Below are 56,602 nucleotides of genomic sequence, written 5' to 3'. Positions count from 1 at the left end.
GAAAGAGAAAACATCGTCTCCGTAAGGAAATGTGTCATGGAAAACGCATCCCCATCCATCATTAAAGGCACCGGCGTCGTCGCTGGCGTTGCATACGCTGAGGCGGTGTGGGTCCGCCCACGCCCAGAACTGCCCACGGCTGGAGAAACCGTGGCGGAAGAGCAACGTGATGCCGAATACGATCGCTTCCTCGAAGCGGTAGATATGGTTGCTAGCCGGTTGGAACAGCGTGCAGCTGGGGCCGAAGGCCAAGCGGCTGAAGTTCTTGGCGCAACCGCCGGAATGGTCAAGGACCGAGGCTGGCACAAGGCAGTGCGCAAGGGTATTCGCGGCGGTAAGAACGCCGAGTATGCAGTTGTGGGGGCCACGGACAGGTTTGTCACCATGTTTGAGGCCGCCGGTGGCGTCATGGCTGAGCGCACGACGGACCTCAAGGACGTGCGCGATCGAGTGATTGCTCAGCTGCGCGGTGAGCAAGAGCCGGGTCTGCCCATGGTCGAAGGGGAGGCTGTACTGCTGGCTGACGATCTAGCCCCGGCGGATACTGCTACCTTGGACACCACCCACATCAAGGCGCTCGTGACCGAGCTTGGCGGGCCAACCAGCCACACCGCGATTATTGCTCGCCAGCTTGATCTTCCCTGCATCGTGGCAGTGGGCGCTAAGCTGCGAACGATTGAGGCAGGCACCCAGCTCTTCGTTGATGGCTCCGTAGGATCGGTGTCCCTCGGTGCAGATCGTGCCTCCGCGCTGAAGGCCGTGGAGGAATACCGTGAGAAGGCGGCACGAGTTGCCCAGTGGCGGGGACCAGCCCAGACCAAGGATGGCCATCGCGTGCAGTTGCTGGCCAACGTTGCTGACGGAAACGCAGCCCGCATCGCCTCTGACTCGCAGGCAGAAGGCATTGGCCTATACCGCACGGAGTTGTCCTTCCTCTCTGCCAGCGAGGAACCGACCGTCGAGGAGCAAGCGCGCATCTACGGCAAGGTTTTCAACGCTTTCCCGGAGTCCAAGGTCGTCGTTCGCACGCTCGACGCCGGTTCGGATAAGCCGATTTCCTATGCCACCTTGGACTCGGAAGAAAACCCCGCATTGGGCGTTCGTGGTTTGCGCATCGCCCGCGACAACGAGGCGCTGTTGACTCGTCAGCTCGACGCTATCGCCCAGGCCGCGGAAAAGCGCGGAGATGGGGCTACGACGTGGGTTATGGCGCCGATGGTGGCTACCGCAGTGGAAGCGAAATGGTTCGCTGGTCTGTGCCGCGAGCGCGGTTTGACCGCCGGCGCGATGATTGAGGTTCCCGCCGCAGCCTTGATGGCGGATACCATCATGCCGCATCTCGATTTCGTGTCCATTGGTACCAATGATTTGACGCAGTACACCATGGCCGCGGACCGTCTGTCGCCGCAGCTGGCCTACTTGACCGATCCATGGCAGCCTGCTGTCCTTCGCCTGATTCAGCACACCTGCGTGGTGGGGCGCGATAACAACGTTCCGGTTGGCGTCTGCGGCGAAGCCGCAGCTGATCCCATGCTTGCCTGCGTGTTGACTGGCCTCGGTGTGACTTCGCTGTCGGCGGCGTCGACTGCGGTGGCTGGCGTCGGTGCGCAGCTGGCTGAGCTCAGCCTTGAGCAGTGCCAGAAGATGGCAGAGGCGGCTGTCAACGCCGAAAGCCCAGCGGACGCTCGTGCCGCAGTGATTGCGCTGCTGGAGGAATACCAGTCCGCTTAGAGCGCTGAATTGCACAGGAGGTGTGCGCCCTCATCATGCGGGGTGCACACCTCCTGAATTGATCTATGGGTGAAAGCGCCTACTTGTCCGCGGCGACAATCACTTCGATGCCGTGCTCGCGCAGAGCCTCAACGTAGGAATCGGGGGCGGCGGCGTCGGTAATGACGACATCAATCTCATCGAGTGATGCAAAGCTGACCAAGTAGTCATTGCCCAACTTCGATGAATCACACAGCACGACAACGCGGTGTGCATTGGTGACGAATGCTGACTTGATAGCCGCCTCTTGCGAATCGGCCGTAGAGAGCCCGTGGTCAATGGTTAGCGCATTGGTTCCGATGAAGGCGACGTCGGCACGCATCAGGGCCATGGTGCGAAGCGCAGTGTCACCGACGACGGCCTGGGTAATCGCGCGCACGGTGCCACCCAGCAGCTGGACGTCAGATACCCCGTTGCTGGCTAGTGAAAGAGCGATCGGGAGACTATTCGACACAATGCTGAATTGCCCGGCCGAGTAGCGCTGGCCTATGAGATCGGCAAGCGCATTCGTGGTGGTTCCGGCATCGAGAAAGATGCTGCCGCCGTCGGGAAGCTGCTCCAGTGCGGCGCGTGCGATTGCCATTTTGGCGCCCGTGGCCGAACGTTGGCGAGTATCAAGGGTGAATTCGGCGGTCTGGAAGGATTGGGAGGCGACTGCACCGCCATGAACTCGGTGCACAACTCCCTCTCGGTCCAAGACTGCGAGATCGCGGCGAATCGTCTCAGCGGTGACATCGAAGCGCTCGGAGAGCTCGGTGACATTGACTCGTCCTTCTACAGCGGTCAATGACGCAATTTGTCGGCGACGCTCTTCTGCGTACATGGTTCCTCCAAATGAAGTCTGCCTGTGGTGGTCACTGCGCCCGCCGGTGAAGGAAAACGGGGCTGGGGCATGTGAACGAAAAGAACAACGGATGTTGTGGCGATACTTCTATTGTCCCACTGAATGCGAACAAAACGGAACTAAACAAAGAAAAGCTCACATCGAACGCGTGCCTTAGTCACTAAAACCTACGGTTGTACTGCAAGTATCCGAATGTGTGATCTCGGACGCTAAAACGGTCGAAATCGGGCATGTACACACACAAGGGGGTAAAAAGAAACAATCCCCCAGTCCGGTTCGCCCGCACCGAGTGGGTGATTGGTGTGGAGCGGGGAAGGCCTGAGGGAGCGCTGAGGTGGATGGTTTCTAGAGTTTGCGGAACACGGATACTACTTTGCCCATGATTTCGGCTTCATCGCCCTTGATGGGTGAGTAAGCGTCATTGTGGGGGAGGAGCCATACACCGGAGGAATCTCGGTGAAATTCCTTCACGGTCGCTTCTTCGCCATCCAAAAGTGCGGCTACGAACTCGCCTTCTTCTGCAACAGACTGCGAGCGAATAATAACCCAATCCCCGTTGAGGATTCCTGCATCCTGCATTGAATCTCCCACGACTTGCAGCATATATAGTTCGCCGCTGCCTAGGATTTCACCCGGCATGGGGAAGTAGGCGTCGATGTTCTCCTCGGCGGTGATGGGGGAACCAGCAGCAATGCGGCCCACAACAGGAATGTAGTTTGGGGTGGCGGCGTCTTCGGGTGCGTCAGGGGTGGAGGTTCCCGATGGTGCGATTGCCTGCCCGGTCTTTCGTCCGGGCTTTTTGGGGTCGTCGGCGCCGGGGAAATGGCGCACATCAACAGCTCGTGGCTTGTTTGGATCGCGGCGAAGGAAGCCCTTCTCTTCCAGCTGCTTTAACTGATAGGCCACGGACGAGGTGGACTGGAGGCCTGTTGCGTCACCGATTTCGCGGATGCTTGGCGGATAGCCGCGCAACATTACGGCGTCATGGATTACTTCCAAGATGCGGCGTTGGCGAGGGGAAAGTGAATCGAGGGAAGGGTGGTCGCTTCGCTTCGGATTGCGGGCCATTCTTGCTCCTAGGAACTGTCGGGATGTGCAGAGTTGATGTGCGCGGCTTTGGCGTGCCGGACATAAGTGGGAGTGGGCTGCTGGTGATACTTCCGCTTCCCTTTTTAGCACGGAAAGAAAAAATGTTCGACTAACGCCGCCCGAGTGTGGACAAATTTTCGAAGGCCTGCTATAAATCGAACATACACACCAAATCGAACGGTTGATCGAAGGTGATGTTCGAAGATGTCGGGCTTGGTTCGTACACTTCGGGCATTGTCTCAATGAATAAGGAAGACCTAGAAAGGAACCGTCATGGCTATCGCATTAAACAATGCCTCTGTACTGCGCGGGGTGGCCCTCGAGAAGTCTAGCAATCGGACTGTGCTAGTGCCGCCAGCGGCGGTCTGGGATCCCGCTCAGTCTCGGTCGCTCACGTCTGATGCCCCGCGCAACCTTCCATATGGGCCGTCTCGTGTTCGAACTCTTGCCGTAAACGATAGAACACAGTGCCGTCCAGAAATTCCGGTGAATTCCCAGGTTTCGGCCGCCGGGGCAACATCGGGCAGCCGTCGTAGTCGGTCGAACGTAGGTAACTATGTGCTCGGAGCAGTCTTTGGCGCCGCGGTATTCATCGGCACAGTATGGGGTGGCCTCAGTATCGATAGTGAGGTTGACAGTGCGAGCACCTCTTCGACCACGACGGTCGTGTCTTTGCGCTAGAATTCCTTGGGCCAGCAGCATGTGCGCATTGGTCGAAAGGAAGGATACGGCACTGTGTATTGCCCGTTCTGTCACAACGAACAATCACGCGTTATTGACTCGCGCGTAATCGACAGCGGAACCTCGATCCGGCGGCGTCGCGAATGCGCCGCGTGCAAAGGTCGCTTCACCACCATCGAGAAGGCAGTCTTGTCAGTAGTCAAGCGAAATGGCTTGGCTGAGCCTTTCAGTCGCGACAAGCTGATCCGAGGCGTCAAACGCGCATGCCAGGGGCGCGACGTTAGCGATGATGCTTTGAAGAAGCTCGCTCAAGAAGTTGAAGAGACCGTGCGCAGTCACGGCTCCTCGCAAGTCAACGCCAATGACATCGGCCTTGCCATCCTGGAACCTCTGCGAGATCTCGATGAAGTGGCCTACCTGCGCTTTGCGTCCGTGTATAAGTCTTTTGAAAGCGCCGACGACTTTGAATCAGAAATCCGCCTCATGCGTCGGCGCGACCGCGATAGCTTTTAGCGTAATTTATCCACTGCCTTTTGGATTCTCCTCAAAGACACCGCGTGGGCAGTGCCCAGGCGTTGTGCGAAGAGCGATACGCGCAGTTCCTCAATCATCCAGTAGATGTCTTTAACCTCTCGCGTCTTTTCGCGGCCAGGAGGCAGGGAACGCAACCGATTGGCCACATAGGCTTTGGCCTCGTCGACGTCTGCCTGCCGGTCAGCATCGCGGTCCGGATCCACGTTCATTTCCTCAAGCCTGATGCGCGAGGCCTGGATATAGCGCGGTAGATGGCGCAGATGTTGGATCCCGTGGACGGTGATGGCGTGCGCGGGCAACAGGAAATTGAGCTGGGCCCGAATATCATCGATGGCCAGCCCCTCCCAGTGCTTCAGCTCAGCATTCAGATTGGAATACTCTGCCAGGCCCGGCGCAATTGCAACGACTGCCTGGCGCACTCTGCCCGGGACCTCCGGTTTGACCGCGTTGAGCAATGCATTGAAGTCACCGGGGGTGCGCACCGGGCCGCCCTTTTCCATCATGATGTCGCGTACTGCGGCTACCCGGGCATCGCTGACAAGTCCTTCCGCCCCGCCGTGGGGGTAGGAGTCGACGGCTACCCGCTGCTGTAGAGGAAGCCCTTTGACCATCTGCTGCGTATTCACCGTAATTTCTCGGAGCAGCAAGGTTAGGGTGGTGGTGATCATGGAGGCGTCGGCAGCCGCCTTGGTGGGATGGACCTTGAGCGCCACGCCGTCCTTGGTCGCTACGAGCGCGGGGTAGGCGGTGACCTCATGCCCATCGACGACGGTTACCACTTCCTCATCGATGGCGCCGAGCGTATCCTCCGTCCATTCCTTGACCGCAGTGGATTCGGCGGCGCGGCCAACGCGCGAGACCGAGGAGGAAATGTGGCCGGCTTGGCGTTGGACTAGAGCCTGCAGGTTGCGGTCTGAGTCGATGACCTTGCCCCGCTTGTCCACTGCGGCATAGTTCATGCGCAGATGCGGAGGGAGCTGGTCGGGGCGGAAATCGCCGGCATTGATGCCTTGGCCGCCCATCTCTTGCAAAACCGCAGCGAGTTGCTCGGTGAGCGCGCCCTCATAGGGCAAGAGCTTGGGCAGCGCGCGTTCAGCGAACTCGGGTGCCGGAACCACGGTGCGTCGAAGAGCCTTCGGCAGCGAGCGAATGAGCTCAGTTACGAGCTCTAGACGTAGGCCCGGTACCAGCCAATCGAAGCCTTCTGTGTCCAACCCCGCGAGGAGCGGGACGGGAACCATGAGTGTGACACCGTCGAGCGGGTCTCCCGGCTCGAACTTGTAGGACAAGTCGTAGTCGATGCTTCCCTTCAACCAGCGGTCGGGGAAGGCATCCTCGGTGACATCGTGGTCCTCCTCAAGGAGTGCTTCTGGGTCGAAGTCCAAGGAATGCTTGTTCTTCTGCTTTTTCCACCAGGAATCGAAATGCCGGGCGGTGGTGACAGACGCAGGGATGCGCTGATCGTAGAAATCGAAGAGAGTGTCTTCGTCCACGACGAGTCCGCGCCGGCGGGCCTTCTCCTCATATTCGGAGGCCTCGGCGAGTTTGCGCTTGTTGTCGTGGAAGAAGTGGTGGTGGGTGGTCCAGTCGCCGTCGACTAGCGCGTTACGGATGAACATATCGCGCGCTGCCTCAGGATCCACGCGGTGATAGGGCACGGTCCGGTCGGCGACAACAGTGACGCCATAAAGCGTCGAGCGTTGGGTGACGACCGCAGAGCCGCGCTTTCGCGACCACGTCGGGTCAGAATAGTTGTGCTTCAGCAAATCCTTCGCCAGCTTTTCAACCCATGCTGGGTCGATGGCAGCAACGTCGCGCGCCCACAGGCGCGACGTTTCCACCAACTCAGCCGCCATGACGAACTCGGGCGGTTTCTTTGCCAGTGCCGATCCGGGGAAGACGAGGAAGCGGGTATTGCGTGCACCAATGAACTCCTTAGAGTTGCCATCACGCGCGCCGATATTAGACAACAGTCCAGAAAGCAAGGCCATATGGATGTCATCGGGGCGACGCTCTGTGCTTTCCTGGGCTTTCCACCCGAGCTGCTTGGCGACGTCCCGCAGCTGCCGCACCAGATCGAACCACTCGCGGATGCGCATATAGTGCAGGAAGTCGGCCTTCATCCGTTTGCGGAAAGCATTGCCGCTCATCTCATCGCGAGCTTCCTGGACAAAGTCCCACAGGTTGAGCATGGCCACAAAGTCGGAGGTTTTATCCTTGAAGCGGGCATGTGCCTGGTCGGCTTGAGCTTGCTTGTCGCTCGGCCGCTCGCGCACATCTTGGATCGTCATGGCAGCAACGATGACCATGACGTCGTGGAGACACCCGGAAGTCTTGGCCTCGACCAGCATGCGGGCCATGCGTGGATCTACGGGGATGCGGGCAAGATCGCGGCCTATTCGGGTCAGGACAGGTAGTCCGTCTTTTTCTTTGCCCTCGAGGGCGCCCAGTTCGTGCAGAAGAAGTAGGCCGTCTCGTACGGCCTTCGGCTCAGGGGCTTGGACGAAGGGGAAGTCAGCAATGTCCCCAAGGCGCAGCGAAATCATCTGTAGGATGACGCTGGCCAGGTTGGTGCGCAGAATCTCGGGATCCGTAAACTCCGGGCGGGATAGGAAATCCTGCTCGCTGTACAGGCGGATGGCGATGCCATCCGCAACGCGGCCACAGCGGCCCGAGCGCTGGTTGGCGCTTGCCTGGGAGATCGGCTCGATGGGGAGGCGCTGCACCTTGGTGCGCGTGGAATAGCGCGATATACGCGCCGTTCCCGTATCCACGACGTAGCGAATGCCTGGCACCGTCAATGAGGTTTCAGCAATGTTGGTGGAGAGCACGATGCGCCGTCCGCGGTGCGAGCGGAAGACGCGGTGTTGTTCCTGGTTGGACAGGCGTCCGAAGAGCGGAGTGACCTCCACGTTGCGCCAGTGGCGCCCTTCTATGGCTTCCATGGCGTCGCGGATATCGCGCTCTCCGGGGAAGAAGCACAGAATATCTCCTTCGCCTTCGGCCATGAGCTCCTCGATGGCTTCGCAGAGGGCGTCGAGAGGATCGAGGTCGATGGTCTTGCCACCCGATTCGACCTCGAGCGGGCGGTAGCGGATCTCCACGGGGTAGGTGCGCCCGGAGACCTCGATGATGGGGGCAGGATTGCCCTCAGCGTCCGCGAAGTGTTCGGCGAAGCGCTCGGGATCAATCGTTGCTGAGGTGATGATGACCTTCAGATCCGAACGCTTGGGAAGCAGCCGCTTGAGGTAGCCCAAGAGGAAGTCGATGTTGAGTGAGCGCTCGTGTGCCTCATCGATGATGATCGTGTCGTAGGCATTGAGGAAACGGTCGCGCTGCATCTCTGCCAGCAGGATGCCGTCGGTCATGAGCTTCACGGCGGTGGTGGAGGAGACTTTGTCATCGAAGCGAATGGCATAGCCGACTGTCTCCCCGATCGACTGATCAAGTTCTTCTGCAATGCGCTCGGCGACGGTACGCGCTGCTAGTCGCCGCGGCTGGGTATGGCCAATGAGCCCCCGCCGGCCGCGGCCGAGTTCCAGGCAGATTTTTGGAATCTGTGTGGTCTTTCCCGAACCGGTTTCACCAGCGATGATGACTACCTGATTCTTTTCGATCGCCGCGGCGATATCGTCGCGGCGTCCGGTGACGGGAAGCTGCTCGGGGTAGGTAATCGGCGGCACGTTGGCATCGATGGTGCTCACCTTGTCTTGGGCGGCTGTGATATCGGCCTGGATCGCAGCAAGGGCCTTAGGAGAGCGAGCCTTGCGCAGGCGGCGACGGAATGCGCGCTCATCACTCAAAGAAACTGTTGTGAGAGCGCCGTAAAGATCTTCGCGAGTAGCAGTCATAGTTGACCTAAAAGTCTACTCGGAAGGCTATTCGCTCACAGGTCCAGGTAGAGAAATTGGTACCCTCGTGGTGACTGTGTGAACAATGATTAAAGAAGGGCACAATCAATGACTAATCCTTTTGGTTCGAATCCGGAGGACAACGGCTCCAACGGAGGGTTCGGAAGCAACCCGCAGAACGGCCCCGGTAATTCCTCCGGGAACACAGGTGGACTTCCAAAGTATGAACCCACCAGCCACCCAGAAGACCAGGCTGGTTTCGGTCAATCCGGAAACTATGGCAACTATGGCAACTATGGCGGTGGAGCTTACGGCTCTCAGTCCTATGGTGGGTACGATGCTGGCCAGCCGGGTTATGCCGGTGCGAGCTATGGGAATAGCTCCGGTCAAGAGGGCCTCGGCCCAGGTGCCGGTCCGGCCTATACGGGCCCAGTCAGCGCTATCGAAGCGATCAAATGGGGATTCAAGGCCGCGCTCGGCAACGCACTTTTGTGGGTGCTGGGCGCCGTCGTCGTGCTTGCTATTCAGTTTGTCCCACAAATTGGAATCAGCGTTGGTGCGCAGAACGCCGATGGGGCGGAGACCTCCGTCATGTTGGACCTCTTCTCCTTCGCGGTGTCCATCCTGTCCTTTGTCATTTCTCTGGTCGTCTATCGTTTGGCCTACCGTGAAATCGATAAGCCGAGCCCCACATGGGGAACCCTGTTCCAGGGGGTCCGGTGGGTGCCGCCACTCGTAGTGAACCTTGTTTTGGGTGTTCTTGTCGCGATTTCCATCGTCATCGTGGTCGTCGTTCTGTTTGTTGTCGGCCTGGGTGGAGTCTCTTCGATGGATCTCCAGAATCCGGAGCAACTCAGCCAGAGCGATGTTTTCGCGCTCGTTGGCTCCATCTTTGGTGGGCTCCTTGTAGTGATGCTGATTGCGCTGTTTATTCAGCCCTTCTTTACCCTCATGCCCTGGTTGGCAGCCGATACCTCCTCGATCGGCGAGGCTTTCTCCCAGGGACTCAAGCTGGGCAAGGAAAACTACAGCCACCTTTTGCTGTTTATTGTCCTGTCTGGCCTCTTGGGTTTCGCGTCCCTTATTACCTTGGGCTTGGCTCTGATTATTATCGCGCCGGCCCTTCAGCTGGCGACAGCGCACCTGTGTCGTCAGTGCCAGGGTCGTTATGCTCCCGCAGCTTAAGGTCTAAACCAGACCTATAACGCAACGCCGCCTAAGCTTTCCGCTTGTTTAGCCACCGCCTACCGAGGCGGGTCGGGCTACCAGAGGTAAGCCGAAGGCGGCGTTGTAGTTTTAAAAGCCATCAGAGTTGGGGGCTTGAATTACGAGGCCGGGAAAAGGGCTCGGGAGCGTTCCGCAGCGTCCTGGAAGGCGGCGGTGACCAAAGAGCCAAAGGCGCGAAATTCATCAGCGCGGGCAGCAGACGATCGAAAAACGAGTCCAACCTGGCGCTCCGCCGTTACCGTGGGGGCGAAACGGGCGACCGCAAGCTGCGGGTTTTGGCATTCCGTTGCGAGCGCTGATTCAGGGACAAGGGTAGTGCCTAGATTCCCCATGACGAGCTGCAGGATAGTAGTCAGCGATGATGCTCGGGTGACGGCATTGGTGGCTTCGGAGGGGTTCACCTTGGCGCGACGGCATAGGTCGAGGACTTGGTCGCGGAGGCAGTGGCCGTCGTCAAGCAGCAAAAGGTCAAGGCCTGCAAGCTCTTCGAGCGTGAGATCCTCGCGCCCCGCGAGCGGGTGCCCTGCCGGTGTTACGACGGTAAAGGATTCGCTATAGAGAGGAGTCTCGACCATCCCGGTGGCCTCGGTGGGCAGTGCGGCCACAGCGAGGTCTAAGCTGCCCTCGCGCAGCTTGTCTAACAGGTGTTGAGTCTGCTCCTCGACGAAGCGTGGTTCTAGATCGGGGTAGGTTTCGCTGATGGATTTCAGCAGCCCCGGCAAAATATAGGGCGCGATGGTGGGGATGATTCCGATGGTGAGGGGGCCAGTTAACGTACCGCTTGCACCGTGGGCTTGGCTGAGGAAGGCATCGGAAGCTTCGAGCGTTGCCTTGGCGTAGGGGAGGAGCGCCTCGCCGGTGGACGTCACGATGACTTTGCGGGTAGAGCGCTCGATGAGCTGGACGCCCAAGCCTTGTTCGAGGGCGACGAGTGCTTGGGAGAGCGAAGGCTGGGAGATATCGAGTTTGGCGGCCGCGGAGCCAAAGTGTTTGTTCTCCGCAATCGTGACGAAGGTGCGCAACTGGGCGAGGGTTGGGCGATACTCCTTATTGTTCATGCCTATAACTCTAACATCTCTAATTCGTCAGGCCTATTGACGTGTGAGAGGGTTCGTGGCATACTTAACAAGCGAGCGGCTGCGTACCAGCTAAAAGGCAAAATGGTGTGTGGTCGTAGAGATTTACATCACTTTTGTGCATTGTTGTGACTATTGAAGGAGTTGAATCTTCTATGCCTATCTTGACCGTTGGTGAGAAGTTCCCAGAGTTCGAACTGACTGCGCTGAAGGGCGGCGACCTCCACGACGTCAACGCTAACCAGCCGGAGGATTACTTCGAGCAGGTGTCTTTGGACAAGTACCAGGGGATGTGGAAGGTTGTATTCTTCTACCCGAAGGACTTCACCTTTGTGTGCCCGACTGAGATCGCAGCCTTCGGCAAGCTGGATGAGGAATTCCAGGACCGCGATACCCAGATCCTCGGCGGCTCCACCGACAATGAGTTTGCGCACTTCAACTGGCGTGCAACCCACCCGGAGCTGAAGGAAGTCCCGTTCCCGATGTTCTCTGATATTCGCCACGACCTCATCCGAGCCCTCGGTGTGGAGAACGCCGACGGCGTTGCTGACCGCGCAACTTTCATCATTGACCCGGACGGTGTTATCCAGTTCGTGTCCGTGACCCCGGACGCTGTGGGCCGCAACGTTGATGAGGTTCTGCGCGTGCTCGATGCGCTGCAGTCCGAAGAGGTTTGTGCCTGCAACTGGGAGGCTAATGACCCGACGAAGAACATCGACAAGCTCGAGGTCGTTCAGTCCGCACTGTAAGACATCGCTAAGCACAACCGTCCAACCATAAAGGAGTTACTCAGTGTCCATCGACAACCTGAAGTCCGCACTTCCGGCGTATGCCAAGGATCAGAAGCTCAACATCGGTACGCTGACGCGTACGACCGAGCTGAATGAGGAGCAGCTGTGGGGCAGCTTGGTCGCTGCTGCGGCCGCCACCCGTAATGATCTGGTCCTGAAGGAGATTCTTGAGGAAGCCCGCGAGCACCTCAGCGAAGAGGCAGTTGACGCAGCTCTCGGCTCCGCCACGGTGATGGCTATGAATAACGTGGCCTACCGCGCAAAGAGCTGGTTGGGCGATGATTTCGCGCAGGTCAAGTTCGGTCTGCGCATGAACATCATTGCTAAGCCTGGCGTAGACAAGGCAACGTTTGAGCTGTGGAGCACCGTTGTCTCTGCTATCAATGGCTGCGAGCACTGCCTGACTGCACACGCCAATACTCTGTTGGAGGAGGGCGTGACCAAGGAGCAGATTTGGGAAGGCGTCAAGGTCGCAGGCGTTGTTCAGGCTGTGGCGCAGGCGCTGCAGGCTGAGGCTGTGCGCTCCGCTGAGTAGATAAACAGCATGCCTTCTTAGGCGCACGATAGAAAGTCCCACTCCCGTGATTATGTACAGGGGAGTGGGACTTTTTGTGCCTCAAAGGGCTGGGGAGGTTTGCGGCCTTCTAGCCGATGACCCCGCCGAAGGCAACGCCGATGCCATAGGTAATGGCTAGCCCGAGCGCTCCACCAATGACGAGGCGGAAGACGGAACGTGCGGCATTTGTACCGGCGAGGCGAGCAGACACGTAGCCCGTAATCGCCAGGGCAATGAGAGTGATCACGGCGACGACTGCTGCGGCCATGCTCATCGGGGCTATAAAGATTGACAGGAGGGGTAGCGCTGCACCGGCAAGGAAAGATGCTGCCGACCAGAAAGCGGCGTGCCAAGGGTTCGTCAGGTCCTCACCATCGATGCCCATCTCCAGCCTCAGGTGTGCCTCCAAGAGCCTATCTTTGGCGGCGATCTCATGTGCGGCGGTGTCTGCGGTAGCGGTGTTCATGCCGTAGTCAGCCAACATGGATACGAGTTCGGCGTGTTCTTGTTCAGGAAGCTCCGCCAGTTCGCGAGTCTCCTTATCTATCATCATCCGTTCGGAGTCACGCTGCGCTGACACCGAGACGTATTCTCCCAGCGCCATCGACGCGGCTCCCGATACGGTTGCGGCCAAGCCGGCGGTGAGGATGGCGCTTGCCGACGCCCCCGACCCCACGACGCCGAGCAGAAGTGCAGCGACGGAGACGATGCCGTCATTGGCGCCGAGAACTCCCGCCCGAAGGGAATTTAACCGCGCGTTGTGTGAATCGCCATGGGGCTCGTTGACATGGTGTGCCATTTCCAGCTCCTTGAATCCTAGAGAACTGCTCTTACTCCAGTATCGTCGCTGGTCAGAGTCCTGTGAAGCGTGTATAGGCTTCGCTGTGTGTAGGGAGTGAAGGCTTAGGTAATCGTTCCCGTCCACTCACCGCAGGGGATGCCGTCCACTGACAGGCCCATCGTGAAGACTTCCTCTTTGAGATCAAAGTGGGCGGTGGGCAGCGTGATTGCGAGTGCCTCGGGGGAGTAGTTGTATTGATAATCAACTGGACGGTGGGCGTCCCTCGTGTCTTCTCCGTATGAAGCGATCTCCATCGAGCTGAGGTTGGCTTGCTCGAAGTGGGCGATGAGCTGAAGGTCGAGGGTGTGCAGCTTAAAGACGACGTCACGGTGGTGGGGCATGCCTCCGAGGAGCCAATGCACAGTGACTGAGTCCTCATGCGTCTCAAAACTAACGCCGGCAAGGTGGATGCTGGTGGCTGGGGATTTTGGGTTAGTCATAGTGGCGCCCACTGTACTCCCCATGTCGCTACTTGAAATCGAGGGAAAAGTATTCAGATTTGGTTAAGTGCAGAACCTTTTCAAAGAGCCAGCAAAAGAGCAGCGCAAGGGCGAGGGGAAGTACGACATAAACGAAGGTAATGATCATCACGTTGCCGGCGCTCCATCCCCACCCTTCGTAATTGAGAGCCGCCAGCGGGCCCATGAGTCCGGAAATTCCGAAACCGGCGGAGATTGGTGTGCCCGAGATCCCTAGAGCGCCACCAACTGCGCCCAGGATTGCGGCGGAGCAAATGACGGGAAGGAAGGTGACCGGCTTGGACAACATATTGGCCATCTGCACTTTGGGAGAGCCCAGAACATGCAGGATGGAGGTGGCGAAGCCGTTTACGCGCCAGCCGGCAACGAGGAGCGTGAAACCTGCGGCAACGGCCCCGAGGTTGGCGGTGCCAGAGGCGATGCCGTCGATAAAGATGGCGGTAGCAATGCCGACGGTGGAGACTGGGGAGACGATCATGACTGCAAAAAGAACGGCGAGGACTATGCCCATGAGGACCGGCTGCAAAGTTGTCGGACCGTTCACGAGGTCACCAAGCCACAGCGTAAAGACCTTGACGATGGGGAAGGTGACGACCCATCCGATGCTGCCTGCAACGAGCGTCACGATGGTGGAAAGCAACAAGATGGAGTAATTCTTGAGCCTATCGCCGATGAAGAGGAGCAAACCAACTGCCATGGCTGCGGTTAATCCAGAGTTGATGACGAGCCCGGTGCCTTTGAGGAAGAAGCCGCCTTCGGGATTGACGGTGGCCACCCCGGAGCCGCAGAAGGAAGCAATGCCCACGGCTGCGGTCTGAATCGGTGTCATCTTGAATTCGATGCCTACGAGGACACCAATCATCACAGGTAAAAGGCTGGCGGCTAGACCCGTCAGCGCTATTACGGTGGACGCGCCGGACCAGAAGGGGAGCAGCGCCTTGGCCAACTCGCCGAGCAAGGCCTGCGGGACGAGCGACACGACGACGGCGATCGAGATGCCGTTGAGAACCTTCATGGTGAAGGATCCGAGAGCGAGATGCTCGGCCGCGGGCGCGGCGCTGGCGTGGGGGATGGGGGAAAGCTGGCGTTCGTCGATCTGCTGTGGCGTGCTCATTCCCCAATCATACGCATAATATGCGGTTGACGGAGAATAATAACAAAGAAAGGGCGTATTTAAATTCCCTAGTATTCCACGCGTAGTTCGGACAGCCGGACTTCACCAGCCTCATCGGAGGCATCCAAATCGACAGTGCCAACGATGTGGTAGGAGTTGTCCCCCTCTGGGTCCTTGAGGATCTGCCGGACGGTCCACGATCGTGAACCCCCGACGCCACGAGCCCCTGAGCCCTTGTCGCCCTTGTCCAGGACAAAGTACTCCGGCCCCCGTGCTGCTGGCCCAGTATCGATGTCATCGTAGTCATCGAAGTAGTCATCGAGAGCTTGGCCAAAGTCGGGGATCTCCTCCAAATAATCCAACAAATCTGCCAAGCGATCTTCCTTCTCCAAGGCAAAGAGCTGCGCGAGCCGGAAGAAGTAGTTGCGCACCATGATGCCAAAGGCGCGCTGATTGGCTGTCAAGGCGGTGGGATCCTCAACGCCGAAGGCCAATTCGCGGTCCAAATCCGCCTGGGAAATGGGGGAGTCCTCGCCGGCCATTTCAGCCCACTCGTCGACGAGAGAAGAATCAACCTGGCGGATAAGTTCTCCGAGCCAGACGATGATGTCTTCGAGCTCCTCGGTAAGGAACTCGGCAGGGATCGACTGCTTGAGCGTGCGCCAAGCATCAGTGAGGTAGCGCAGGATGACGCCTTCAGAGCGGGCGAGTCCGTAGGTGGCGACAAGGTCGGAGAAGGTCATGGCGCTCTCTAGCATGTCGCGAACCACAGACTTAGGACGCAGCTCAAATTCCTTGGCCCAAGGATTGGTTTCGCAAAAAGTGTCGTAGGCCTGCTCCAAGAGCTCTTCGAGTGGCTTCGGCCAGGTGATGTCTTCCACGATGGCCATGCGTTCGGTGTAGTCCACCCCGTCTGCTTTGAGCGCCGCGATCTCCTCGCCACGGCGTTGCTTTTGCTGAGCAATTAGGACTTGGCGAGGATCATCGAGCACCGCCTCGAAGACCGAGATGACGTCGAGGGCATAGGTGTCCGATTCCGGATCCAGCAAGGTGAGTGCCGCCAACGCGAAGGGCCCCAAAGGTTGGTTCAAGGCGAAATCGCGCGGCATTTCCCGCACCACGTGGTACGGGCGTCCATAGATGTCGAGACCCTTGGTGGATTTTTGGACCACGCCTGAATTGAGAAGCCCTCGAAACAGGCTCAGCGCCGTTAAGATGTCTTCGTTCTGGCGCGCACGCGTGTTGTGACTCGTACGCAGCAGGTGTTTTAGGTGTTCGTAACCGTTGCCGTGGCGGGCGAGCACATTGAGCAGCATGGAATTGGAGACCCGGAATTGGGAAGTGAGCTGCTCCGGTTCGGCGTCGATAAGCCGGGCATAGGTCTGCTCCGACCAAGAGACCTCACCGTCGCGCGCGGACTTCTTCTTCAGTTTCTTTAGGCGCGCCGGGTCATCGCCCACGCGCCGCCGCGCTTTGGCGTTTTCGATCTCGTGCTCCGGCGCCTCTACGACGACCGTGCCTTCCGTGTCATAGCCTGCGCGGCCGGCGCGACCGGCAATCTGGTGAAACTCGCGGGACTTGAGGATCCGCTGACGGGTTCCGTCATACTTGGCCAGGCCCGTCATCAACACCGTGCGGATCGGAACATTGATGCCAACACCTAAGGTATCCGTTCCGCAAATGATCTTGAGTAGACCCTTTTGGGCCAGCCGCTCCACCAAGCGCCGATACTTCGGCAGCATGCCGGCATGGTGCACACCAATTCCCTTGCGAAGCAGCTTAGACAGGTCCCTGCCGAACGTCGTGGTGAATCGGAATCCCGCGAGCTCAGCGGCAATGGACTCCTTCTCCTCTGGGGTGATGATCTTTGACAGCGACGTCAATGCTTGCGCGCGCTCTGAGGCCTCGCGCTGGGAGAAGTGGACAACGTAGACAGGAGCCTTGCCACCAGCGAGCAAATCCTCGATGGTTTCATGGACTGCGGAAAAGACGTAAGAGAAGTCCAACGGGACTGGGCGGGTTGTCCCAGCCACGAGCGTCGTCGTGCGTCCGGTGCGCTCAGTTAAGTCCTTTTCCAGCCACGTCGTATCGCCCAAGGTCGCGGACATGAGCAAGAACTGTGCCTTCGGCAATTCCAACAGCGGAACCTGCCAGGCCCAACCGCGATCCGGCTCAGAATAGTAGTGGAACTCATCCATGACCACCTGATCGATGGCAGCTTCTGAGCCATCGCGTAGCGCAATATTCGCCACAATCTCAGCGGTCGCAGCAATGATGGGAGCGGAACCGTTCACGGTGGCATCGCCGGTCATCATGCCAACGTTTTCTGGGCCAAAAATCTCACAGAGAGCGAAGAATTTCTCGCTCACCAAGGCCTTGATAGGTGCGGTATAAAAACTGCGCTGCCCTCGCGCTAAAGCTATGAAGTGGGCGGCATTGGCCACCATGGACTTACCGGACCCGGTAGGCGTGGCCAAGATGACGTTATCCTGCGCGAGGATAGCTAAAGAGGCCTCTTCCTGCGCCGGGTACAGCGAGATTCCACGGCCGGAGGTCCACGATAAAAACGTGTCCCAGATGGCCTCATCAACCATCGGCTCGGGGACTTCGGCGAGATCGGGCAACATCTGAGAAAGGTTCACCCGTCCCACCTTAGGCGAAAGCCTTAGAGTATAAGTCTCCGCCCTGCGGCTGTGAACGACCGAGACCCTCGACAGCCGCGGCGTGTTGAGCTTATCTGAGGTTAGACGTCATCGTCCATGTCTGAGCCGGGGCCCTCGTCTCGCCCGTAGTTATCCTCGCGGTCGTCGATGTCTTCAGAGAGGATATCCGGGTTGTCATCGAGCCCGGCAAGGAAAGCCTCGAAGTCAGCCCCGATCTCCTCGCCCGTAGGCATGTGCTCTTCACCCGGCATAATGGCCTGCGGATGGCGGGAACGGTAGCGCTCCATATAAGCGTCGTACTGCTCTTCCAACTGGCGGACCACGCCCGCGATCTCTTCAGAATCCGTCACCTGCTCCTCGAGCTGCTGGTTGACGCGAGCCACGTCTGCCTCCAAGCTACCCAAGGGAATGTTGAGGTCGACGGCTGAGGCAACCGAATCCAGAAGACGGAGCGTGGCCGCTGGATAAGGCGAGGCCGCCAGATAATGCGGCACATGCGCGGTATAGCCGGCCACGCGGCGGCCCTTCTTATCCAAGGCACGCTCAATATACAGGGCGGCTGCGCCGGGGACCATCATGGTGGATTCCATGCGCACCATAGAGTTAAGGAGTTCCGGGGCATTGCCGTGCGCAGTGACCACCGTGGGGCGGGTGTGTGGCACCGGCATGGGCGCGGAGTAGAGCATGATGGTGTTCTTGATATCGAACTTTTCAACCAAGTTCACTACCGCATCCGTAAAGGCCTCCCACCGCAAGTCCGGTTCCGGTCCGGACAGTAGCAAGAAAGGCGTGCCGGAATTATCCCGCAATACCTTGATGCCCAAATCCGTGTTCTCAATCTCCACGGTGCGGTCATGGTCGATAGTGACGGCAGGGCGGCGTGAACGGTAGTCAATGAGTTCGTCGTTATTAAACGAGGCCAGCTGGCGGTTTTCCAACGCGGCTTTGAGGTGATCAGCGCTGGCTTCAACGGCCTGGCCTGCATCGGCGTAGCCATTCATGGCAACGATCATTGTGGGGCCTGCGCCTGGAGTGGAATCATCCTTGACCACTGGAGCGGGGTACTCCAGCTCGTACATGCGGCGCTGTTCTTCCTGCATGGTTGTGACTCCTCCTTCTAGCCGTGTGCTTGTTCTCGAGCGTACGACCTCAATCAGTGTTCTGTGACATGCAACGCTTAAGGCTTACCGCCTATTCCCAGAGGCGACTGGGCGTCCGGGACGAACGCGAAGCTGGTCTGTACGCGCGGGGGCTCCCGCAGGGAACCAGTGATGATCGTTCAAGCATGCCATATGGAGGCTGGTTGTGCCAGGTTTCCACTTGCTGGGTGTGGAAAACCGGGCTACTTCCAGTGGACTGCGCACTAGCCCGGACTCGTTATCCACAGATGTGCCGTGGACGGTCTTAGTGCTCTAGCGAATCGAGGTAAGTGTGGTTCAGGCTACAAGGTATGAACACACACTCAACGCATACAGACCGCACTCCACCAATAACGACCCCAGGTCACCTCCTCGCAAACATCCCTGGCCTCCTAGGCTTCTATCCCACTGAATCGGTGGTTTTCATGGCTATCGATACCACCCCGCGGGGCCCAGCAATGGGCCCGCTTGCACGCGTCGACATCGCAGATGCCCAAGGGGCAGTAGTGGACATCTCGCCGTTACTGGCCGAGCACGCCCGCGAAGGTGTGTTTGCATTCCTTATTTCGAAGCGTCCCCTCACCGAGCTCAGGGAGGTGGCTCACTGGCTATATGGCCTAGACCGCGCCGAGGACGGGCTGGAGGTCGACGCTGCGTGGCATACCCGGGAAATCACCAAACATGAGGCTTATGTCTTGCTTCATGGAACCGTCAACGCGGATGGAAGCGGGCCAATGAAGAAGTGGGTTGAGGGGACAATACCGGCGCTGACCGACGCCCCCTCGATGCGCTCTTGCGTCGACCACAATGTTGTACCGGAGCTCAATAGGGAGGAGTTCTTTGCTGTCTTTGCCGCAGGGAACCAGTATCTGGATGCTGCCGAAGCCGATGCCTTGGCGCGGCAAGCGCAAGATGCGGCGACGCAGTATCGTGCGCAGGTAGCAGCTGCGCGGGGAAAGAAACGAAAGGACCTCTTGGATCACTTCCTCGACGATGCTCGGTGGGCGCTTCGCCAGGTGGCGTCGGTGGAGGAGGCTGAGCAGGACAGTGAGCTGCTGGCAACCTGTGCTGTGTGGCTGTCAACGACGTGGACGCGTGACCTCGTCGTGAACGTGTGCGCGACGTCGGGCGAAACGGGAGCGCATCTCCTTCTGGCGGCGGCGCGGACATTCGGCGGCGAGTTGCGGGCAAACGCGCTGACTCTCTTTGCGCTGGCGCAGCTGGAACAGGAGTGGGATATCCTCGCCGGCCCTGCATTGCAGCTCGTCGTGGAAGAATTTCCCAGCCACCGCCTAGGCTCACTCCTGTGCCAGGCATACCGTCATGGCCTGCACGAAAAGATTCGGGACTCAATTCATACAGGCGCCCTCAAAGCCTATGAAAACGCTATAGGGGAAGGGGAGGAGCATTCAGAGGATGCGGCTAGCGATGCGCAGAATGTGCCCGCTCGCCGAGCTGCTGGGTGAAGTTCCACGCGTCTGTCACGATGGTGGTTAGATCGGTGCGGCTGGGGTTCCACCCGAGCTCGGATTTGATCTTTTCCGAGGAGGCCACGAGTGTTGCGGGATCTCCGGCGCGGCGAGGTGCAAGCTCAGCCGGTATGGGGTGACCGGTTACTTCGCGGCAGGCCTCAATGACCTGTTTGACGGAGTAGCCATCCCCGGAGCCAAGGTTGTAGATGCGGTGCGTTCCTGCGGCGTTGCTCTCCAGCGCTAGGACGTGGGCCTCTGCCAGGTCTCGGATGTGGATGTAATCCCGGACCGCGGTGCCGTCGGCGGTGTTGTAGTCATCGCCGAAGATGAAAATCTTGTCGCGGTGCCCCAGCGCTACCTGCAGGACGAGGGGAATGAGGTGGGTTTCTACTTCGCGGTTTTCTCCAATGGTGCCGTAGGCTCCGGCGACATTGAAGTAGCGCAAGGAGGTCGCCCCAAGGCCGTAGGCAGTGGCATACGACGTGATCATGTAGTCAATTGCGAGTTTGGAGGCGCCGTAGGGATTCGTTGGCTGCGTAGGCATCGACTCCGTAATTGGCACTTGCGCCGGCTCGCCGTAGGTTGCCGCGGTCGAGGAAAAGACGAGGTTTGTGACCTCGAATTCCCGCATGGCGTTCAGGAGCGTCAGCGTGGTTACGACATTATGCTGCCAATAGTCAGCGGGGGCTTCAACGGATTCACCGACGAGGGAACGCGCCGCAAAGTGCAGCACGCCGTCGAATCCACCTTCAGACAACACCTCACGGGCGACATCAGCGACGTCGCCTTCAACGAGACGTGCCTGCTCTGGGATGGCCTCGCGGTTGCCGGTAGAGAAGTTGTCGATGATGGTGACGTCGTGGCCTTTTTCGACCAAGACTGCCGCGCACACACTGCCGACATATCCGGCACCACCGGTAACTAACAGCTTCATCGTCTTACTTCTCCTTAACTCGGATGGCGTGGGCGAGATCGTCGACAAGCTCGACGGTATGCCCAGATTTCGTCGTCAGCGTAATGGTTCCGCTCTCATTGACCACCGTCACCTGCGAACCGATTTGGATTCCGCAGGAATAAAGATCATCGAAGGTCGAGCTATCGGCCTGCAAAACCTCATTGATTTGCACGATGGTGGCTTCAGTTTCTTGTCCCGTAGGGAGGTCGATGGCGCGGGTTCCCAAGTCGAGCTCCACCGGGGTCGTACCCAACTGTGCCAAGCCTGGGATGGGGTTGCCGAATGGTGAGCGCGAGGAATCCTCCAATACCGCGACGACGCGCTTTTCTACCTCTTCACTCATGACGTGTTCCCACCGGCAGGCCTCGTCGTGGACCTTGTCGATATCCAGTCCAAGGACGTCTGTGAGCAAACGTTCAGCTAGGCGGTGCTTGCGCATGACGTTGGTTGCCAGTTCGCGGCCCTGTTGGGTGAGGTCGAGGCTGCGATCAGTACGCACGTGGAGCAGGCCATCGCGCTCCATACGAGCCACGGTCTGGGATACGGTCGGCCCAGACTGCTCTAAACGCTCTGCGATCCGCGCGCGGAGGGGAGTGATGCCTTCCTCTTCGAGCTCGTAGATAGTGCGCAGATACATTTCCGTGGTGTCAACTAGGTCCCTCACGTGGGCTTACCTTTCTGCGTTGTGGGCGGTGCGTAGCCACATAGGTTTAGACGCGGTAATAAGGATGTATTAAGAGAATATCTTAAACAATAGCGCATTCGTCGAAAGTATTGAGCGCGCAGCGCTGTGCCTCCGGCGGGGTTCGACGGGGCACGGCAACCTCGCGGGACCTTGTGGAACGACGAAAGCCACCGAGCACTGACCGCCAAAGCCCACAATGCTGTTTCAGCTGGGCTAGCAGGTAGCTGGCTCGATGGCTCATGCCAGGATTTGAATAAGAGATTTAAAGTGCGTATTCGCGGAGGCGATCGGCGCGGTTGCCTTCGCGCAACTTGGCCATGACCTCACGTTCAATTTGGCGAACGCGTTCGCGGGAGAGACCGAACTTGCGGCCAATCTGGTCGAGGGTGCGCGGAACCCCATCATCCAAGCCATAGCGCAAACGGATGACGTCCTGCTCGCGCTCCTCCAAAGAACCAATGACGGAGCGGATATCGGAGTGGCGCATCGAAGCAACCACGGCGGTTTCGGCGTCCGTTGCTTCGGCATCCTCAATGAAGTCTCCCAGTGGAGCCTCTTCATCGGTGCCCACCGGCATATCCAAGGAGACAGGATCGCGGGACTGACGCAGCAGCATTTCGATCTTGGACTCTTCGATTCCCGATTCCTCTGCGAGCTCCTCGTTCGTAGCCTCGCGGCCTAGGGATTGGTACATCTCGCGCTTGATGCGCGAAAGCTTATTAACCTGCTCAACTAGGTGTACAGGGAGGCGAATTGTCCGGGACTGGTCAGCCATGCCGCGGGTAATGGCCTGGCGGATCCACCAGGTTGCGTATGTGGAGAACTTGAAGCCCTTGGCGTAGTCAAACTTCTCCATAGCGCGAATCAGGCCCAAGTTACCCTCCTGGATGAGATCCAGTAGCGGCATGCCGCGGCCGGTATAGCGCTTAGCCAGGGAGACCACGAGGCGCAGGTTTGCTTCCAAGAGGTGGGAGCGTGCCTTCTTACCTTCGCGAGCCAAGATCTTCAGGTCACGCTTCTCCGCGCGAGTTAGCTTCTCAGCATTGGCAAGCTTGTACTCGGCGTAGAGGCCAACCTCAATGGTCTGCGCCAATTCAACCTCGTCCTCGGCGCTCAGCAGCGCAGTCTTGCCGATTCCATTGAGGTAAACGCGGACCAAGTCCGCGGAGGGATTGTCATTGGTCTGGTTACGGCGTGAGCCGCGGTCAACTTCCTGTCCGTCCTCGTCCTGGACGCTAGCAGCGGATGATGTGGCCATCTCATGCCTCCTAAGTTGCGGCTTGGTTCATCCCCTACAACGGGCCTTCGCGTCAGATAGTTCCCACGGGCCCAAAAATGTTTAATTACCCGGGATGTGCGAGAGGTTTTAGGCCATTTTGGGGGAGGCGCGCCGAAGCTAGACCTCAACGAGCACGGTAAACGGTCCTTCATTGATGGAGGACACGCGCATCATCGCTCCAAAGCGGCCTTCTTCCACAGTGATTCCGCGCTCGCGAAGGCGAGCGACAACTCCCTGGATAACCGGCTGCGCGGCTTCACCCGGTGCGGCATCTGACCACGATGGGCGCCTGCCTTTGGCCGTTCGTCCGTAGAGGGTGAACTGACTTACCACCAGAACAGGCGCACCGCTGTCGGCCACGCTGGTTTCGCCTTCTAGAATACGCAGCTCAGCGATTTTGCGCGCCATCGTGTCCATCCGCTCTTCCAAGGTTGGTCCTTCGGCAGTGCCGGAGTCAGAACCTGCCGCGACGTCCTCGCGGGAAATACCGACGAGCGCTAAGACGCCGCCGGTATCCGGGCAGGAAATAGAGCCGACAACGTCGTTGTCTACGGTGACGGTAGCTTCGGAAACGCGGGTTAAGACAGCACGCATGGGAGGGAGTACACGACCTTTCTGGGGAGGAGTTCTTTCTCAGATGACAAACGCGAGGGGCTTGAGGGAAAAGGAGGGGACTACTCAGTGTTGCTAAATGCCAACAATTCCGTAGGGATGAGAAGCCCATGGCGGATGAGATCCACAATGGCTGGAAGCGCGGCGCTAACCAACTCGGATTCCTCAAAGCCCTGCGCGGCGGCATAGAGCTCGATGGTCTCCCCAATGCTCAGCCCGTGGGGATTGAGCCCGGCGACGATCGCCGCGAGGTGCTCGTCGACGTCATGCTGCCAGCGTGGACCGTCCGTGCGGCTGAGCCGTAATGCTGCGCGCTCAAAGCCCATGCCAAGCTCCGTGTCGGGCAGTGAAACGTCTTCGCGGGCGACACCTGGGCGCAGCTGCACATGCTTTGTTTCCAGCTCACCCGGCACCAGGTTGCGTAGCCATTCAATGCGAGCAAAGTATTCCTCCACTTCGGGCCCGAGCGGATCGATGACCGGCTGCGCCATGGTTTCTGCCAAAATATCGGAGGGCTCGCCGTCTGCAATGCGCTGGATAGCCACGAAACCAAACCCGATGCCGGTGACATCATGATCGCGGAAATGCTCCAGCCAACGGCGTGAACGCTCCTGGCCTTCGGCACTGCGAACATCCACGGATTCATCGCTCAACCACGTGGAAACATAGAGCGCAGGGTCCGCCACATCGCGCTGAATGATCCACGCGGCCACGCCGGTATCCGGCAGCCACGAGGCAACCCGCTGCTGCCAAGACTTGTCGCCTTGGTGTACCCACGCAGCGAGAATGTGTGCGGTGCCCCCAGGATTGAGGTGCTCCACAGCTTGCGATATGACAAGCTCACTTGCTCCATCCAGATTGAGGCCGGAATCCCGGTAAACGTGGCCCACCTTGGGCAAGCCCACCACGAACGGAGGGTTAGCAACGATTCGGTCGAAGCTCTCGTGCTGCACGGGCTCGAACCAAGAACCCTGGCGAAGCTCAACACGGTTTTCTGCGCCTGCAGCAGCGACAGTAGCGCGGGCAAGGTGGAGGGCTCGCTCGTGAACGTCGGTCGCAACAATTCTTTCAGCAGACTCCAGTTGCCCAAGGATTTGTACGCCAGAACCCGTGCCCAGGTCTAGTACTGAGGACACGGGAGTGGTCGGGGTCGAGTGCAAGAGGGAAAGACTGGCAGAGCCTACCCCCAACACGTGCTCGGGGCCGGGCACGTGATCCACTAAGGAAGCATCAACATCGGAAAACACGATGCGGTTCTTACCCACAATGACGTGTGGCCGAATGTCATAAGCCACGTAGGCGGTGCCGTGCTCGTCGGTAAGCACTGCGCCGCAGTCGAGCAGTCGGGTGGCTAGGCGTGCGCCGAGGACGTCGGAAAGCAGCGTGGCCGGTACGTGTTCGTGCAGCAGGAAGATCCGGATGAGGTGGTCCAGGCGGGAATCACCGTTTGCTCCAAGTGCCACGGCGGCTGGCTCGCCGCGATGTAGCGCTTCGGTGTACTCCGGCCCCAGGTGTCCCGCGATACCGTCCGCACTGAACCCTGCCTCAGCAAAGACGTGGGCTAGTTCCTCCGCAACGTCTGCGATGGGGTTGTCCGGGTTCATCGCCGGGCCGAAAGGGGAGGGCTGTTGGGTGCTCACAAAAATATCCTTTGATAGTTGGGGGAAGGAAACGGTGACTTCTTAATCTTCGTGCTCAATTGTGTTGGTCGTTGAACTCTCCGCGTCCGTGCCCGAGGGGGAAGTGTCCGATGAGGGCGCGCCGGGAAGTTCGCCGTGAGCACCGCTGGTGATTTGTTCGCGCCGTGTCTGCGCCATCTGTCGGGCGAGCGCGGGCTTGTAGACCGCTTTGTCGCGTTTGTCCTTCTTCTGCCCCCGCCCGTTGCCGATGACCACGGCTATCCAGGGAAGCGGGAAGGTGACGCCCACGGCGATGGCGGCGGCAATCCACCAATGCCAGGCATACACCATGACACCAGCTAGAAGCAGCGAAGGGATGCGCAGAAACTGCAAAATTGAGTAGATAACTTCGCGGCGATGCCGGTCCTGGCCGGGAGCGAGTTTGGCGGTTGTAATGAGATAAGCCTTGCGCCCGAATCGACGCCCACGCCGCCGCCCCGATCGTGGGGTATGGCGGGCGTTATCGCGCGAGTTCGAAGGGGTCATGCCCACCAGCGTAGCGGTAGGACTCGCCAACTTCGATACCGATGCGGCATGATAGTGGGCGTGAGTACGACGACTAAGACTATTGAACGCCCTGATGTCCGCGAGGATACGTCGACCAACGACGACACCCCGAAGTTTTTCCACTATGTAAAGAAGAACCAGATCCTCGATTCCGCGGTCAACGGTAAGTACGTCGTTGCCCTCTGTGGTGAGACCTTCCCTGTCACCAAGCAAGCCAAGCCCGGTTCGCCCGTGTGCCCGGACTGCGAGCGCGTATATAAGAGCCTGCGCCGCCGCTAAGCGTGCCGTCGACGCGTAATGTTGCGTCGACGTAAAACGAAGACTTTCACAAGAGCGGGATGTTGGGATAACTAGAGGGGGATAGTCGCTGACCGTGTCTACACAGACTCCAGCACAAAGATTTGCCAATAATGGTTCGCTGCGTGTGTGGCAACGCGCGGCCTTGGATAAATTCCTGGCCACCAAGCCGAAGGATTTCATGGCGGTGGCAACGCCAGGCGCAGGTAAGACTACCTTCGCCCTGCGCGTGGCCACAGAGCTCATGGCGGACCGTACCGTAGAGCGCGTGATCGTGGTGGTGCCCACCGAGCACCTCAAAGTGCAGTGGTCTGAATCTGCCTCCCGCGTGGGGCTCGCGCTGGATCCGAAGTTCACGAACTCTTCTGGAGTCAACCCCGCCATGGATGGCGTGGTGGTGACCTACGCCCAAGTAGGCATGCACCCCTTTAAGCACCGCGCGGTGGCCTCAGCCCGGCGCACCTTGGTGATTCTCGATGAGATTCACCACGCCGGCGACGCCAAGAGCTGGGGTGACGGCGTGCGTGAAGCCTACGACGACGTGGAACACCGCCTGGCGCTGACCGGTACGCCTTTCCGCTCGGATGATTCCCAGATTCCTTTCGTGCGCTACGAGGAGGACGGGGAGGGGCACTTGGTCTCCCGCTCCGATCACACGTACGGCTATGGCGATGCGCTTGCCGACGGCGTCGTGCGCCCCGTGGTCTTCCTCAGCTACTCCGGCGAGTCCCGCTGGCGCGATAGTGCCGGCGAGGAACATACGGCCCGCTTGGGCGATATCCTCAATCCGGAGCAGACCGCCCGCGCGTGGCGCACTGCTCTGGACCCCAAGGGCGAGTGGATCCCCACCGTCCTTCAAGCTGCCCACACGCGTCTGATGCAGATGCGCCGCAACATGCCGGATGCCGGCGGCCTCGTACTCGCTACCGATACGACGACGGCGCGCGCCTACGCGAAGATCCTCAAGCAGATTTCGAACACCCCGGTATCCGTCATCCTTTCCGATGACCCGGGTTCCTCCGCGCGTATCGCAGAGTTCTCCGAATCCACCGACGAGTGGATGGTGGCCGTACGCATGGTGTCCGAGGGCGTCGACGTTCCGCGCCTCGCAGTGGGTGTCTATGCCACGTCTGCCTCGACCCCGCTCTTTTTTGCTCAGGCCATCGGCCGCTTCGTGCGCTCCCGCATGCCGGGCGAGACCGCCTCGGTATTCCTGCCGTCTGTCCCGGTCCTGCTGGGGCTGGCGGAGAACATGGAGAAGCAGCGCGACCACGTCCTCGGAGGGGAGAAGAACCCCGACAAGGAGGGCTGGGACGATGAGTTGCTCGAGGACGCCAATAAGAAGAAGTCCGAGCCGGACATGCTCGAGCCTTCCTATGAGTCCCTCGGCGCGGAAGCAGAATTCTCCGGCCTGCTCTACAACGGCTCGCAGTTCACCACGGGCAATATCACCGACGAAGAAGAAGACTTCCTCGGAATTCCCGGGCTTCTCGACGCAGACCAGGTCAAGGACCTCCTTCGCAAGAAACAGTCCGATGAGATGGATCGCCGTGAGGCAGAGGAGAAGGCGCGCCGGGCTGCTGAGGCGGCGGAGGAACAACGTCGCAAGCTCTACGGCACCCCGCATGCGCCGAAGCGTGGGGCAGAGACGTCGGCAAGCAGCACCGGATCTCAGTCAGGCGTGGTGGATGAGATTTCCGCGCTGCGCAAGGAGCTCAACACGGTGGTCTCCATCACCGCTCAGCGCACCGGCCGCCCGCACGGAGCCATCCACACCGAAGCGCGCAAGGCCTGCGGCGGACCTCCTACCGCGCTGTGTAACGCTGAGCAGTTGCAAGAGCGCATCGATTATCTGCGCAAGTGGTAGCTGCGCGGACGCAGTAGAATCCGGCACAGTATCCGGTGGCGAAGGGTAGGCTCGGCAGCATTGTGAGAAGAGTGCTCTAGGCCAAAGAAAACCTAAGGAGAAAGATGATGAAAAAGCTCATCAACTCACCGGACAACGTAGTAGCCGAATCAGTAGAGGGCTTCGCGTTAGCCCACGGTGACATTGTCACTCGCAACACGAACCCGCTGTTTGTTTTCCGCAAACAGAAGAAAGAACACGGCAAGGTTGCCATTGTCTCCGGCGGTGGCTCTGGGCACGAGCCGCTGCATGCCGGTTTCGTCGGCCATGGAATGTTGGACGCGGCCGTGCCCGGCGCTATGTTTACATCTCCGACGCCAGATGCCATCCAAGCAGCCACCGAGGCAGCTAATGCTGGGGCGGGAGTGCTCTACATCGTGAAGAACTACACCGGCGATGTGCTCAACTTCGATACTGCGGCAGAGCTGGCTGAATTCGATGATATTGAGGTCAGCCAGGTCATCGTCGACGACGATGTCGCGGTGGAAGATTCTACGTTTACAGCCGGTCGCCGCGGCGTTGCCGGAACGCTGTTGGTGGAGAAGCTGGCCGGTGCGGCGGCCGAGCGCGGCGATGATCTCGTTGCGGTGACCGCTGTGGCGAAAAAGGTGGTAGAAAACACCGCGACTATGGGCGCGGCGCTTTCCGCCTGCACCGTGCCCCATGTGGGCAAGCCTTCCTTTGACCTCGGGGAAGACGAGGTTGAGTTGGGCGTGGGCATCCACGGCGAGCCGGGCCGCAAGGAGATTCCGCTGGTTTCGGCCGACGACGTAACGGACCACTTGCTTGATCCCGTCCTGGCAGACCTTAAGCTGAGCGAAGGCGAGCGCACCATCGTCGTTGTCAACGGCATGGGAGCCACCCCGGCCTCTGAGCTTTACGTGGTTTACCGTCGGGTAGCTCAGCGCTTAAAGGAGGCGGGGGTGAGCATTGAACGCTCCCTTGTGGGCAACTTCGTCACGAGTCTGGATATGGCCGGGTGCTCCGTGAGCGTTATGCGCGCCGACGACGAAGACCTGGCGCTTTTCGACGCCCCCTGCCACACCGCCGCACTACGCCAAGGAGTGTAACTATGACAAATGATGTAACTCTTTCAACCGACTGGGCATTAGCGTGGATGAATAATTGTGCTGCAGTTGCGCATGAATACCGCGAGGAGCTCATCGAGCTTGACCGCGCCATTGGAGACAGCGACCACGGTGAAAACGTCGATCGCGGCTTCCGCGCCGTCGTGGAGAAGATGGGCGCGGAAATCTCCCCAGAGGATTCTACCGTCGCTGATGTTCTGAAACTGACGGCAAAGACACTCATGTCCACCGTTGGCGGCGCCTCCGGGCCGTTGCTAGGGACCGCTTTCTTGCGTGCGTCTAAGGCTGCCGGTTCCGGGGCGATTGATGCGCCCACGGTGGCCGGTCTAATCGAGGCTGCGCTTGAGGGGATTACTGCGCGCGGCAAGGCCGCGGAAGGGGAGAAGACGATGGTCGACGCCTGGGCGCCGGCCGCACGAGCTGCCCGTGAAGCGGCGGATGCCGCGCTGAGTCCCGCTGAGGTTGTGCGCGCGGCTGCTGACGCCGCAGCAACCGGCGCGGAGGATACCATTCCGATGGTGGCAACGAAGGGCCGCGCTTCCTATCTTGGGGAGCGCTCTGCTGGGCACAAGGATCCGGGTGCTACGTCCTCGGCTCTGTTCCTCGCCGCGGCTGCCGACGCTGCCGAGACTTCAACGAAGGAGGCATAAAACATGACACAACCGCGCGTTGGGCTTGTCCTTGTATCGCATTCGGCCAAGCTCGCTGAAGGCCTAGCAGAGCTTGCCGGACAAATGGCCGCTGATGTGACCATCCTTCCCGCCGGCGGCTTGGAAGACGGCGGAATCGGAACTTCCTACGACTACATCGAAGGCGCCATCAGCCATGCCCTCGGCCAAGGTCTCGGTGTTGTCGTCCTCACGGACTTGGGCTCGGCCACGATGACCGTTGAGTCTGTTCTTGAGTTCCTTGATGAAGAACAAGTTCAGTTTGTGGATGCCCCACTAGTCGAGGCTGCCGTTGCCGCAGCCACCGCCGCCCAACAAGGCGATGACCTTGCGGCCGTCGTCAGAGCTGCGGAACGGGCCATCGAGGTCTTCGTGCCGAAGCAGTCTGCCGCCGCTGATCCAGTGGATAAAGAGGAGCCTGAAACTAACCCAGATAGGTACTCGCTGACAGTGACCGTGGCTGATGAGGCGGGACTTCACGCCCGTCCAGCCTCCAAGGTCTCGGAGATGGCCGCAGAGGCAGACGGTGTCATTGTCCTCTCCTTTGATGGCGAAGAGGTAGAAGCAGACTCTGCAATGATGCTGATGTCTCTTGGTGCTTGTCAGGGTGCTTCAGTGACTATCAGCGGTGACACTGCTGATAAAGAGGTCATTGACCGGATTGCTACGGGCATAGAGCTGGGGCTCGACGGCTAGGGCTCCTGGGAAATCGATGAGCAGCGGGCAATGACCCCCGTACGCGGGGACTGCGCCCGCTGCCTTCGCATAAGATATCGGGCAGTGACCTAGCCGAGTCTTCGCGAAAGTGGGAAGTCATGACCCAGCCCGACTATGTGGAACCAAACTACTACGCAGCGGATCCGTACCAGGCTCCGTACCCGCAGGCTTATCCGAATTCCTATGCGGGTTCCTATGCGCCGGTGCCTTATGAAAGGCCATTCACTCCGAACCCGCTCGCCCCATGGGCACTGGGCTTGGCTATCCTTCCGCCACTTATCGACATCGCGCTGACACTCCTCATCAGCCCCGTTGGCTTCATGCTGTCGATGCTTACCATGATCACTGGGTGGTGCGCAGCAGGCCTTGGCGTTGCTGCGCTCATTCTCGGATCGGGGCGACGCCCTGAGCACAGGGGGACCGGTATGGCGGTGTGGGGAATGCTCATTGGCGTGGGCTGGAGCTACATTGCTCCTTTCGTTTCCATGGCACTGATTTTTGTCGTGGGGCCAAATTATTAGCCATCCAATGCGCATAGAGCGCGCAGAGCACAGAAGAAGCGGCGAGGAAGGTTAAACCTCCTCGCCGCTGAAATCTTTCTGCTCGCCCTAGTCTAGGTAGTCGCGCAACACCTGAGAGCGTGATGGGTGGCGCAGCTTGGACATCGTCTTGGACTCGATCTGGCGAATACGCTCGCGGGTAACGCCGTAGACTTGGCCGATTTCGTCTAAAGTGCGCGGCATGCCATCGGTCAGACCAAAGCGCAGACGAACCACGCCGGCCTCTCGCTCGGAGAGGGTCGTGAGCACGTCCTGGAGCTGATCCTGCAGCAAGGTAAAGGACACAGCGTCGACAGCAATGACCGCTTCGGAATCCTCAATGAAGTCACCGAGCTGGGAGTCGCCCTCATCACCGATGGTCTGGTCCAGAGAAATGGGCTCACGAGCATACTGCTGGATCTCCAGCACCTTCTCTTCGGTGATATCCATTTCCTTCGCCAGCTCCAGCGGGGTGGGCTCGCGGCCCAAGTCCTGCAGCAGCTCGCGCTGAATGCGGCCCAACTTGTTGATGACTTCCACCATGTGCACCGGGATGCGGATGGTACGAGCCTGATCAGCCATGGCGCGAGTAATGGCCTGGCGGATCCACCAGGTGGCATAAGTGGAGAACTTATAGCCCTTGGTGTAGTCGAACTTCTCAACGGCGCGGATTAGACCCAGGTTGCCTTCTTGGATGAGATCCAGGAAGGCCATGCCGCGGCCCGTGTAGCGCTTAGCCAAGGACACCACGAGGCGCAGGTTTGCCTCGAGGAGGTGGTTCTTAGCCTTGCGGCCGTCACGAGCGATGGCGCGCATGTCGCGCTTCTCCATGGGGGAGAGCTTGGCGGCCTTGTCGCCTTCAGCGCGAGCCTTCTCCATCTCGTCCATGCGGTACTGAGCGTAGAGGCCTGCCTCGATGCGCTTGGCCAGGGAGACCTCCTGCTCGGCGTTGAGCAGGGCGACTTTACCGATCTGCTTGAGGTAGGCGCGGACAGAGTCGGCCGAAGCAGTCAGCTCCGCGTCTTTACGGGCCTGACGCAGGGCAGCGGATTCATCCTCATCCCAGACGGAGGAGCCATCCTCCTCTTCGTCCTCGGAGTCCTCATTCTCCAAATCGTCATCATCGTCACCGAACTCGTCGTCCTCGTCCATCTCCGCGTTGTCCGGATCGAAGTCGATGTCGGCGTCATCGGACGTCTCGGCGTCCAACTCATCGGTCTGATCCTCTGCGAGGTCCTCCGAAGACTCGGCGCTTTCCGGCGAGGTTGCCTTCTTTGCCGCCGACTTGCGCACCGTCTTCTTGGCCGTCTTTTTCGCGGCCTTCTGGGCGGACTTGCGAGTAGTTTTCTTCGTTGCTTTCTTGGCCGTCTTCTTAGCCGTTTTCTTGGCGGTCTTCTTCGCAGTCTTTTTCGCGGTTTTCTTGGCCGTCTTCTTAGCGGTCTTTTTTGCCGTCTTCTTGGCGGTCTTCTGTGCAGGTGCAGATGCCTCGGAGGTGCTCTTGTCCTCGCCGAGTACCTGGTCTGAAGAATCAGTGGCTGCCACGTACGCCCTTTCGACTTGCTCTCTGAGTGGAAAATATGGGGACGCGCAAGTTTGTCGCGACTAGTCCCCGATGCTAGCCCGCCTCCGAGATGAGCGAGGGAGGCGCGCCGCTGGATATTCGATAATCGACAGCCCAGTATAGATCATTTTTGTCAACAGGCGGTGACTGGGGTCAACTAGGGAACGCTGGGACGATATAGATTAGGGGCGAATTCCTTCCTTCGCCGCCATTGCCGCGCCCACGATGCCCGCGCGATTGCGGAGCTGAGCAGCAACGACCGGTGTTTCAATTTTGAGGTGCTCGCCCCACTTGTCGAACTTGCGGGAGATTCCGCCACCGATCACAAAGGCTGAAGGGTTAAACAGCGCCTCATACTCGTGGAGTACGCGGTTGACGCGCTTTGCCCACTGCTTGGACTTGAGGCCTTCGCGTTCTTTGACTGCCGACGACGCCTGGTGCTCTGCTTCCTTCTCGCCAACGATAAGGTGGCCAATCTCCGTATTGGGGAAGAGCTGGCCGTCCAGAAGGAATGCGGAGCCGATGCCCGTGCCCAGGGTGAGGAAGATGACGGGGCCCGAACGTGCAATGTCATCACCGTAGGCCACTTCGGCGAGGCCGGCCGCGTCGGCGTCGTTAAGCACGGTGAAGGGCGCGTCGAGGTACTGGCTCAACAAATCCTGCGCATCCACGCCAATCCAAGACTTATCAATATTCGCCGCGCTGCGAATCACTTGGCCTTTCACCACAGCAGGCATCGTGATTCCGACGGGGCCGTCCCAGCCTTTTTTGGCGACGATTTGGGCAATTACCTTTGCTACGGCTTCCGGCGTAGCGGGCTGGGGAGTAGCGATCTTCAGACGGTCACCGACGAACTCGCCTGTCGCGAGGTCTACCTCGGCGCCCTTGATGCCGGAGCCCCCAACATCAATGCCAAAGGAATGGCCCTGGTGCTCAAGGCTCAATGTCGTGTCCTGGTGCTGTGCTTCTTGCGCGGTCATACTGACAGTCTATGTTGAGCGCGGCGTTGATGTGGCAACAGTGTGAGTTTCGTATCGCTGGCGGAGTCGGCACTGTGCCGTTCCCGTATTAGTGACCGCATTGTGGGTGGGTGTGAGGAGTGATACTCAGAAAAATATCCAGCACTCCAAGAACGGTGAATGCCCAGCTCATCCTATTAAAATTCGCAGGGTAGGGGGTAGAGGGGTGGGGCGGTTGGTGCCCCCATCGCGGGGCGAGTGTGACACGGGGGCTTGCGTGGTTTAGGATGCCGTCGATAAATAGACGTACCAATCAATCTGACTCACAGGGGCAAGCATTATGGCCACCGATTACGACGCACCGCGTCGCCGCGCAGAAGACGACCTCGAGACCGATTCCCTCGAAGGCCTGAAGGCGGCTGAAAACGATAACAACGGCATGGATGACGATGGTGAAATCGTCGAGGCTTTTGAGCCGCCGTCAGTGGACCTGACCGGTGAGGAACTCAATGTCACCGTCGTGCCGCGTAAAGAAAACGAATTCACTTGTTCTGTGTGCTACCTGGTGCAGTCCAATAAGCGCCTCGACCACGAAGAGGATGGGCAGCCAGTCTGCATGGACTGCGCCTAGCGCAGCAGTTTATCCTGCGCGCGATGTTTAGCCCTCGGAGGCTGCTGCCTGTTCTGGAAGGAAGGCCGCGAGGAGCTTTTCGGGGTTGGTGGAGCCGATGAGCCAATAGGGGGTGGGATCCTCTGGGTCGTCGAGGACGAGCATGACGTGCTCAGGAACCCAGCCATGCGTGACAAGGAAAGCAGCCGGATCGAGCTGTGGTCCCAGCGCATTGCGCCGCGCGGTGGCCGGCACCGCGGTACTGCGGGAGACAACATCGCTAGGCAGCTGTGCGTCCTTCACGGTGAGCCACCGGGTGCCATCGGCATCCTGCTCCACTTGAACTACTGTGTTGGACCACGTCACTAGCACCCACACGGCGATGGCGCTAAGCAGAACGGCGGGAATGATGACCCACATGATGCCGCGGTTGAGGCTGACTGTGGCCGTGGAAATCACCACGACGAACGCAGCCATGAACCACCAGTACCACGGCACCCATTGGCGCTCGCGATAGAGGATGACGGGGGATTCAGCGGACGCTGTGGGGGGAACAGACGATGCACTCGAAGTCATGGCCTTTGAGTCTAGTCGTCGGGGAAGGGTAGAACCCAACGCAACCTAAGACACCGGGTAAGCGCGGTAGACACGGCGCTAAGCTCCATCCCTCAGGGTGGGGGATGGTGAGGACAAGGTAGGCTGGGCCGCGTGAATGAGCAACACCCCCTTGTAGATCCGGTAAGTCCATTCGGAGACATTCAGATCAAGCGCCTTGATAAGGAGCTTCCGCTGCCGCAGCGAGCCCATCGTGGCGATGCTGGTGCGGATCTCTACGCCGCGCATGACGTTACTCTGCGCCCCGGTGAGCGTGCGCTTGTCGGCACTGGCATTGCTCTTGCTTTGCCGATGGGCACGGTAGGTTTGGTCCACCCGCGTTCGGGCTTGGCAGCCAAGCACGGGATTTCCGTGGTCAACACGCCGGGCACCATCGATGCGGAGTATCGCGGTGAAATTAAGGTGTGCCTTATTAATCACGATCCCGATAAGACCTTTGAGGTCGAGCGCGGGATGCGAATTGCCCAGCTTGTTGTCCAACGAGTGGAGCTCGTGGGCTTCCGCGAAGTCGAGGAACTCGATGACACCGCTCGCGGCGACGGCGGGTACGGATCCACTGGCGTTAACTGAATCGGTTGCTCGTGGTAAGGCCTGCGGGTTCGCCGGCCCATACCGAGCAACCGCACATCCGGCAAACACAAGTTATCCGGTACAAGACAGAACAAGACACAGAATGAGGAAGGCACAAAACCATGGCGATGTGGCCCTTTGGCAAAAAGAAAAAAGATGCTGACAAGGAGACACCGGCCGAACCATCGTCGGCGGAGAGCTTGGCAGCAGAGGCCGGAGAGAGCTCGACTTCTGAGGGGCCTGCGCAGATCAGCACAGGGCTGGTCCGCGAGGACCAAGAAGACGTCGAAGGTGTTGCCGGGGTAAAAGCCGTGGCGCACGACGCCATCAACGGTGAGATGGGCCCCTACGACGGCGACAACGTGGATATCGCCGAGTTCAACTTCGAGGACTTCTCCGTCGGCCTTTTGGACCTGGGCTCGATGCGCATCCCGCTGCCGAAGGGCTCGCAGGTGCAGGTAGAAATGGGCCAAGACGGCCCTCGTATGCTCCACATTCTTACGCCGCACGGACGCATGACGCCCGTGGCCTTCGCCGCGCCGCGCACGCCGGGGCAGTGGGCGGAATCTGCCAAGGACATCGTCAAGGGTTTGGAAGCAGATGGGTTTACAGCGCATCCGGAGGATGGTCCTTGGGGTTCTGAAATCGTCGGCACCAGTGATAAGGGCGGAATCCGAATCATTGGTGTGGAAGGGCCGCGGTGGATGTACCGTTTGACCTTGGCAGCTCCTGCGGGCAAGGAAGAGGAGCTAGCGCAGCTGGGACGCGAAGTCGTCGCGCGCACCTTTATCTATCGCGGCGAGCAGCCAATTCTTGCCGGAAGTTCACTTCCCGTGATGCTGCCGCAGCAGCTCGCTGAGCAAGTCCAGCAGGCGCTTAAGGAGCGCCAGCAACAGGCAGCGCAACCATCCAGCGCTCAAAACTCCGCGCCAGCGGATAATGCTGCCGGCGCCGAAAGCGGCGCGGAGGCCGAGGCTCGCAAACAATTGCGCAATCTCGACGACCACGAGAACAAGTAGCGCGCCCTATGCCATTGGCCGTGACCCTCCCGGCTATTACCGAAAAGGATTGTTGAAACTCGTGACCACCCCTACGCCCGAAGGGCGCGATACCACCGAACACGGCGCTACGCCCGCCTCTGAGGCCTCCACGAATACTGAGACACCACAACAGACTGCAGCAGCGACCCCAGCGCCTGAGGCAGAACCGTCGCTGCTCGAACAAATGGGAGGCCTGACCGGTCTGGTGTCTGCGACCCTGCCCGTGCTGGTTCTCATTCCGGTTAACAACATGTGGGGCCTGGGGCCTGCATTGGCCGCAGCGCTCGGTGTGGCGCTGGCCATCAGCCTGTGGCGTTTGGCGCGCAAAGAAACTCTGCAGCCAGCATTTTCCGGGTTGCTGGGTGTCGCCATCTGCGCTGGCATCGCGTGGTTTACAGGAGACGCCAAGGGCTACTTCCTTTATGGAATTTGGATGTCGCTCGTGCTGTTTATCGCGGCGGTTGTCTCCATCATCGTGCGCTGGCCGCTTGTCGGCGTGGTGTGGAAAGGCCTAAACGGCGATGGCATGGGGTGGCGAATCGTGCCGAAGGCGCGGCGAGCCTATGCCTTGGCAACGGCGGGTTGGGCCGCGGTCTTCATTGCCCGTTTCGTGGTGCAGCGCGCGCTTTACGACGCCGATGCCACCACTACCCTCGGCATCGTTCGCATCCTCATGGGGTGGCCGCTAACCGGCATCGTCACCATCTTGACCGTCTGGATGGTTCGCCGTGCCAACGCCGCGGTGGAGGAATCACAGGGCGTAGAAGGAACACAGAGCTCCGAAGACACCAAGGAGAGGATCCATGACTGAGAGTGCTTACAACGCTGCTGATTCAAGCGTTGTCAAAGGGGCGTCCTTCGACACCACCATCGAACGCATGGGGCACGGCGGTGTCGGAATCGGTCAGGCGCCCGACGGGCGCGTGTGTTTCGTCCCCAGTGCTTTCCCGGGCGACCAGGTGAGGGCGACAGTTACCAAGGCGAAGAAGTCCTTCGTGGAAGCGGAGATAATATCCGTCCTCCAGCCAGGTGAGTACCGCGTCGAGTCTTCGTGTCCCGCGGCACAGCGCGGTGCAGGTTGCTGCGATTTCGCCGAGCTAAATCCTGCGGCGGAACCAGGAATCAAGGCCGCCGTCTTGCGCGATCAACTACATAGGGTGGCCCGGCTTGAGGATGTGCCCGAGATTGAGGCTATCGATGTCGCACCGCAGCGCGGGTGGCGCACGAGGGTACGGCTGGGCGTCGACAAGCAAGGCCGTGCCGGTGTGCGCAAGCGCGGCTCCACTGAGCTGATTACAGACGTGGCGTGCAGCCAGCTGGTGCCGGGCCTCGTCGCAGGTCTGGTGGGGCCTGGTGCTCGCACCTTTAGCCCTGGCGCGGAGGTTATTGCGGTCATGGACAGCGATGGCAACCGCCACGTCGTCGAGACACGGAAAGCACCGCGCGGCCGGCGCATAGAGACTATCCGGGAAGTAATCGAGGCCCCGACCGAGGACGTCGTGCAGCGTGCCGACGGTCACGAGTTCCGTTTCCCGGCCACCGCCTTTTGGCAGGCGCACGTGGGCGCGCCTGACGTGTACACCAGTCTCGCACGCGAGTGGCTTGCTGTGGAGGCGGGAGAAAGCAGTGCCGCAGATGAATCCGCGGTCGACGCAGTGGCTTGGGATCTCTATGGAGGGGTAGGGCTTTTCGTTCCTGCTCTGGCTGAGGCCACGGCGCCCCAGGGCGGACACACCACCGTGTTTTCTGTCGATTACTCGCCGGCGGCTGCGGCGGCACAGCCGGGTCTTGCAGCGTATGACGTGCACTTTCGCACCGACAAGGTGGAGCAGGTAGCGAGCCAATTGCCAAAGCCAACGACGGTGGTTTTGGATCCGCCGCGCACCGGTGCTGGCCGGGATGTGGTGGGCGCAATTGCTGAGGCAGCGCCGCAACGCGTTCTGCACATCGGATGCGATCCCGCTACCTTTGCCCGCGATATCGCCGCGTGGTCTGAGAGCGGCTACCGCATACTGCACTTAGCAATGGTGAATGCTTTTCCCGGAACGCACCACTTTGAAACCCTGGCGCTGTTGGTCCCCGCGGCACAGGTGGCATAGCTTTCGCTTCGAGTGCTGCCGGGGCAATGATTGACGTGTCACGTGTGTTAGCGGGTACGGTGGTAGAGAAGAAAACGATCGATGAAGGGGTTTAAGGCAAGCTCTATGGGCATTCTGGATTCCATTCAATCACCAGGCGATCTCAAAGCCCTGAGCAAGACGCAACTGGGTGAGCTCGCGGCGGAGATTCGCCAGCGCTTGATTGAGAAGGTGTCCGCTACCGGCGGTCACCTTGGCCCTAATTTGGGTGTTGTGGAGCTCACTGTGGCGATCCACCGCGTCTTCGATTCCCCGCGAGATCCCATCGTCTTTGACACCTCCCACCAGGCATATGTGCATAAGATGCTCACGGGCCGTGCCGATCAATTCGATACGCTGCGCCAGAAGGGCGGGTTGTCCGGCTACACGGACCGCGGGGAGTCTGAGCACGACTGGACGGAATCCTCCCACGCCTCGGCGTCACTGTCTACGGTGGACGGCCTGTCCAAGGCCTTCAAGATTCGCGGTGAATCGCACCGCAATGCCGTGGCGGTTGTCGGTGACGGCGCCCTGACGGGTGGCATGTGTTGGGAAGCGCTCAACAACATTTCTGCGGATAAAGACCGCAACGTTGTTATCATCGTGAATGACAATGGCCGCTCCTATTCACCGACCATCGGCGGACTCTCAGAGAACCTTGGGCGCATCCGCGCGCAGCATGGCTATGACGAGTTCATGGCGCTGGGCAAGAAGCGCCTGAAGTCCATGGGCTGGGTAGGTGAGCGCACCTTTGACGCTTTGCATGCGGTCAAGGAAGGCGTGAAGTCCACCGTCCTGCCCACCGAGATGTTCCCAGAACTGGGCATCAAATACATTGGTCCGATTAACGGACACGATATCGACGCCGTGGTCCGGGCACTGAGCTACGCCCGCGACTATGACGGCCCCATCATCGTGCATACGGTCACGGAGAAGGGCCACGGCTTCGCACCAGCGGTCAATGAGCCGAAGGACCAGATGCACTCCACAGGGGCTATCGATCCAGTCACCGGTGTGTCCAAAGGACAGAAGCAACCGGGATGGACTGCGGCCTTCTCCGAGGAACTCATCAAGGCCGGTCATGCCCGCGAGGATATTGTGGCGATAACCGCCGCTATGGCAGGCCCAACGGGATTAGCTCCATTCCAGGAGGAATTCCCAGAGCGCTTCTTCGATGTCGGAATTGCAGAACAACATGCCATGGCCTCTGCGTCAGGCCTGGCGCTGGCAGGTATGCACCCGGTGGTGGCGGTGTATTCAACCTTCCTCAACCGCGCAGTGGACCAAGTGGTCATGGACATCGCGTTGCTGAAGCTGCCCGTCACCATCGTTCTTGATCGCGCCGGTGTCACAGGATCCGATGGTCCCTCGCACAATGGTGTCTGGGACATGGCGCTGATGAGCATCGTCCCGGGTATGCGCATCGCCGCACCGCGCGATGGTGCCCGCTTAAGGGAGCTCTTCAATGAAGCAATCGCCATCGAGGATGGCCCGACGGTAGTGCGTTTCCCTAAGGGCAACCTGCTGGATGATTGTGAGGAGCTCGAGCGCCTCGATGATGGCGTCGATATCCTGCGTTATTCCGATGCTGCTGAATCAGCGGCCGAAGCAACGGATGTTCTGATCGTCTCCATCGGCGCCATGAGTGCTCGGTCCTTGGGGGCCGCCGAGCGGTTGGAAGCCGAAGGCTTCAACGTGACCGTCGTTGATCCGCGTTGGCCGGTTCCGGTCCCACAATCCATTATCGCGCTGGCTGCGGATCATGACCTCGTGGTCACGGTGGAGGACGGGATCCTGCGTGGCGGCGTGGGTTCCATGGTGGCCGAAGCACTCGATGCTGCCGATGTGGATACCCCTGTGCACCGACTCGGCGTGCCGGGCTGTTTCCCCAAGCACGCCAGCCGCGGTGAGGTTCTTGAGGAATTCGGGCTGACTCCGGAGGGAATCGCGGAGTCCGTCAGCGAGTGGGTAGCTGCTCGCAGCTAAGAACGCGGGCGAGTGGGCGCTACTGCTCTAGCCCGTGGCGCAAAAGCGGGGAGGCAAGCTCGATTTGCCACTCGCGCGCGCCCTGGGAGCGTAGGAAATCGGGGATATCCGCAGCATCTGTGATTTCCCCGGCGACGCCACCCTCTGGGCCACACGCCGCCCACACGGCCATGCGCAGCAGGCTGGGTTTGAGAATGAGCTCGTAGCTCATGCCGAGCTCATCGCCGAGGTCCTCGAAGTCACTACGGATTTCGGTGTAGAGCTGCCACAGTTCGGGGAACTCCCGGCTAAAAACTGATTTGGAAGGAACCGGGCGCGGGCTGCGCAGCACCTTCGGCCATTGCTGGCGCGGGCTGGCCAGTGCGGTTTCAACCGCGTCGAACCACCGCAAGGTCGCACCCCCGCGGCGTCGGGGAAAACCTTTGATTTGGTTGATTTCGCGTGGCGAGCGGGGCACGCGGCGAGCAATGTCCACCAACACGCGGTGCGGTAGCACTCGGTTGGGGGCCACGTCTTGGGTGCGCGCGATAGATTCGCGGCGCTGCCACAGCTCGCGAGCCACGGCGAGCTGTTCGCCGGAGCGAAGCGAGGACACGCCCTTGAGATCCCGCCACGAGCGGGGCTCGGGGCCCGTAATGCGCGCGTGGTCGTCGACTATCTTCTCAAACTCCTCATAGGCCCAGTCGAGCTTTTCCTCCTCCGCGAGGATATCGCGCAAGGTCACAGCGAGCTCATTGAGTAACTCCACGTCAAGCGCCGCATAATTGCGCCACGACCGGGGAATGGGGGTTTCGGACCAGTCGGAATCGCCGTAGCCTTTTTCCAATTGGACGTCGAAAAGCTCCAGCACCATTGCTGCCAAGTTGGGGTGGGCAAAGCCGGCGAAGCGGGCGGCCAGCTCGGTATCGAAGAGCCTGCCTGGGTACAAGCCCAGCCAGGCAAGGCAAGGAAGATCGGAGGGGGCCGCATGGACGACCCATTCTTGGCCGTTGAGCGCCGGTGCTAAGGCCGCGCGGAGCTCAGCCCTGTGGTGTTCCGGGGCGAGCAAAAAAGTGCCCGCACCTTCTCGGCGAATTTGTACAAGGAACGCGCGATCGTCATAGCGGTAAGCTGACGCGCGTTCGGTGTCGATGGCGAAGGGGCCAGTTCCAGCTGTCAGGCGGTCGGCGGCGGCGTGAAATTCACGGGGAGAAAGCAGGACCTTTGGTGTTCCGTCAACCGGTACCTGGCGCAGTTCAGTCATGTTAGCGCCCGAGCTCCGCTACGCCTTCTGGTGGCAGTCCTGCGACGAGGGAAAGAACCTGCGCAAAAGCTTCCACGTGTGGGGCAAGATCCAGGCCAGAAGCGGTCCAGGAGGCGCGCATTTCTAGTTGGTAGGCGCGCGGCGGGCCGCCGATCTCGCCGAAACGAACCGAGGCGGTCGACGTGACGGTGCCGCCCAGGTTCGTATGGGTCGCCTCGTGCACGTCAAGGGATTCGGTAAGCCATTCCCAGGCGACGTCGGGAAGCAGCGGGTCTCCTGCTACGGCATCGTCCAAGTCTGCTTGGATATAGGCCACCAGGCGCATCGCACCCTCCCAGGCCTCCTCAGCGCCCGGATCGTGGAGCAGGATGAGGCGGCCGAAGGCATCGCCGTCAGAGTCAGTGGGGATGTTGTCCCCATGCTCGTTGCGCTCAACTTCCAAGCCGATGGCGTGGCTGAACGGCGCTAGGCGCTGCGGTGGGCGGATGGTGCCCAACGTGATTTCTGGGCGCAGCTGTGCGGCATGGAGGGACTCAACGGCCTCCGTGAAGGCGGCCGGGGTGCTCGGCTCCGCAGGGCGCGAATCGGCGGGGGAGGCGGCGGCGCGATCGTGCAGGTTGGTCGGTGCCCCTGCGAGGTTGCGCGAAGAAACGTCGGAATTGCTCACGGGGAACAACGTATAAGCTCCGCCCTCGTGGCGGTGGAAGGCGCGCCGAAAGGCTAGTGGCGCGAGGGGTCGTCTCCAACTTATGATGGATGCGAAACTCTGTCGGTTGAAAGAAGGAGAAAGGCATGTCGAAGGTCAACTTTGCCGAGCTCAATAAGGTCCAGCGCTATTCGCAGCACGCGGTTTTTCAAGTAATCCCCGGTGCGCTGGGCACCGAGCGCGAGGAGATCGTGGCGCAGGCACAGAAGTTCTTCGCGGAATTGGAGGAAGCAGGCGTGGTTACCGTTCGCGGTATCTATGATCTCTCCGGGATGCGGGAGAGCGCTGACTTCATGATCTGGTGGCACGCTGAAGAATTCGCCGACATCCAGAAGGCCTTCGCGGACTTCCGCCGCGAGACCGTCCTGGGCCAGGTTTCTGAGGTGACGTGGGTAGGAAATGCTTTGCACCGCCCGGCAGAGTTCAACAAGTCTCACCTGCCGTCCTTCATTATGGGCGAGGAGCCCGGTGAGTGGATTTCCGTCTACCCCTTCGTGCGCTCTTATGACTGGTACACCATGGATGAGGAAAAACGCCGCCGCATCCTCATGGAGCATGGCATGCAGGCACGTGATTATCCGGACGTACGCGCCAACACCGTGCCAGCCTTCGCGCTGGGTGACTACGAGTGGATCCTGGCCTTTGAGGCCCCGGAGCTGCACCGCATCGTGGACTTGATGTACCTCATGCGCTACACCGAGGCTCGTCACCACGTGCGCGAGGAGATTCCTTTCCACACCGGCCGCCGCGTGAAGGACGTGGCTGAGCTCATTGCGATCCTGCCTTAAGAACTGCGATAATTCGCGGTAGCTGCCGCGAAAAGCGCCGGAAGCCGGTTGAGGGTTTAGTCCTCGACCGGCTTTTCTTCTAGATCCAGGCAGATGGAATTGATGCAGTAGCGCAGGTCCGTCGGCGTATCGTAGCCCTCACCCTCGAAGACGTGGCCGAGGTGGGATTCACAGTTAGCGCACAGTACCTCGATGCGGCGCATGCCCAGTGAATTGTCTTCGCGCTCAATGATGGCGTCACCGGCCAAAGGGGAGAAGAAGGACGGCCAGCCGCAGTGCGACTCAAATTTTTCCGTGGAGCGGAAGAGCTCGGCACCACAGGCGCGGCAGGAGTACACGCCTTCGGTAGTCGTGTTGGTGTACTCGCCGACGTGCGGTGCTTCCGTTCCGGCCTCACGCAGAACGTGGTACTCCTCGGGGCTTAACCGCTTGCGCCATTCGGTATCTGCAATGAGCTTGAAATCAGTCATGCTGGGAGTTTATCGCTAGCTTGAGGCTTTGGGCTAGTGCCTCTCTCCGCGGACCACCAGCCGGCTACGGTGGTGGCGGTCACCACGATGAGCAGTCCCCACCCGATGGTGGCGATGAAGACGCTCATCCAGTGTGCGGCGGTGGGCATGCTTGTCGACGTCCACTCGAGCGGCGCCAAGAATAAAAATGCGGCCAACCATGCTCCCCATGTGTGGAAGACCGAGCGTGCAAGCATCACCGTAAACAGCATGGGGATAAGCCACATGGAGTAGTACTGCTGACCCAGGGAGGAAAGGAAAAAGATGCCGGCCATGATGACACCACTTGTGCTCAGCGCCCAGAAGGTGGGATCGCTGTCGCGCCAGCGTAAAAGCCCAAGGATGCCTACTGCCGCTAGTGCCGCGAACAGGATCCAGATGGGGTAGTAGATAATGCCGGGCAGATCGAAGTAGGCGCGCACGCCCGGCCATGATGCGTTGGCATAATCGCGCGTTGTGGCCAGGTAGGGAAGAAGGTTGGCGCGGAAGCCTTCCACGCCCGGAACGAACGGCCAAGCAGCAAGGTTGGCTACCAGCGGTATAGCCATGCCCAAACCTAAGGTGAGCCAGCGCTTGCGCACCAAGGCGAGGAAGAGCAGCGGGGCAAATTGCGGCTTAACCAGAATCGCCAGACCGATGCACAGCCCGGCGGCCCATCCGTGTTTATCCAACAAGACCAGAAACGCCACCATGGCGAGTAGAAGCACGCCGTTGATATTGGTAAAGACCAACGTGTTGATGACTGATTCGGTAGCGAAGGCAGCAGCGATGCTGACTGGCCACAAGGGGCCTCGCAGGCCGTGGCCTACGAAGCGAGTCAGTAGGGCCAAGGCGGCGACGATGGCCGCGGCGTTGGCCAGGATGAAGGCGATGCGCGCGTGTTCCTCGGAAACAAGCCCCAAGGGGGATAGGAGGAGCGTTGCGCCCGGGTTGTATAGGTAGAGCGGCTCGACGAAGGAATAGTTCTGTTCGTAGACCGGGTTGCCCTCCCACAGGTTCCGGATTGCGCGGTAGACGGTGCCGAAATCATCGGTCACCGTGCCGTTGAAGGCGAGCACGAACACGCGATGGAAAACCAAGACTATGGCGGCGGGCCACGCGGCGGCCGTCCACAGTCGCGCGGAATCTGAGGTTGAGGGAGCCGGAGAAGTCACGGCAGCACAGTTTACGGTGTTTGGGTTCGTCGATAGCGCAGAAACACCGTGCTGTCGACAGCAGCAACGTTCTCCAACTCGAGCTTGAGCGCAGGGGAGGTGGCTTTGCCATCGACGACGGGCTTTTCGACGGAGGGCGATAGGTGCGGGTCGAGCGTCAAATAGAGCTTGTCCACAAGCCCTTCGGCGATAAAGGCGGAGTACACGGAAGGGCCGCCCTCACAACTGATGCGGCGTGCGCCCTGGGCGCGAAGGGCAGCAATAGCCTCGCTCATGGTTCCGGTACCTGTGCTGATGACTTCGGCGCCGGCGTCGGCTAAGCGCCGTGCCTCGGGTGACGATGCGCGTTCCTCCGGGGTAAGAACAATGGGGCCGGAGGCTATAAACTCTTCGAACCCGGCAAAGTCAAGGGAGTGACTGAGTACGGCGAGCCGCGTGCTTGTCGACGGTCCGTACTCTTCCGACTTCACCGTGGCTGAGCCGACGACGGCAATGTCGGCCCACTCGCGCAGTGCAGCGAAGAGTTGAGCGTCGGTGCCGTTGCCCATTGGCCCTGAGGTTCCATCGATGGTGGCGGAGCCGTGGAGAGTGCTCACCGCAATCAAGCGGATTCCTTCTCGGTCGGGCCCCATGAGGTGTTTTATCAGAGCAGTGTCACTCATGGCGCCCCACGGTACCTGAAATGTCGACGACGGCTTAGGGTGTGGGATTGGCCGGAGCGTATGTGATCAGGCGCGTTGGAACTGCCATGTGCCGAAGCGCAGCGCAGAGGCTCCCCAATGCAATAGCAGGAGCACCAATAAAGCAAGGGACAACCGGTGCCAGCCTTCGTCCCAGGAGCCAAGACACAAAGTGCCGACAGGGAATGTGGAGCCCCACCAGCCTGGGCCATAAGGGGCCCACGCGACTACCGCTTGGTAAAAGCAATACATTGCGAATACTACGCAGGGCGCACCAATGATGAACACGATGATGCCGTAGAGGTGGGCGTCAAAAAGCAGCGTCGAGGCCGCCGTTGACTGTCCAACCACGCCGAGCGGGATCCATGCCGTACCCGCAGCCGCCTCGCGCGGCCTATCTTGACGGCGTGCTAAAGACCAATAGCAATAAGCGAACAGCGGAATTGCGGTGATGAACGTGAGGAAGAAGCACAGCTCGCCGGCATAGCGGTAGAACTGCCCGTGATTGATAGCCAGTTGACCCGCGGAAGTCGCCGCCACCATGGGGGAGACCAGCGCCAGCCCCCAAGGAAACGCGGGCTTGTCGTAGTGGTGCTGCTGTTTGAACAACCCCCACAGCTGCCACAGACAGACCACGACCGAAAGCGGTGCGCCAATCCACCAACTTGCCAACTGGAAGGCATCGGTTCCGGTCAGCGCGGTCCATGCCGAGCCGCACGCCAGCAGGCCCATCGTGTACATGCCCCACCCAGCCATATTCTGGTGCCGAGGCGGTTCATTTTTCGTTCCCACGGTAAAAATCACCAGCAGAACAGCTGCGATAAGAGCAAAAACGATTTGGCCTATGCGTAGACCATGCAAACCCGACAAAGTTGACGCAATTGAGGTTCCCATCAAGGAGCCTGCCCAGGCTGGGCCGTACTTTGGCAACTGCACATCTATCACCCTATGCCTGCACGTGTTGCTATTGAACCATTATGGAGTTATCGGGTAACTACGCGCGGGGGCAGGTCCAATATCGTGCAGGCTTTATCAACCATGCCGTGCCCCAACGGGTTGAGCTATCGTGTCTGGCTTTCTTGGCCAGTTTCAGGAACAATGAGAAAATACCCCCGCGTGAACAGATAAATGCGGATTCGTTTTCCGCATAGTATCCACGCGGAGGCTTGTGTTATACGCTGCACGTCTTTTACCTGCAGCTTTAATGGTGGTCCTAGCTGGGATTGAACCAGCGACCTTTCCGGTGTGAACGGAACGCTCTCCCACTGAGCTATAGAACCTCGGTGCAGCACTTAAGGTACACCGCGCGTATGGAAACCCCTAATCGTCCAGCTCAACCGTGCTTTCATTTACTCTGCGTGCATTTATTCTGGTTGGTTGCTCGCGACTGTAAGGGTGTAGTGGCTACTCAGGGCTGTGCGAGAACGGATGGATCTTGGAGTTCTCCCGACAGTACTAGTGTGTTCCTAGTGCAATCATGCGCAATCACTGTAACCGCAGTCTCAATCACATTAATGTAATCCATGCGCTGTTGGATGGTTGGGGATTAGTGCTGTGGGCTGCGGATTTGGAAACTGGGTCGGTGCACGATAAAGTTTCTTCTCGCACCACGGCATACCAGCCGGGTACGTGCAATGCGGATGTAGCGCAGTTGGTAGCGCATCACCTTGCCAAGGTGAGGGTCGCGAGTTCGAGTCTCGTCATCCGCTCCAAGGCTTTCTTGATGCTAGAGGGATTCTCGAGCAAAAAGCCTTGATAAATGGATAAGCGCGATTAGCTCAGTGGGAGAGCGCTTCCCTGACACGGAAGAGGTCACTGGTTCAATCCCAGTATCGCGCACAAGGACTTAGTCCTAGAAACCGGGCCTGGTTTCGAATGCGGATGTAGCGCAGTTGGTAGCGCATCACCTTGCCAAGGTGAGGGTCGCGAGTTCGAGTCTCGTCATCCGCTCCAGCACATGTAGTGTGTGAGGCGGTATCGCCACGGTGGAATGGCCGAGTGGTGAGGCAACGGTCTGCAAAACCGTGCACACGGGTTCGATTCCCGTTTCCACCTCAAAAGCTGGCGCCCAACTTTGGGTGCTGTGAGCGCGTTTAGCTCAGCGGGAGAGCGCTTCCCTGACACGGAAGAGGTCACTGGTTCAATCCCAGTATCGCGCACAGGGAGTTCCTTATGGACTCCGTGACAAACTCCGGTTTGTCGCGCGGATGTAGCGCAGTTGGTAGCGCATCACCTTGCCAAGGTGAGGGTCGCGAGTTCGAGTCTCGTCATCCGCTCCACGTCGAGTGCCCCTCCACTATGGAGGGGCACTTTTCGTTTTTCTTGTTTGCCGGGGTGTATGGCTAGGGGCGGTCCAGGGAACTTTTCCGTCGCGTGCAACGACTACTTGGTAACCTCGCACAATCCGTGCGGGGTAAGGATTGGCTCGAGGATCCCTCCCGGCGATAGGATGAGGGAACCTTCAACCAAAAGTTTCATCAGACCATCAAGGAGTTGTTCTGGACATGCAGCTGCGTCAGGTCACCACAGGGATTGCTGCCGGGGCAGCCTGCCTCGCGGTCGGGCTGTCCGCGCCACTAGCGGCGGCACATGACTCAGTCATAGGCGGCAACGTTGTGAGTGATACGCCGCTGGAGGAATTCCCTCGCGAAATCACGCTGGAATTCTCTGGCATCCCAAAGGACAACTTCAACACCTTCGCCGTGAGTGATAAGACAAGCGGCGACGTGCTCTTTGACGCAACCCCGACCATTGATGGCCGCAACCTCACCGTCGAGGTTCCCCAAGACGTCGAGCCCGGTGATGGTGACTACCAAGTAGGTTTCCGCATTACGTCCTCCGATGGGCACTCCACACTCGGTTCCGTGCCATTTAGCGTGGCCTCCGGGGCTGGGGGAGATAAGATTGCAGATGCTTCTGCCGATGGTGCCAAGGAAGGCGACGATGCACAGGAGTCTCAGGATCCCCTGAGTTCCTTGCCCACCGCGGCCAAATGGATCATTGGTGTAGGAGCGGTTCTCGTCGTCGGCGCAGCCCTTTTCGCCTTCGGAGCAAAGACCCGCCGTTCTGGTGGAGAAGACCCAGAAGGCTAAGCACCACACGGTTCTGATGATGCGAGAGTCAAACCGCATTTTATTTCACTACTGTTACTGCAGAAAGGCATGTCACATGCTGAATTCCCGTATTTTCCTCCGTGCTTCCGTGGTTGCCGTTGCGGCTGCCGGCCTTACACTGGCAAGCTGCTCGACGAGCGAGGAAGATTCCACCGCAGCCCCATCGAGCGCAGCAGCCAGCGCTGAGAAGGACAAGGAAGCAGCGACCAGTGGTTCGGCTTCTTCCTCCGCTGAGTCCGGTGTGACCTTCGAGGATGCTGTCGTGCGCGCCATGGAGAAGGATTCGGATATGACCGCGATCTTCGGCACCCTCCACAATCACACTGACAAGGACATCAACGTGGTTGGCTTCACCTCTTCGGTGAAGGCGGAGCACTACGAGATCCATGAGGTCGTCGATGGCGTCATGAAGGAGAAGGAAGGCGGCTTCGATATCCCCGCCGGCGAATCCGTCGAGCTCGCACCGGGTAGCTTCCACTTCATGCTGATGGGAGTTACAGAGCCCGTTATGGCTGGCGAGACCGCCACACTGACGCTGGAGCTTAGCGACGGCTCAACGGTCGACCTGGGCGACATCCCCGTGCGTTCCATCGGCGCAGGCGACGAGAACTATGGCGATATGGGCGGCATGGAGCACGGCGGCGATATGGACCATGGCGACATGAAGCATGGTGAACACATGGACCACTCAGAGTCCGCAGACATGTCGGGCATGAAGACGGAAGAGCACGCTCGCTAGAAAAGCGTTCTCTGGGCCAAGGTAGGCAAGTTATCGGTTCTCACGAGATAAGGAGACATCAACGATGAGCGGGTTCGAGGAACCTGTCAGCCGGCGTGGATTGCTCGCCGGAAGTGCTGTGGCTGCAAGCGCGGTAGCGCTCGCCGGTTGCGCGAAGGGGGAGGAGTCAGGGCAGTCTTCGGCGGAGTCTGCAGACGCTTCCCAAGCAGCGCAGGCCGGTGATGCCGGAAGCACCGGGCCGGAGCGCCGCGAGGAAACCATGGGTGGCGATATCGTCGCCTTCGATGGCAAGCATCAAGCAGGCATCCAAACCCCGGTCCAGGCGCACGTGGAATTGGTCGGTTTCAACCTGAAGAAGGAGACCACCGCACGCGGCGCGGCCGCACTCATGCGTCTGTGGACGGAGGACGCTCGCCGCCTGTGCACCGGCGAGAACCCGCTGGGTAGCCTCGAGCCTGAATTGTCTACCACCCCGGCAAACCTCACCGTCACGTGCGGTTGGGGAGAAGGATTCTTTGACACGGTGGGCGTCGCCAAGCCCAGCTGGCTGCGAGATATCCAGGACTTTGAACACGATGATTTGCGCCCTGAATGGGGACAGACCGATATCGTCCTACAGATCTGCAGTGATGATGCCTTCACCGCGGCCTATGTACTGCGGCATATGACTCGTGCCGGTAAAGACTACGCCGACGTCGCGTGGATTCAACAGGGGTTTAGCCACGCTTATGGTTCCGCACCGAAGGGAACAACCGCGCGCAACCTTTTTGGGCAAAAAGACGGCACGGTCAACCCGCGAAGCGATGAAGATTTCAATGAGCAAGTGTGGATCGAGGACGGCCCCTTTGCCGGCGGCAGCGCCATGGTGGTTCGCCGCATCCACATGAACCTCGATACGTGGGAGCAACTTGATCGTGCTGCACGTGAAAACGCTACAGGTCGAGCGCTCGATACCGGCGCACCTCTAGGTGGCAAGGACGAGTTCGACGAGGTTGACCTGGACGCGCGAAACGAGTTTGGCCTCAAGGCTATTGATGAAAACTCGCATGTCGCCCGGGCACATCCTCCGGTCGACTCACCTCATCAGAAGCTGCTGCGCCGTCCGTATAACTACAACCTTCCGCCTTCCCCGGAGACCACCAAGCGCGGTGAACTCAGCAACGCTGGATTGATCTTCATTTGCTACCAGAAGGATCCTACGGCCCAGTTCGAGCCCATCCAGGCGCGCCTCGACAAAGCGGATCGCCTCAACGAGTGGATTACCCACATCGGCTCGGCCGTGTACTACATGCCTGCCGGAACTGAGGGCGAAACCTTTTGGGGCGAATCGCTCATCCGCAGTTAAGAGGGGTAGACTAAGCCGCTGTAACTTTCTCGTTGAGCGCTGCTCGGCCAGGTATGTCGAGCGGCGCGTGAGCGCAAAGGAGCGCAACAAGTCATGGCGGAAATGATTCCAGCAGTCCCGGTGAACTACGAGCCGATCACGGTCCCGGCCGGTACTGCCGTGGGAGCAGCGATGCGCGAGCATGAGCTGCCCAACAAGGGCCCCGAAGCAGTAGTCGTCGTCCGCGGCGCCGACGGTACTCTCTACGACCTTTCCCACACGCCGGACACTGACGCCGAGTTCACTCCGGTTGCTGCCTGCGAGGAAGACGGCCGCGCCGTTATTCGCCACTCCTGTGGGCACGTCATGGCCCAGGCCGTGCAGGCGGAGTTCCCCGGCACCAAGCTGGGCATTGGCCCGGCCATCGAGAACGGCTTCTACTTCGACTTCCAGACCGCAGAGCCCTTCACTCCGGAGGACCTCAAGGCCATTGAGAAGCGCATGAAGAAGATCATCAAGGGTGGCCAGCGCTTCGAGCGCCACGTCTACTCCTCCCCGGAGGAAGCGGAGCAGGCGCTTGCTGCCGAGCCGTTTAAGCTCGAGCTGGTCCAGGACAAGGGCAACGTGGACCCTGATTCCGATGAGGCCGCCGAGGTTGGTGCCGGCGATCTGACCCACTATGACAACGTCAACCCGCGCACCGGCGAGGTGGAGTGGTTTGACCTCTGCCGCGGTCCGCACGTGCCGACCACCAAGTACATCCCGGCATTCACTCTGACGCGTTCCTCTGCTGCCTACTGGCGCGGTGACCAGTCCAAGGCTGGCCTGCAGCGCATTTATGGCACTGCTTTCGAATCCAAGGAAGCTCTTGAGTCCTACAAGACCATGGTGGAAGAGGCAGAAAAGCGTGACCACCGCCGCTTGGGTGCCGAGCTGGACCTGTTCTCCTTCCCGGATGAGATCGGTTCCGGTTTCCCGGTATTCCACCCCAATGGCGCTACCGTGCGCATGGAGATGGAAGAGCACTCCCGCCGCCGCCACATCGCTGATGGCTACTCTTTCGTGTCCACCCCGCACCTGACCAAGGGAGACCTCTTCAAGAAATCCGGCCACCTGGACTTCTACGCGGATGGCATGTTCCCGCCGATGCAGCTCGATGGCGAGTGGGATGAGGACGGCAATTGCACCAAGCAGCCGCAGGACTACTACGCCAAGCCGATGAACTGCCCGATGCACAACCTCATCTTCGCTTCTCGTGGCCGCTCGTACCGCGAGCTGCCGCTGCGCCTCTTCGAGTTCGGTACGGTGTACCGCTACGAAAAGTCCGGCGTTGTTCATGGTCTGACTCGCGCCCGTGGCTTCACCCAGGATGACTCCCACATCTACTGCACCCCTGAGCAGCTCGAAGATGAACTGACCAAGGTTCTGGAGTTCATCATTTCTCTGCTCAAGGACTACGGCTTGGACGACTTCTACCTGGAGCTGTCCACCAAGGATCCGAATAAGTACGTCGGCTCTGATGAGATCTGGGAGCGCTCGACGGCTATTCTGCAGTCCGTGGCGGAGAAGTCCGGTCTTGAGCTGGTTCCGGACCCAGCGGGCGCGGCCTTCTATGGCCCGAAGATCTCTGTCCAGGCTCGCGATGCCATCGGCCGTACCTGGCAGATGTCCACCGTGCAGCTGGACTTCAACCTGCCGGAGCGCTTCGAGCTGGAGTACACGGCGTCGGATGGCAGCAAGCAACGCCCGATCATGATTCACCGCGCGCTCTTCGGTTCCATTGAGCGCTTCTTCGGCGTGCTGCTGGAGCACTACGCCGGCGCCTTCCCGGCATGGCTGGCCCCGCACCAGGTGGTGGGCATCCCGGTGGCGGATACCTTCGCCCCGCACCTCGAGAAGGTATGCGCCGAGCTGCGCTCCCGCGGCCTGCGCGCTGACGTCGATACTTCCGACGACCGCATGCAGAAGAAGATCCGCAATCACACCACTGGCAAGGTCCCGTTCATGTTGCTGGCGGGCGAGCGCGACGTTGAGGCAGACGCCGTGTCCTTCCGCTTCCTTGACGGCACGCAAGTTAACGGCGTGCCCGTGGAAGCTGCAGTCAACGTCATCGAGGCTTGGGTGCGTGAGCGCAACAACGATCAACCGACCAAGGAAACCATCGCCGAGCGTGTCTAGGTGCAGATGCATCTAGACAGAGCTGAGAAAGGGAGCACACACAGAGTGGGAGAGTACGTCGATACCGGCCTGGGAACCCCCGACCGCTTAGAGCGCCTGTGGGCGCCGTACCGTATGAGCTACATCAAGCGTGAGGGCGGCGCCGGCGACGTGCCAAAGGAAGCCCGTAACCCGTTCGTGGAGATCCCACAGATGTCCGACGAGGACGGGCTCATCGTTGCCCGCGGTGAGCTTGTCTATTGCGTGCTCAACCTTTATCCCTATAACGCCGGCCACATGATGGTCATCCCGTACCGCCAGGAATCTGAGCTGGAAAACCTCACCGAGGAGGAGTCCCGCGAGCTCTTCCAGTTTGCCCAGGCCGCCATCCGGGTCCTGAAGAAGGTGTCCGGCCCCGATGCCGTCAACGCCGGTTTTAACCTGGGGCGGGCCTCGGGCGGATCGGTGGGGCAGCACCTGCACATGCACATCGTTCCGCGTTGGAGCGGAGATTCAAACTTCATGACTATTGTGGATGGCGTTAAAGTGCTGCCGCAGCTCCTCAAAGACACCCGTTCCCTTCTTGCTCAGGGATGGGCGGAGCTCGCCGCCGAAGGAATCATCTCAGGAGAAGCGCATGCTTAGTGTTCACGGGCGCAAACCCGCCGCCGTGGTTGTGGTCCCGGTGGCCAAGCTCTTCCTCAAGATGGGCCTGACCCCGAATATCGTCACCATTGTGGGAACGATCGTCACCATTGCCATATCGGTCATCCTCATCCCACTTGATCACCTCTTTGCCGCCGCGCTGTTGTCGGGTCTCTTCGCGGCCTTCGACATGCTCGACGGCACGATGGCGCGCCTGACCACGGGTGGATCCAACTTCGGTGCTACTCTCGACGCCTCCTGCGACCGCATTACCGACGGTGCCTTGTTCGCGGCGATCGCTTACTGGATGGTGTACGTCGATAACGCTCACCCCATCAACTTCGCCGCCTGCATGGTGGTGCTGGTTAGTTCCCAGGTCATCTCTTATGTCAAGGCGCGCGGCGAGGCTTCTGGTTTCAAGATGGTTGGCGGACTCGTCGAGCGCCCAGAGCGCCTCATCCTAGGACTCGGCGGCGTGGGGTTGGAAGGTTTGGGCGTGCCTTATGCGCTGGAAGTCGCCCTGTGGCTGCTGGCGGTGGGGTCTATCTTCACCATTTACCAACGCATGCGCCAAGCGGGGCGTCAGGACACCAAGGCGCGTTTCAAGAAGGAACTGAAGCACCTATAGCTCAACACCCGCTCCCACCGGAAGGTACCGTGCCCCCGGCCCGCACAGAAAGGCTCCTGAACCGTGGCTCTACTGGATCGTGACCGGCTGACCGCCGCCGCCTACATCGCGTGCTGGAAGGTCGTGCGCTTCCTCCCGCAGCCGCTCGCTGCTTGGCTCTTCGAGCGGGGCGCGGACTGGGCTAGCGACAACGGCAAGGGCATGGAGCAGCTGCGCCAGAACTTGAGCCGGGTTGTTGGGCCCGAAAACGTCACGCGGGAGCTGGTGCGGAACTCGATGCGCTCCTACATGCGCTACTGGCTCGAGGCCTTCCGCTTGCCGGCCATCCACTCGGACCCTGAACTGCAGAAGCGGTTGCTGGCTGGCCTGCGTGGCAAGGAGTACTCGGATGAGTCGGTGGCATCTGGGCGCGGGGTGATTTTTGCGCTGCCGCACTCAGGAAACTGGGACATGGCGGGCGTCTTCTGTGTGGGCCACTATGGCGGCTTTACTACGGTGGCTGAGCGCTTAAAGCCGGAGGCGCTTTTCGATGCCTTCGTGGACTACCGCGAGAGCCTCGGATTCACTGTTCTGCCGCTGACAGGAGGCAGCTCTTCGCCTTATCCGCGCCTCAAGGATGCCTTGGAACGGGGCGGGGTTGTGTGTTTGCTGTCCGAGCGTGATCTCACGCGCACCGGCGTGCCCGTAGACTTCATGGGCGAAGAAGCCAACGTTGCCGCCGGCCCCGCCCAACTCGCCATTGAAACAGGGGCGGCTCTCCACGTCGTGCACTCGTGGTTCGACGGCAAGGGCTGGGGGCTTTCCGTCAGCCCCGAGGTTGAGGTCACGACTCTTCAGGAGACGTGCCAGTGCCTCGCGGACGGCTTCGCAGAAAACATCCGGGCGCACCCCGAAGATTGGCACATGTTGCAACCGCACTGGAATGCGGACGTCGAGCGCCGGCGCGCTGCTCGCCACAAGAAGTAGAAAGGCAGAACACACTCCATGCGCATAGGTATTATCTGCCCCTATTCCTTCGACGAACCCGGCGGGGTTCAGGCCCACATCCTTGACCTAGCCACTGTCTTCATTGAGCAGGGGCACCACGTGGAGGTGCTGGGGCCGGCGTCGACAAGCACGCAGGTGCCCAGCTTTGTGCGCAAGGGTGGCTGGGCCGTGCCAATTACCTATAACGGCTCGGTGGCTCGCTTGTCTATCGGACCGCACGTGCGCCGAAACATCAAGCGCTTCATTCGCGAGGGAAACTTCGACATCCTACACATCCACGAGCCGAATTCCCCGAGCTATTCCATGGCTGCGCTGGCAGCGGCACGTGGCCCTATTGTGGCGACGTACCATGCTTCGGCATCAAGCTCCGTGGCGCTGACCCTGGCCAAACCTTTCCTGCGCCCGTACCTGGAAAAGATCCGGGGAGGCATTGCGGTCTCAGAGATGGCTCGCCGCTGGCAGGTAGAGCAGTTGGGTGGTGACCCCGTGCTCATTCCCAATGGGGTAGATACCTCTGTATATGCGCGCGAGCGTGCTTGTGCCGAGCATAAAGAGAATGATTCAGAGATTGAGATCGTGTTCTTGGGGCGTCTCGATGAGCCGCGAAAGGGCCTGGACATTCTTCTTGAGGCCCTCACCCTGCTCCCAGAGAAGGTGCGCGTGACAGTCATGGGCGGCGGTCATCCGCGGAGCGTTCCGGGAGTCGACTTTGTGGGGCGCGTCAGCGATGCCGAGAAAGCGGCCATCTTAGGGCGCGCCGATATCTACGTGGCTCCCAACACCGGCGGCGAGAGCTTCGGCATCGTTCTGGTTGAGGCAATGGCAGCTGGCTGTGCAGTGGTGGCTTCGGATTTAGAGGCCTTCGCTGCAGTGTGCAATGCCGACTCGGAAGAACCTGCTGGTGCCTTGTTCAGAACCGGCGACGCCACGGACTTGGCGCGCGTGCTGCAGGATGTAGTGAACGATACGGACAAGCGACAGGCCTTGATCAAGGCAGGGGTGGAGCGCGCCCGCGACTACGATTGGGATCATGTGGCCGCTGCCGTCATGCGCGTGTACGAGACGGTGGCGGATGGCACGAAAGTGCGGGTGTCTTAAATGCCCATTGAAGTTGTCATTGCTCTTGCCGTCCTCCTCATCCTGGGGATGTGGGCGCTCTATACGGCGCAGCGGCTGAACTCCCTCCATATCCGCACAGACGCGGCCCTGGCTCAGCTTGAGGCCACGCTGGATCGCCGCGCGGCGGTGGTTAGCGCGCTAGCTCCCGAGCTTGAGGGCATTGCGGCGCGCGCAGAGGCGACGGAGCTTGCGCAGGGGAGTTTCGATGAACGGGCCACCCGGGAGCGTGAGCTGTCGGCGGCCATCGCACAGCGCTTTGAAGCGCGTCCGGCCGTGCTTGCCGACGCCGAAGG

General features: G+C 59.9%; 52 protein-coding genes and 7 tRNA genes (1 of these 59 cut by a window edge). 34 read left to right on the top strand and 25 right to left on the bottom strand.

Annotated features, from left to right (window positions below; all coding sequences use genetic code 11):
* Positions 1-36: 36 nt before the first annotated feature.
* On the top strand, positions 37-1,731 hold the full coding sequence (ptsP, locus tag ACUY3D_RS04555; protein WP_070524477.1) for a phosphoenolpyruvate--protein phosphotransferase: 1,695 nt from the start codon (positions 37-39) through the stop codon (positions 1,729-1,731).
* A gap of 79 nt (positions 1,732-1,810) precedes the next feature.
* Here the strand turns inward: ptsP and sugR are convergent, their stop codons facing one another.
* Positions 1,811-2,593: a transcriptional regulator SugR gene (gene sugR, locus ACUY3D_RS04550; protein ID WP_070524475.1), complete on the bottom strand. Its 783-nt coding sequence runs from the start codon at positions 2,591-2,593 to the stop codon at positions 1,811-1,813.
* A gap of 366 nt (positions 2,594-2,959) precedes the next feature.
* On the bottom strand, positions 2,960-3,682 hold the full coding sequence (gene lexA, locus ACUY3D_RS04545) for a transcriptional repressor LexA (protein ID WP_070531375.1): 723 nt from the start codon (positions 3,680-3,682) through the stop codon (positions 2,960-2,962).
* 756 nt (positions 3,683-4,438) lie between these two features.
* On the opposite strand from lexA, the gene nrdR reads away from it, so the two are divergent.
* On the top strand, positions 4,439-4,897 hold the full coding sequence (nrdR, locus tag ACUY3D_RS04540; protein ID WP_010190258.1) for a transcriptional regulator NrdR: 459 nt from the start codon (positions 4,439-4,441) through the stop codon (positions 4,895-4,897).
* On the opposite strand, the gene hrpA is transcribed toward nrdR, so the two are convergent.
* The gene (hrpA, locus tag ACUY3D_RS04535) at positions 4,894-8,769 is read right to left on the bottom strand and encodes an ATP-dependent RNA helicase HrpA (protein WP_448240402.1); all 3,876 of its coding nucleotides are present in this window, start codon (positions 8,767-8,769) and stop codon (positions 4,894-4,896) included. The genes nrdR and hrpA overlap by 4 nt on opposite strands.
* Positions 8,770-8,877: 108 nt before the next feature.
* Between hrpA and ACUY3D_RS04530 the strand changes: the two genes are divergently transcribed.
* Positions 8,878-9,954 (top strand): hypothetical protein, encoded by a 1,077-nt coding sequence (locus ACUY3D_RS04530; RefSeq protein WP_070683420.1) that lies wholly within the window; start codon positions 8,878-8,880, stop codon positions 9,952-9,954.
* A 140-nt stretch (positions 9,955-10,094) separates the two neighbouring features.
* Here ACUY3D_RS04530 and ACUY3D_RS04525 read toward each other — a convergent pair whose 3' ends face one another.
* Positions 10,095-11,054 (bottom strand): hydrogen peroxide-inducible genes activator, encoded by a 960-nt coding sequence (locus ACUY3D_RS04525; RefSeq protein WP_448240401.1) that lies wholly within the window; start codon positions 11,052-11,054, stop codon positions 10,095-10,097.
* 173 nt (positions 11,055-11,227) lie between these two features.
* Here ACUY3D_RS04525 and ACUY3D_RS04520 point away from each other — a divergent pair, with 173 nt between their 5' ends.
* Together ACUY3D_RS04520 and ahpD are read left to right on the top strand one after the other, a co-directional pair.
* Positions 11,228-11,821 carry a peroxiredoxin gene (locus ACUY3D_RS04520; protein ID WP_070524465.1) on the top strand — a complete coding sequence of 198 codons (594 nt, stop codon included), beginning with the start codon at positions 11,228-11,230 and terminating at the stop codon, positions 11,819-11,821.
* Positions 11,822-11,864: 43 nt separating this feature from the next.
* A complete protein-coding gene (gene ahpD / locus ACUY3D_RS04515; protein ID WP_070524463.1) occupies positions 11,865-12,398 on the top strand; it encodes an alkylhydroperoxidase, AhpD family in 534 nt (177 codons plus the stop codon).
* A 109-nt stretch (positions 12,399-12,507) separates the two neighbouring features.
* Here the strand turns inward: ahpD and ACUY3D_RS04510 are convergent, their stop codons facing one another.
* The 5 genes from ACUY3D_RS04510 to ACUY3D_RS04490 all read right to left on the bottom strand — a co-directional run bounded on the left by ACUY3D_RS04510 (position 12,508) and on the right by ACUY3D_RS04490 (position 18,616).
* Positions 12,508-13,218, bottom strand: coding sequence for a VIT1/CCC1 transporter family protein (locus tag ACUY3D_RS04510; RefSeq protein WP_101735667.1), 711 nt, complete (start codon positions 13,216-13,218; stop codon positions 12,508-12,510).
* Positions 13,219-13,322: 104 nt separating this feature from the next.
* Positions 13,323-13,700 carry a hypothetical protein gene (locus ACUY3D_RS04505; protein ID WP_070531451.1) on the bottom strand — a complete coding sequence of 126 codons (378 nt, stop codon included), beginning with the start codon at positions 13,698-13,700 and terminating at the stop codon, positions 13,323-13,325.
* Between the two features lie 28 nt (positions 13,701-13,728).
* Positions 13,729-14,754, bottom strand: a complete 1,026-nt coding sequence (locus ACUY3D_RS04500; protein ID WP_448240453.1) for a PTS sugar transporter subunit IIC — start codon at positions 14,752-14,754, stop codon at positions 13,729-13,731.
* A 167-nt stretch (positions 14,755-14,921) separates the two neighbouring features.
* On the bottom strand, positions 14,922-17,495 hold the full coding sequence (locus ACUY3D_RS04495) for a DEAD/DEAH box helicase (RefSeq protein WP_339016482.1): 2,574 nt from the start codon (positions 17,493-17,495) through the stop codon (positions 14,922-14,924).
* Positions 17,496-17,596: 101 nt separating this feature from the next.
* The gene (locus tag ACUY3D_RS04490; protein ID WP_070521987.1) at positions 17,597-18,616 is read right to left on the bottom strand and encodes a PAC2 family protein; all 1,020 of its coding nucleotides are present in this window, start codon (positions 18,614-18,616) and stop codon (positions 17,597-17,599) included.
* 350 nt (positions 18,617-18,966) lie between these two features.
* Here ACUY3D_RS04490 and ACUY3D_RS04485 point away from each other — a divergent pair, with 350 nt between their 5' ends.
* Entirely contained in the window at positions 18,967-20,121 is a 1,155-nt protein-coding gene (locus ACUY3D_RS04485) for a DUF4192 domain-containing protein (protein ID WP_070531347.1), read from the top strand.
* Here the strand turns inward: ACUY3D_RS04485 and galE are convergent.
* The 6 genes from galE to ACUY3D_RS04455 form a co-directional block, all read right to left on the bottom strand.
* Positions 20,078-21,061 (bottom strand): UDP-glucose 4-epimerase GalE, encoded by a 984-nt coding sequence (galE, locus tag ACUY3D_RS04480; protein ID WP_070596688.1) that lies wholly within the window; start codon positions 21,059-21,061, stop codon positions 20,078-20,080. The two genes, ACUY3D_RS04485 and galE, sit on opposite strands and share 44 nt — an antisense overlap.
* 4 nt (positions 21,062-21,065) lie before the next feature.
* Positions 21,066-21,746, bottom strand: a complete 681-nt coding sequence (locus ACUY3D_RS04475; RefSeq protein WP_070521996.1) for a metal-dependent transcriptional regulator — start codon at positions 21,744-21,746, stop codon at positions 21,066-21,068.
* Positions 21,747-22,029: 283 nt separating this feature from the next.
* Positions 22,030-23,025: a sigma-70 family RNA polymerase sigma factor gene (locus tag ACUY3D_RS04470; protein ID WP_010190233.1), complete on the bottom strand. Its 996-nt coding sequence runs from the start codon at positions 23,023-23,025 to the stop codon at positions 22,030-22,032.
* Between the two features lie 138 nt (positions 23,026-23,163).
* Positions 23,164-23,640, bottom strand: a complete 477-nt coding sequence (gene dtd, locus ACUY3D_RS04465; RefSeq protein ID WP_269948098.1) for a D-aminoacyl-tRNA deacylase — start codon at positions 23,638-23,640, stop codon at positions 23,164-23,166.
* Between the two features lie 80 nt (positions 23,641-23,720).
* Positions 23,721-25,262, bottom strand: coding sequence for a DUF7782 domain-containing protein (locus tag ACUY3D_RS04460; protein ID WP_448240452.1), 1,542 nt, complete (start codon positions 25,260-25,262; stop codon positions 23,721-23,723).
* 78 nt (positions 25,263-25,340) lie between these two features.
* On the bottom strand, positions 25,341-25,823 hold the full coding sequence (locus ACUY3D_RS04455) for a DUF3099 domain-containing protein (protein ID WP_448240400.1): 483 nt from the start codon (positions 25,821-25,823) through the stop codon (positions 25,341-25,343).
* 48 nt (positions 25,824-25,871) lie between these two features.
* Here ACUY3D_RS04455 and ACUY3D_RS04450 point away from each other — a divergent pair, with 48 nt between their 5' ends.
* The 6 genes from ACUY3D_RS04450 (at position 25,872) to ACUY3D_RS04425 (ending at position 31,041) form a co-directional block, all read left to right on the top strand.
* Entirely contained in the window at positions 25,872-26,123 is a 252-nt protein-coding gene (locus ACUY3D_RS04450; RefSeq protein WP_012715089.1) for a DUF3039 domain-containing protein, read from the top strand.
* Between the two features lie 94 nt (positions 26,124-26,217).
* Positions 26,218-28,008: a DEAD/DEAH box helicase gene (locus ACUY3D_RS04445; protein ID WP_448240399.1), complete on the top strand. Its 1,791-nt coding sequence runs from the start codon at positions 26,218-26,220 to the stop codon at positions 28,006-28,008.
* Positions 28,009-28,115: 107 nt separating this feature from the next.
* Entirely contained in the window at positions 28,116-29,117 is a 1,002-nt protein-coding gene (gene dhaK / locus ACUY3D_RS04440) for a dihydroxyacetone kinase subunit DhaK (protein ID WP_448240398.1), read from the top strand.
* A 2-nt stretch (positions 29,118-29,119) separates the two neighbouring features.
* Complete coding sequence (gene dhaL / locus ACUY3D_RS04435) at positions 29,120-29,785, top strand: dihydroxyacetone kinase subunit DhaL (protein WP_448240397.1); 666 nt, start codon at positions 29,120-29,122, stop codon at positions 29,783-29,785.
* Between the two features lie 3 nt (positions 29,786-29,788).
* Entirely contained in the window at positions 29,789-30,499 is a 711-nt protein-coding gene (gene dhaM / locus ACUY3D_RS04430) for a dihydroxyacetone kinase phosphoryl donor subunit DhaM (RefSeq protein ID WP_448240396.1), read from the top strand.
* 119 nt (positions 30,500-30,618) lie between these two features.
* A complete protein-coding gene (locus tag ACUY3D_RS04425) occupies positions 30,619-31,041 on the top strand; it encodes a hypothetical protein (protein WP_448240395.1) in 423 nt (140 codons plus the stop codon).
* 87 nt (positions 31,042-31,128) lie between these two features.
* On the opposite strand, the gene ACUY3D_RS04420 is transcribed toward ACUY3D_RS04425, so the two are convergent.
* Both ACUY3D_RS04420 and ppgK read right to left on the bottom strand, forming a co-directional pair.
* A complete protein-coding gene (locus tag ACUY3D_RS04420) occupies positions 31,129-32,601 on the bottom strand; it encodes an RNA polymerase sigma factor (RefSeq protein ID WP_448240394.1) in 1,473 nt (490 codons plus the stop codon).
* Between the two features lie 201 nt (positions 32,602-32,802).
* Positions 32,803-33,600: a polyphosphate--glucose phosphotransferase gene (ppgK, locus tag ACUY3D_RS04415; RefSeq protein WP_144014958.1), complete on the bottom strand. Its 798-nt coding sequence runs from the start codon at positions 33,598-33,600 to the stop codon at positions 32,803-32,805.
* A 319-nt stretch (positions 33,601-33,919) separates the two neighbouring features.
* On the opposite strand from ppgK, the gene ACUY3D_RS04410 reads away from it, so the two are divergent.
* Positions 33,920-34,210 carry a DUF4193 domain-containing protein gene (locus ACUY3D_RS04410; protein WP_070531301.1) on the top strand — a complete coding sequence of 97 codons (291 nt, stop codon included), beginning with the start codon at positions 33,920-33,922 and terminating at the stop codon, positions 34,208-34,210.
* Between the two features lie 27 nt (positions 34,211-34,237).
* Here ACUY3D_RS04410 and ACUY3D_RS04405 read toward each other — a convergent pair whose 3' ends face one another.
* Positions 34,238-34,765, bottom strand: a complete 528-nt coding sequence (locus ACUY3D_RS04405; RefSeq protein WP_448240393.1) for a DUF3093 domain-containing protein — start codon at positions 34,763-34,765, stop codon at positions 34,238-34,240.
* Positions 34,766-34,897: 132 nt separating this feature from the next.
* Here ACUY3D_RS04405 and dut point away from each other — a divergent pair, with 132 nt between their 5' ends.
* The 5 genes from dut to dxs all read left to right on the top strand — a co-directional run bounded on the left by dut (position 34,898) and on the right by dxs (position 40,517).
* On the top strand, positions 34,898-35,374 hold the full coding sequence (gene dut / locus ACUY3D_RS04400; RefSeq protein ID WP_448240392.1) for a dUTP diphosphatase: 477 nt from the start codon (positions 34,898-34,900) through the stop codon (positions 35,372-35,374).
* Between the two features lie 122 nt (positions 35,375-35,496).
* On the top strand, positions 35,497-36,393 hold the full coding sequence (locus ACUY3D_RS04395) for a DUF3710 domain-containing protein (RefSeq protein WP_448240391.1): 897 nt from the start codon (positions 35,497-35,499) through the stop codon (positions 36,391-36,393).
* 205 nt (positions 36,394-36,598) lie between these two features.
* Positions 36,599-37,225: a DUF3159 domain-containing protein gene (locus ACUY3D_RS04390; protein WP_185963377.1), complete on the top strand. Its 627-nt coding sequence runs from the start codon at positions 36,599-36,601 to the stop codon at positions 37,223-37,225.
* Complete coding sequence (locus tag ACUY3D_RS04385; protein WP_070531289.1) at positions 37,218-38,513, top strand: class I SAM-dependent RNA methyltransferase; 1,296 nt, start codon at positions 37,218-37,220, stop codon at positions 38,511-38,513. Before ACUY3D_RS04390 ends, ACUY3D_RS04385 begins: the two co-directional genes overlap by 8 nt.
* A gap of 105 nt (positions 38,514-38,618) precedes the next feature.
* Positions 38,619-40,517, top strand: coding sequence for a 1-deoxy-D-xylulose-5-phosphate synthase (gene dxs, locus ACUY3D_RS04380; RefSeq protein WP_070531286.1), 1,899 nt, complete (start codon positions 38,619-38,621; stop codon positions 40,515-40,517).
* Between the two features lie 19 nt (positions 40,518-40,536).
* On the opposite strand, the gene ACUY3D_RS04375 is transcribed toward dxs, so the two are convergent.
* Positions 40,537-41,760 carry an HRDC domain-containing protein gene (locus ACUY3D_RS04375; RefSeq protein WP_070683438.1) on the bottom strand — a complete coding sequence of 408 codons (1,224 nt, stop codon included), beginning with the start codon at positions 41,758-41,760 and terminating at the stop codon, positions 40,537-40,539.
* A gap of 1 nt (position 41,761) precedes the next feature.
* Entirely contained in the window at positions 41,762-42,376 is a 615-nt protein-coding gene (locus ACUY3D_RS04370) for a DUF3000 domain-containing protein (RefSeq protein WP_141748931.1), read from the bottom strand.
* 176 nt (positions 42,377-42,552) lie between these two features.
* Here ACUY3D_RS04370 and hemQ point away from each other — a divergent pair, with 176 nt between their 5' ends.
* Complete coding sequence (gene hemQ / locus ACUY3D_RS04365) at positions 42,553-43,254, top strand: hydrogen peroxide-dependent heme synthase (protein ID WP_070513174.1); 702 nt, start codon at positions 42,553-42,555, stop codon at positions 43,252-43,254.
* A gap of 56 nt (positions 43,255-43,310) precedes the next feature.
* Here hemQ and msrB read toward each other — a convergent pair whose 3' ends face one another.
* The 5 genes from msrB to ACUY3D_RS04340 all read right to left on the bottom strand — a co-directional run bounded on the left by msrB (position 43,311) and on the right by ACUY3D_RS04340 (position 46,877).
* Complete coding sequence (msrB, locus tag ACUY3D_RS04360) at positions 43,311-43,724, bottom strand: peptide-methionine (R)-S-oxide reductase MsrB (RefSeq protein ID WP_070522057.1); 414 nt, start codon at positions 43,722-43,724, stop codon at positions 43,311-43,313.
* On the bottom strand, positions 43,721-44,917 hold the full coding sequence (locus tag ACUY3D_RS04355) for a glycosyltransferase 87 family protein (protein ID WP_144675090.1): 1,197 nt from the start codon (positions 44,915-44,917) through the stop codon (positions 43,721-43,723). Before ACUY3D_RS04355 ends, msrB begins: the two co-directional genes overlap by 4 nt.
* An 11-nt stretch (positions 44,918-44,928) precedes the next feature.
* A complete protein-coding gene (locus ACUY3D_RS04350; RefSeq protein WP_144675088.1) occupies positions 44,929-45,579 on the bottom strand; it encodes a dihydrofolate reductase family protein in 651 nt (216 codons plus the stop codon).
* Between the two features lie 66 nt (positions 45,580-45,645).
* Positions 45,646-46,533, bottom strand: a complete 888-nt coding sequence (locus ACUY3D_RS04345) for a TDT family transporter (RefSeq protein ID WP_144675086.1) — start codon at positions 46,531-46,533, stop codon at positions 45,646-45,648.
* A 269-nt stretch (positions 46,534-46,802) separates the two neighbouring features.
* A tRNA-Val gene (locus ACUY3D_RS04340) sits at positions 46,803-46,877 on the bottom strand.
* A gap of 356 nt (positions 46,878-47,233) precedes the next feature.
* Between ACUY3D_RS04340 and ACUY3D_RS04335 the strand changes: the two genes are divergently transcribed.
* The 15 genes from ACUY3D_RS04335 to ACUY3D_RS04265 all read left to right on the top strand — a co-directional run.
* A tRNA-Gly gene (locus ACUY3D_RS04335) sits at positions 47,234-47,309 on the top strand.
* Between the two features lie 55 nt (positions 47,310-47,364).
* Positions 47,365-47,436: transfer RNA gene (locus ACUY3D_RS04330), tRNA-Val, on the top strand.
* A gap of 38 nt (positions 47,437-47,474) precedes the next feature.
* Positions 47,475-47,550, top strand: a tRNA-Gly gene (locus tag ACUY3D_RS04325).
* A 31-nt stretch (positions 47,551-47,581) separates the two neighbouring features.
* A tRNA-Cys gene (locus tag ACUY3D_RS04320) sits at positions 47,582-47,652 on the top strand.
* Positions 47,653-47,684: 32 nt separating this feature from the next.
* Positions 47,685-47,756 (top strand) — tRNA-Val (locus tag ACUY3D_RS04315).
* 44 nt (positions 47,757-47,800) lie between these two features.
* Positions 47,801-47,876 (top strand) — tRNA-Gly (locus tag ACUY3D_RS04310).
* 225 nt (positions 47,877-48,101) lie between these two features.
* On the top strand, positions 48,102-48,689 hold the full coding sequence (locus ACUY3D_RS04305) for a copper resistance CopC family protein (protein WP_448240390.1): 588 nt from the start codon (positions 48,102-48,104) through the stop codon (positions 48,687-48,689).
* A 76-nt stretch (positions 48,690-48,765) separates the two neighbouring features.
* A complete protein-coding gene (locus ACUY3D_RS04300) occupies positions 48,766-49,449 on the top strand; it encodes a copper chaperone PCu(A)C (RefSeq protein ID WP_448240389.1) in 684 nt (227 codons plus the stop codon).
* A 64-nt stretch (positions 49,450-49,513) separates the two neighbouring features.
* Complete coding sequence (locus ACUY3D_RS04295) at positions 49,514-50,794, top strand: Dyp-type peroxidase (RefSeq protein ID WP_070529961.1); 1,281 nt, start codon at positions 49,514-49,516, stop codon at positions 50,792-50,794.
* 93 nt (positions 50,795-50,887) lie between these two features.
* Positions 50,888-52,951, top strand: a complete 2,064-nt coding sequence (gene thrS / locus ACUY3D_RS04290) for a threonine--tRNA ligase (protein ID WP_070562970.1) — start codon at positions 50,888-50,890, stop codon at positions 52,949-52,951.
* Positions 52,952-52,957: 6 nt separating this feature from the next.
* Positions 52,958-53,575: an ATP adenylyltransferase gene (locus tag ACUY3D_RS04285; protein WP_070522237.1), complete on the top strand. Its 618-nt coding sequence runs from the start codon at positions 52,958-52,960 to the stop codon at positions 53,573-53,575.
* Positions 53,568-54,203, top strand: a complete 636-nt coding sequence (gene pgsA, locus ACUY3D_RS04280; RefSeq protein WP_070529965.1) for a phosphatidylinositol phosphate synthase — start codon at positions 53,568-53,570, stop codon at positions 54,201-54,203. Before ACUY3D_RS04285 ends, pgsA begins: the two co-directional genes overlap by 8 nt.
* Positions 54,204-54,266: 63 nt before the next feature.
* Positions 54,267-55,169, top strand: a complete 903-nt coding sequence (locus tag ACUY3D_RS04275; protein WP_269948108.1) for a phosphatidylinositol mannoside acyltransferase — start codon at positions 54,267-54,269, stop codon at positions 55,167-55,169.
* A gap of 18 nt (positions 55,170-55,187) precedes the next feature.
* Positions 55,188-56,288 (top strand): glycosyltransferase family 4 protein, encoded by a 1,101-nt coding sequence (locus ACUY3D_RS04270; RefSeq protein ID WP_070562976.1) that lies wholly within the window; start codon positions 55,188-55,190, stop codon positions 56,286-56,288.
* Positions 56,289-56,602: the 5' portion of a LemA family protein gene (locus ACUY3D_RS04265; RefSeq protein WP_070563239.1), read on the top strand. Its footprint extends 145 nt past the window's final position; 314 of the gene's 459 nt are visible here — the first part of the coding sequence; it begins with the start codon at positions 56,289-56,291; its stop codon lies off the right edge, out of view.

The organism is Corynebacterium guaraldiae (assembly GCF_053480195.1).
Note: the sequence above shows the minus strand (reverse complement) of the source record. Positions and strands in the feature narration are given on the sequence as shown.

Coding starts and splice junctions, on each gene's coding strand:
- ptsP (WP_070524477.1), top strand. CDS start 37: ATGGAAAACGCATCCCCATCCATCATTAAAGGCACCGGCGTCGTCGCT.
- sugR (WP_070524475.1), bottom strand. CDS start 2,593: ATGTACGCAGAAGAGCGTCGCCGACAAATTGCGTCATTGACCGCTGTA.
- lexA (WP_070531375.1), bottom strand. CDS start 3,682: ATGGCCCGCAATCCGAAGCGAAGCGACCACCCTTCCCTCGATTCACTT.
- hrpA (WP_448240402.1), bottom strand. CDS start 8,769: ATGACTGCTACTCGCGAAGATCTTTACGGCGCTCTCACAACAGTTTCT.
- ACUY3D_RS04530 (WP_070683420.1), top strand. CDS start 8,878: ATGACTAATCCTTTTGGTTCGAATCCGGAGGACAACGGCTCCAACGGA.
- ACUY3D_RS04525 (WP_448240401.1), bottom strand. CDS start 11,054: ATGAACAATAAGGAGTATCGCCCAACCCTCGCCCAGTTGCGCACCTTC.
- ACUY3D_RS04520 (WP_070524465.1), top strand. CDS start 11,228: ATGCCTATCTTGACCGTTGGTGAGAAGTTCCCAGAGTTCGAACTGACT.
- ACUY3D_RS04510 (WP_101735667.1), bottom strand. CDS start 13,218: ATGGCACACCATGTCAACGAGCCCCATGGCGATTCACACAACGCGCGG.
- ACUY3D_RS04505 (WP_070531451.1), bottom strand. CDS start 13,700: ATGACTAACCCAAAATCCCCAGCCACCAGCATCCACCTTGCCGGCGTT.
- ACUY3D_RS04500 (WP_448240453.1), bottom strand. CDS start 14,754: ATGAAGGTTCTCAACGGCATCTCGATCGCCGTCGTCGTGTCGCTCGTC.
- ACUY3D_RS04490 (WP_070521987.1), bottom strand. CDS start 18,616: ATGCAGGAAGAACAGCGCCGCATGTACGAGCTGGAGTACCCCGCTCCA.
- ACUY3D_RS04485 (WP_070531347.1), top strand. CDS start 18,967: ATGAACACACACTCAACGCATACAGACCGCACTCCACCAATAACGACC.
- galE (WP_070596688.1), bottom strand. CDS start 21,061: ATGAAGCTGTTAGTTACCGGTGGTGCCGGATATGTCGGCAGTGTGTGC.
- ACUY3D_RS04470 (WP_010190233.1), bottom strand. CDS start 23,025: ATGGCCACATCATCCGCTGCTAGCGTCCAGGACGAGGACGGACAGGAA.
- dtd (WP_269948098.1), bottom strand. CDS start 23,640: ATGCGTGCTGTCTTAACCCGCGTTTCCGAAGCTACCGTCACCGTAGAC.
- ACUY3D_RS04460 (WP_448240452.1), bottom strand. CDS start 25,262: ATGAACCCGGACAACCCCATCGCAGACGTTGCGGAGGAACTAGCCCAC.
- ACUY3D_RS04455 (WP_448240400.1), bottom strand. CDS start 25,823: ATGACCCCTTCGAACTCGCGCGATAACGCCCGCCATACCCCACGATCG.
- ACUY3D_RS04450 (WP_012715089.1), top strand. CDS start 25,872: ATGATAGTGGGCGTGAGTACGACGACTAAGACTATTGAACGCCCTGAT.
- dhaK (WP_448240398.1), top strand. CDS start 28,116: ATGAAAAAGCTCATCAACTCACCGGACAACGTAGTAGCCGAATCAGTA.
- dhaL (WP_448240397.1), top strand. CDS start 29,120: ATGACAAATGATGTAACTCTTTCAACCGACTGGGCATTAGCGTGGATG.
- dhaM (WP_448240396.1), top strand. CDS start 29,789: ATGACACAACCGCGCGTTGGGCTTGTCCTTGTATCGCATTCGGCCAAG.
- ACUY3D_RS04425 (WP_448240395.1), top strand. CDS start 30,619: ATGACCCAGCCCGACTATGTGGAACCAAACTACTACGCAGCGGATCCG.
- ppgK (WP_144014958.1), bottom strand. CDS start 33,600: ATGACCGCGCAAGAAGCACAGCACCAGGACACGACATTGAGCCTTGAG.
- ACUY3D_RS04410 (WP_070531301.1), top strand. CDS start 33,920: ATGGCCACCGATTACGACGCACCGCGTCGCCGCGCAGAAGACGACCTC.
- ACUY3D_RS04405 (WP_448240393.1), bottom strand. CDS start 34,765: ATGACTTCGAGTGCATCGTCTGTTCCCCCCACAGCGTCCGCTGAATCC.
- ACUY3D_RS04395 (WP_448240391.1), top strand. CDS start 35,497: ATGGCGATGTGGCCCTTTGGCAAAAAGAAAAAAGATGCTGACAAGGAG.
- ACUY3D_RS04390 (WP_185963377.1), top strand. CDS start 36,599: ATGGGAGGCCTGACCGGTCTGGTGTCTGCGACCCTGCCCGTGCTGGTT.
- ACUY3D_RS04385 (WP_070531289.1), top strand. CDS start 37,218: ATGACTGAGAGTGCTTACAACGCTGCTGATTCAAGCGTTGTCAAAGGG.
- dxs (WP_070531286.1), top strand. CDS start 38,619: ATGGGCATTCTGGATTCCATTCAATCACCAGGCGATCTCAAAGCCCTG.
- ACUY3D_RS04375 (WP_070683438.1), bottom strand. CDS start 41,760: ATGACTGAACTGCGCCAGGTACCGGTTGACGGAACACCAAAGGTCCTG.
- hemQ (WP_070513174.1), top strand. CDS start 42,553: ATGTCGAAGGTCAACTTTGCCGAGCTCAATAAGGTCCAGCGCTATTCG.
- msrB (WP_070522057.1), bottom strand. CDS start 43,724: ATGACTGATTTCAAGCTCATTGCAGATACCGAATGGCGCAAGCGGTTA.
- ACUY3D_RS04350 (WP_144675088.1), bottom strand. CDS start 45,579: ATGAGTGACACTGCTCTGATAAAACACCTCATGGGGCCCGACCGAGAA.
- ACUY3D_RS04305 (WP_448240390.1), top strand. CDS start 48,102: ATGCAGCTGCGTCAGGTCACCACAGGGATTGCTGCCGGGGCAGCCTGC.
- ACUY3D_RS04300 (WP_448240389.1), top strand. CDS start 48,766: ATGCTGAATTCCCGTATTTTCCTCCGTGCTTCCGTGGTTGCCGTTGCG.
- ACUY3D_RS04295 (WP_070529961.1), top strand. CDS start 49,514: ATGAGCGGGTTCGAGGAACCTGTCAGCCGGCGTGGATTGCTCGCCGGA.
- thrS (WP_070562970.1), top strand. CDS start 50,888: ATGGCGGAAATGATTCCAGCAGTCCCGGTGAACTACGAGCCGATCACG.
- ACUY3D_RS04285 (WP_070522237.1), top strand. CDS start 52,958: ATGCATCTAGACAGAGCTGAGAAAGGGAGCACACACAGAGTGGGAGAG.
- pgsA (WP_070529965.1), top strand. CDS start 53,568: ATGCTTAGTGTTCACGGGCGCAAACCCGCCGCCGTGGTTGTGGTCCCG.
- ACUY3D_RS04270 (WP_070562976.1), top strand. CDS start 55,188: ATGCGCATAGGTATTATCTGCCCCTATTCCTTCGACGAACCCGGCGGG.